Consider the following 55,514-nt stretch of genomic DNA (forward strand, 5'->3'; position numbering starts at 1 on the left):
TCGCCGAACGGCTCGCGGCCCAGGGGACGCTGACCGCCGTCGACGTCGCGGAGTGCGCCGTCGGCGGGGACAACGCCTGCGTCAACCTCATCAGGACCGGCGGCCACCGCGTCGGACAGGTCCTCGCCACCCTCGTCAGCTTCATGAACCCGTCGATGATCGTGATCGGCGGCGGGCTCTCCGGGCTCGGCTATCTGCTGCTCGCGGAGATCCGCAGCGTCGTCTACCAGCGCTCACTGCCGCTGGCCACCGGCAATCTGCCGATCGTCATGTCCGAACTCGGCCCGCGCGCCGGGGTCGTCGGCGCGGCCCTCCTGGCGAGCGAACTCGCCTACGGCGGCGACTCCTGAGCACGGCACCGGCGTAACGGCCCCCCGACGCCCGACGCCCGACGCCCGACGCCCGACGCCCGACGCCCGACGCCCGACGCCGGCTGACGGCGACGGCGTACCCCGGCGCCGGCTGACGGCGATGGCGTACCCCGGCGCCCGGCGGGCCCGGTCCCCGGCCCGAAGCCGGCTCAGACCGTGCCGCGCACCCCCGCCAGCGACCGGTACAGCTCGACATGGAGCCGCGCCGCCTCCCGCCACGTGTGGCGCGCGGCCAGCTCGCGGCCCGCCGCGCGCCGGGCGGGATCCGGCTCCGTGAGCGCGCGCCCCAGCTCCGCGGCGAGCTCCTCCGGGGTGCCCGCGAAACGCGCCGCCGAGTCGAACACCTCGCGCAGCACCGGGAGATCGCGTACGACGAGGGGGACCCCGGCGGCCAGCGCCTCCATCGCGGCGAGTCCGAACCCCTCCTTCACCGACGGGAAGGCGAAGGCGTCGGCGGCGGCCACCAGCGCGGGCAGTTCGTCGTCGGGGACCGCGCCGAGGACGACGGGCTCGACCGCCAGCTCCGCCGCGCGCGCCTCCCAGCGGGCCCGGTAGTCGCGGTAGTCGAAGAGCGTCTCGCCACCGGCGATCACCAGCCGCACCCCGGGGTGCCGGGCGCGCAGCGTCCCGTACGCCTCCAGCAGGTCCAGCGACCCCTTGCGCGGCTCGATGCCGCCGACGGTCAGCACGTACCGGCCGAGGCGGTCCTTCCAGCGGTCCCGCGCCGCCGGTTCCGTGCCCGCGAAGCGCTCGTACGCGACGCCGTTCGCGATGACCCGCGCGGGGAGGGACCAGCCGTCCGCGAGCTCGTCGGCGACCGTCCGCGAGACGCAGACGTGCGCGTACGGTTCGACCAGGGCCCGCTCGTGGCAGGCGGCCAGCTCGGGCGTGGTGAAGTGGTCGATGTGGTGGACCGTCCGCACACACCGGCCGACCGCGTTGGCGCTGATGCAGTCCTGCGCGTGCACGATGTCGTACGCCCCGGCGCCCGTCGCCGCGAAGGCGGCCCCCAGCGTCTCGATCGAGCGCAGCACGCGGGCGCCGACGCTCTCGCCGGGCGGCCCGTCGGGGAACGGCACGATCCGCACCCGGACGGCCGGGTCCACCGGGCGGAAGAACCCGGAGTCGCCGCCGCGCCCCAGCGACCAGACGGTGACGTCCTCCCCGGCGGCGGCCAGCGCCTCCGCCAGCGCCAGGGTGTGCACGACGCCGCCGCGCGGCTTGGTCGAGTAGCTGAGCAGGGCGATCTTCACGGAGCGGTCTCCCGGTAGGCGTCGGGGCGCCGTTCGCCGAGGTGGTGCAGGACCCGGCGGGCGCGGTCGAGTTCGGCGGCGAGGTCGGTCTCGGCGATGGCCAGCCCCGCCTTGGACCAGGTACGGGCGAGCACGTCGCCGCCCGGGCCCACCACCTTCGCCTGGCCGAGGAAGCGCATGCCGCCCATGGCGCCGGTCTGGTTGGAGGAGGCCAGGACGACCTGGTTCTCCGCCGCCCGCGCCTGGTCGTACAGGTCGAAGAGTTTCGCCTGCCGGTCGTGGGTCATGCGCGGCGCGCTGTTGGTGATGCTGGTGGGCCACGCCGACAGACAGGCCAGGACCTCCGCGCCGTCCAGCGCCAGCGACCGCGCGGACTCGGGGAAGGTCTTGTCGTAGTCGATGAGCATGCCGATCCGGCCGACCGGCGTGTCGAACGCGTCGAACCGGTCGCCGGGAAGGTACGCGGTGACCTCGCCGGCCGGCAGATGCACCTTGCGGTGGCGGCCGAGCACCCCGTCCCCGCTGACGCAGACGGCCGCGTTGTAACGGCCGGCGCCGCCGGCGTCCTCGCAGTAGCCGACACAGACCACCATCTCGGCGGCGAGCGCGGCGACCCGGTGGATCAGCGGGTCGTCGGGGTCGAGCGCGGGCGGCAGCCCGTCCGGGGCGGGATCGCGCAGATCGGCGAGATAGCCGCCGAGCGCGGCATCGGGCAGCACCAGCAGCCCGGCGCCCTCCTTGCGGGCCTTCTTGATCAGTGTGGCGACGCGCGCGAGGTCGAACTCCAGGTCGCGGCCGAAATGGGCGGCCACTGCCGCGATCCTGATGGTGCTCATGGTTCTCTCATCGTTCTTCGTCCGCGCCGCGGACGGCCTTCGGGTTCCACCGTCACGTTCTGCCGGTCCCCAGACTGTACGGATATGTCTCCGGCCGCCGGTCGCGCAGGTGCCCCATGGAGCGGCGGGCGACCTCCAGCGCGCGGGCGACATCGAGCTCCGCCACCGCCAGGCCGGCCGCCACCCCGGTGTCGGCGACGATCTCGCCGCCCGGGTCCACGACCTTGGCGCTGGCGACGAAACGCAGCGAGCCGAAGGTGCCCGACTGGTTGGCGGAGAGCCACACGATCTGGTTCTCCAGCGCACGGGCCCGGTCGAAGAGGTCGAACCGGCGCTTCCAGCGGTCCTGGGCGAGATCCGTCGCGGCCTGCGTGCGCGCCCCCGGCCAGGCGGAGACACAGACGGCGATCTCGGCGCCGTCCAGCGCCAGGGTGCGCGCCGACTCCGGGAACGCCTTGTCGTAACAGATCATCATGCCGATCCGGCCGACCGGAGTGTCGAAGGCGTGGAACCGGCCGCCGGAGGAGTAGCTGGCGTCCTCGTTGAGCGGCTGGTGCACCTTGCGGTGGTTGCCGAGCACCCCGTCCCCGCTGACGCAGACCACACTGTTGTAGCGCTGCTCCCCGTCGGTCTCGCAGTAGCCCGCGACGACGGTCATCTCCCCGGCGAGCGCCGCGAGCCGGCGGATCTCGGGGCCGTCGAGCGCCAGGGCAGGCGGTCCCGGATCGTCCTCGGCCCCCTCGGTGGCACCGTCGGCGGCGCCGTCCCCGTCCAGGCTGAGCAGATAGCCGCCGAGGCACGCCTCGGGCAGCGCGAGCAGCCGTACGCCCTCGCTCCTGGCCTCCTTGATCAGCCGCTCGGCGATCCGGAAGTCCTCCTCCAGGTCCCGGCCGAACGCCGCCGCGGCGGCGGCCATCCGCAGCGGGCCGCCGCCCCGCGATCCGGCGGCTCCGGTACGCGTACGGTGCGCGCCCGGCAGGTCCGTCTCCGCGCGGTACGGGCTCGCGCGGTGTGCGCCCGGGCCTTCCGGGCCCACGCGGTCCGGACCGCCGTCCGCTCTCGTCCGGTGTGTACTCGCGTAGTCCGTGTTCATGCGGTCCCCAATCCGGTCACCGAACCGGCGACCGCCTCCGTTATCTCTCCGTCGGGCCAGCGCAGTCCGACACCCTGTCCCGCTGTCAGCTCCCCGCACACCGCGCCCGTCGCGGGACCGGCGGAGAGCGGTGGCGCGCCCGGGGCGTCCGCGGTCAGCATCGCGAAGCCGGGGAAGCAGGTCAGCCAGTCACCGGCCGTGGCGCCGGCCGGGCGCGGCACGGCCGCCACATCGAGCACGGCCCCGCAGCCGCTCGCCTCCGCGAGCATGCCGAGCGTCCCGGCGATCCCCGCCATCGACACGTCCTTCGCGGCGGCGGGGCGCGCGGCGGCCACCGCGCGGAGCATCGCGCGCAGTTCGTGCGGGCGCCGCCGCGTCGTCGAGTCCCACTGCCCGCCCGCGTATCCGGGCCGCCAGCCGCCGCCGAGGTCCACCGTCAGCCGTACGGCGTGGCCCGGCCGCCCGCCACCGCCCGGGACGGGCCGGTCCGTCACCCCGAGCGCGGTCACCGACAGCGCCGCGGGCACCCCGAGCTGGGTGTGCCCACCGAGCACCGGCACACCGTACGCGTCGGCCGCCCGCCGCAGTCCCGAGATCACCCGGGCGGCGTGTGCCGCGTCCCGCGCGCCCAGCGCGTCGAGCAGCCCGACCGGGGTGGCGCCCATCGCGGCCAGGTCGTTCAGGTTGACCAGCACCGCGCACCAGCCGGCCCACTCCGGGTCACGCTCCACCATGGACGGCACGATCGCGTCGCAGGCGGCGATGGTCTCCGTACCCGGCACCGGCGCGCCGTCGTCGCCGACGAAGCCCGCGCCGCCGGGCAGCACCCCGGCGAGCAGCGGGCCGAGCACGGCCTTGGTGGCCGCCGTGCGCGCGGCGATCCGGCCGATCGGCCACCGCATCAGCACATGCGGCGCCCCGGCGACCGTGGCGGAGCGCACCCGCCGCCAGCCGAGCCGCCCGAACAGCGGCTCGTTGCGGGTCTGCACGGTCGCCTCGAACCGCAGCGCGCCCTCCGCCTCGGCGCGCGCGCACGCCGCCCGGACCAGCGCGGCGCCGATCCCCAGCGGACCGCGGGCGCCGCGGGCGACCACCAGCCGGCCGCCGGCCCACCAGCCCAGGTCGGGCCCGTCGGAGGCGGGGCCGAGCCGGACCCCGCCGAGCACCGTGCCGGTCTCCCGGTCCCGCGCCACAAGGACGAGGGTGCGGGGATCGTCGTCGCGGCCGTCCAGGTCATGGCCGTCGAAGAGACCCTGCTCATGGACGAAGGCGGCCCGGCGCAGCCGCCGGTACGCCGCCAGCTCGGGCGCCGCCACGGCCTGTTCGATGTGGAACCCGGGCTGTTTGGCCAGGGTGGAGCGGTCGCCGAGGAGCGCGAGGATGTCCTGCGGGAGGCCGTCGGCCGCCGCGATCCCCCCGCCGGGTACGTCCGAGGTGTCCGCCCCGCTCCGGCCGGTTCCGCCGTCGAGGCTGTACCCCTCGGAGAGCACGCCGCTCATCCGCCCGCCGTACGGAGCACGCTGCACGCCCCGCAGGCCGCGCACCCCGCCCCCTGGTCGGCACCGGTCATGCCCGCGGCGCGCAGCTTCGCCGCGACGCCCTCGGTGACCCGGCGCAGCAGCTCGGCGTCGGGCGCGGCGACCCCGTCCCGCGCGGCGAGCGTGCCGCTCATCGGACGGAAGGGGACCACGAACGGGTAGACGCCCCGCTCGATCAGCGACCCCGCGCCCGCGATGAGTTCGTCGGGGTCCTCGCCCAGGCCCACCAGCAGGTACGTGGAGACCCGGTTGCGTCCGAAGACCCGGACCGCCTCGTCCCAGGCCGCCTCGTACTCCGCCATCGGCACGGTCGACTTGCCGGGCATCCAGCGCCGCCGGACCTCGTCGTCCAGCGACTCGACGTGGATGCCGATGGCGGTCGCCCCCGCGTCGTGCAGCGCGCGGATCCACCCCAGGTCGGCGGGCGGCTCGCACTGCACCTGGATGGGCAGATCCGGGACGGCCGCCAGCACGGCGCGGACCGACCGGACCAGGACGCGGGCGCCGCGGTCGGGGCCCGTGGTGGTGCCGGTCGTCATGACCATCTGCCGGATCCCGTCGAGCCGTACCGCGGCCTCCGCGACCTCGGCGAGCTGCGCCGGGGTCTTGGCGGCGACGGTCGCGTCCGCGCGCAGCGACTCCTCGATGGTGCAGAAGCGGCAGCGGTCGGACTCGGCGTAGCGGATACAGGTCTGCACGACGGTCGTCGCGAGGACGTCCGCGCCGTGCAGCCGCGCTATCCGCTCGTACGACACGCCGTCGGCCGTCGTCAGATCGTAGAACCGGGGCCGCTGGACGGGTGTCAGCGTCAGCCCGGTGTCGGTGAGTTCCCCGTTCTCGTCGCCGAGCCAGACCCGGCCGTCGCGCACGGTGTAGGGGCTGTCGGGGTTGCGCGGCAGCGCTGCGCCGGCACCGTCGACGGGGCCTTGCCCGATCAGGAAGTGACCGTCGTCGCTTGGTCCCGCGCCGTCCGGCCGCCGCACCGGCGCCTCCAACGACACACCTTGCAGGGCGAGTTCGGCACGAGTCATGATCCGTACATCAACCGCCGTCGATTCGGTGCCAACGCTCATGGCGCGCCTCTCAGAGCTGGTAGGTGGAGTTGATGATGGCGCCCTTGCGGGCGTAGTGGATCAGGGCGTCCTGGACATCCAGCGGATGGGTGGGGATCACACCCTCGATCAGGTCCTCCTCACGAGCGCCGTGGAGCGAGAGACCGAAGCGGCAGCAGTACGCCTTGCCGCCCTCGGCGATGAACGTCTTGAGCTGGTTGTTGATGTTGTGCTCGCCGGGGAAGGCGGAGTTGCCGACCGTCGGGAAGCCACGCGTGGCGAGACAGTTGAGCGAGCCGGGACCGTAGAAGTAGATCGCGGTCTCGAAGCCCTTGCGCAGCGCGCGGGTGGCCTGGAGGACGGCGACGAACGACACCGAGGACTCGTGGGCGATGCCGTGGACGAGCGTGAAGTACGACTCGCCGTTCTCCGCCCGGTAGTCGGGGAAGACCTTCGTGGAACCGTAGATGCTGGACCCCTCGGGGAGAGAGGGGTGCGGTATCTCCGACAGCGACTTCTGCTCGACGTCGGTCAGTTCGGCGGTGGACTCGGACATGAGGGTCTCCTTCGGCAGATACGGAGGTTGAGCGCGTAAAGGCTGGGGCAGGGATGGGGAGGGAGCTGCGGGCAGGTGGAGGGGCGGGGGATCGGTGGACGCTCCCGCGGCTGTCGGGCCGTCGGAGGCGGGTCGGTACGCGTGGTTCGGCACGTCGGCACGCGGGCCGGTGTGCCGGTCGGTGTGGAGCTCGCCGTGCGGTTCGGTGAGCGGGGCGGCGGGCGGCGCGCCGCGCCGCCGGAACACTCCGAACAGAACGGTCGAGACATCAGCCAGTCGGCGGGTCAGCCCCATAGCGGCTTCACCACATCACATCCTCAATCTCGGTCGTGGAGCGCAGCGCGGCCTCGGTCGTAGAGCGCGGCCTCAGTCGTAGAGCGCGGCGAACGTGTCCCGGAAGACCAGCCCGCCCAGTTCGCCGTCGCCCGCGGCGGCGGCCAGCCGGGCGTGTTCGCCCGCGAAGTCGCCCCACGGCTGGTCGCTGGCGAAGAGCACCCGGTCGTGGCCGATGCCGCGGTGCTCGATCTCCCGGACCAGCCACAGCGGTGCGAAGCCGATGGCCCAGGAGAGGTCGGTGTAGACGCGCTTGCCGGCGGCGATCCAGTCGAAGAAGCGCGAGCCGACCAGCTTGATGTGGCCGCTCATGCCGCCGCCGAAGTGCACCAGGTGGACCGGCACCCGGTCGGCGTACCACTCGACGAGATGGCCGACCTCGTCGATGTCGGAGGCCGCGCCCGGCGAGGTGTGGACATGGACCACCAGACCGTGGCGCTCCGCCTCGTGGAAGATCCGGTCCAGCATCGGCCGGCACGCGGGATCGGTGGCGCGCCCGCCGAGCAGGAAGCTGAGCTTGAGCGCCCGCACCCCGTCCTCCCCGGCCAGCGCCAGGGCGCGCGCGGTGCGCTCCTCGTCCTCCGGGCGGGGCGAGACCCACAGCCCGGCCCGGATCCGGTCGTCGCTCTGCGCGGCCTCGATCACCAACTCGTTGAAGGAGAAGGCGACATCGGGATCCGGCACCCCGTAGTTGGGAAGGACCAGGGCCCGTTCCGTACCTTCGGCGTCGAGATCGGCGAGGAGCTGCTTGACCGTGGTACGGGCCGTGGTGTCAGGGTTGACGGGGGGCCCGCCGTAGAAGGGATACGAGGGGAGCACACCGAGATGACGGTGTGCGTCGTGCAGCATGATCCGGTGACCTTCCTTGGTCCGGTGACCTGCCTGGTCCGGTGAGCCTGCTCGGTCCGGTGACCTGCCGGGTGCGGTGGCCCTTCCGGGTGCGGTGGCCCTGCTCGCTCCGGTGGCCTTCGCTCAGCCCACGGGAAGCGCGGCGGTGAGCGTGGTGGGTGCGCCGGTGATGGTGCCGCACACATCGGCGAGACGGCGGCTCGCCTCGATGTGGTCCGCGAGGAACTCCGCGTCCCTGCCCACCGATTCGAAGCGTCCCGACCCCCAGGTGAACTGCCAGGGCAGCCCCAGGAAGTACAGGCCGGGGGAGTTGGTGACACCGCGCCGGTGCATCGGGTAGCCGCGCCCGTCGAAGACCGGGGTCTCGATCCACCGGTGGTCCCGGGAGAAGCCGGTGGACCACACCACCGAGGTGATCCCGGCCTTCGCCAGATCGAGCGAGGCGGGCTGCTCGGTGGGCTCCCACACCGGTACGTAGCGCTCCTCGGCCGGCGCGTCGATGCCCTGGGCCGCGATGTGCGCGTCGATGGAGTCCTTGATGGAGTCGGCGACGGAGTCGGCCCGGTCGAGATTGACCTTCAGGTCGTCCGCGAAGTCGAGCACCGTCCCCCGCGCGCCCGTGAGCCGCCCGTACAGCCGCATCCCGTCCCGCGCGAAGACCCGCAGATCGATGTCGCGCCCGCCGTCGCGGCCGGTCACGTAGTGGTTGACCCGCATCCGGACGGAAGCCGCGTCGTCGAAGTCGTCGATGGTCCTGGAGTAGTGCCCCATGTCGTCCAGCCAGGCCACACAGTCCCTGCCCCGGTAGAAGCGGGCGACACGCGGGGCGCTGCCGACGGAGAGATGGACCTGCCGTCCCGCCAGATGCAGATCCTCCGCGATCTGGCAGCCGGACTGCCCGGTGCCCACCACCAGCACACCGCCGTCGGGCAGTTGCCCGGGGTTGCGGTACTGCGAGGAGTGGATCCGGTGCATGGCGGCCGGCAGCCGCTCGGCCATCCGCGGCACCGACGTGGTGTGGTACGGACCGGTGGCCACGACGACCTGGTCGGCCGTCAGGACGCCTGCGGTCGTGGTGAGTTCGAATATCCCGGCCTTGGTGCGCCGCAGCCGGGTGACCTTCACCCCCTCCACCAGGGGCGGACGGAAGAAGGCCACGTACTCCTCCAGGTACTGCACTATCTCGTCCCGGTTCATGAAGCCGTCCGGGTCGGACCCCTGGTACGGGTAGTCCGGCAGCTTGCACTGCCAGTTGGGGGTCACGAGACAGAACGTGTCCCAGCGCCGCGCACGCCATTCGTTGCCCACGCGGTGCGCCTCGATCACTATGTGGTCGATCTCGCGCTCGCGCAGGCAGTAGCTGACCGAGAGCCCCGCCTGGCCGCCGCCTATGACCGCAACCGGATAGTGCGCGCCGTCCACCTCCGGGGTCACCGCTCACTCCCGTCGGCGTTCAGCAGCGCCTCCACCGTGACCAGGGCCGGCGGTTCGGCCCGGTACGTGGCGGCGATGCCCTCGATCCTGGCGAGTTCGGCCGCGGCGGCGGTGCACGCGAAGCCGAACTTCTCCCGTACCCGGTCGCTCGCGATACCCAGAGCCGTCCGGCTCCGCTCGACGAAGTCGGGGACGGTGTACGTGGCCCCCGCGGCGAAGTACTCCTCCACGACGGTGGAAGGGGAGTAACAGCGCTGGATTTCACCGTCCGGCCAGCGCACCCGGACGTACATCTCAGGCAAGGGGTCCTCCAGGCGAGGCGCCGAGGTCTTGTCACCTCGCCGCTGCTTGCGAACCCCCATTCAACCAGAGGGAGTTACCGAAATGAATCATCCGGAATAAAGGAGTGTTACGGAATCCTCACAGCCTGTTTGTCTCTCAGGCAAAAGCGGGGTCGTCGCCGGTCGGACGCGGTCGCGGCGCCGACCGACCGCGCGGAACGGCGAGTTGGAGGACCGGCACCGCCAGGTTGGCGGCGGGGAAGGCCGGTCGGCCGAGGGGGACGGTCGGTCGGGCGAGAGGGGCGGCCAGTTGGCCGAGGGGGACGGCCGGCCGGCCGAGAGGGATGGCTGGTTGACCGGGAGGGACAGCCGGTCGGGCGAGGGAGATGGCCAGTTGGCCGGCGGAGATGGCCGGCCGGGCGACGGAAATGGCCGGTCGGCCGGGAGAGATGGCCGGTCGGCCGACGCGCGGGGGCCGGGCCCGCCCCTAACGTCGGTGCCAGACCCGGCCGCGGACCCACCGCGGCCTCCCGGCCACCGGCCCGCACCACCGGCCACCGCACCCGAGGGGACCCCTTCCGATGACAGAGCAGCCGACGCCCGCCGTACCCGACGCCGCCGCCCACACCACGGAGTTCGAGGCCGACGTCATCGACCTGCTCACGGAGACCGTGCGTGAGGCCACCAAATGCGAGAGCCGGACCGTCGGCACCGAGCACCTGGTGCACATGCTCGTCATGGGCGACACACCGGCGGGCGAGGCGGTCGCCACCAACTGGCGCCGCGCCGGGGGGCTCGGCGGCATCATCGGGGCGCTCACCTCCCCCGACAACCCCCGGCCCTGGGTGCACGACGACACGGCCGCCGGCTCCGATCCCCTGCCGCCCCATCCCGGTGACGAGGCCGAGGCCGACGCCGTATGGCGCGAGGCGACCTGGCTCGCCACGCACAAGTCCGGGCGCGGCGCCGCCCCCGAGGCCGACGCCCTCCCGCCCGAGCCGTCCGGGGCGCTGCGCGCCTGCCTCCTGCGCGCCCTGCGGCTGGCCCGCCGCGAGGGAACACCCAGCGTCCGCTGCCGGCACATCGCCCGCGCCCTGCTCGAACTCACCGACAGCCGGGCGCTGGAGGCCATGACGCTGGAGCGGATAGACAAGGCCGCAGTCTCCACCGCACTGGACGCCCTGGACGCGGGCGCCGCCACGGATCCGGACTTCCCGGAGCCCCGGAGCGTCAAGGGGATGCGCGGTACGGGCGTGCTGGGCGAGGGCGGCGGGCTCTCCCGCGTCCTCCTGTCCTGGATGTTCCGCAGCGGCCCGGACGGCGACGGGATGATCACCTCGGTGTTCGGGGAGGCCGAGCGCCAGACCGTACGGCGCGGACACGGCGTGATCGAGCCGGTGGACCTGCTGCTGGCCGTCATGGCGCTGGACCGGGCGCTCACCCTCACCGGCCGCTCGTTCCCGGAGGGGAACGCCGCCGCCAACGCGGGCGCGGACCTGCTCCGTACGCACGGTGTCCGCCCGGTCTCCCTGCTCGACGCGGCGCGGGCGGCCGTCCCCGCCCCGGCCCCCGGCCCCTTCCCCGCCCCCACCGACGTGCCGCGCTCGCCCGGCATCGAACGGGTCCGGTCCGTCACCCAGCTCACGGTGGCCGAGCGCGGCGACTCCACGGCCGGAACCGTCCACCTCCTGGCCGCCCTGCTCGCCGACGACGAGGGGGAGGCCGCGCGGCTGCTGCGCGCGGACGGTGCCGACGTGGCCGGGCTGAAGGCCCGGCTGAGCCCGAGCCCCGGCGCGTGAGGGCGGGAACCCGCCGTCCCCCGGCCGGTCCGGCGGACGCTACGGTCCCGGGGAGAAGCGCGACGAGGAGCGAGGCAAGGGTGCCGGTGACACGGATACGGGAGCGGGCGCGGCGGGGCGTGCGGAAGGTGTGGAAGGGCGTCCGGCGCGAGGCGGTGGAGTGCGGGGCGGCCCTCCGCGCCGCCCCGCGCCGTACCGTCGTCACCGAGGCGCTGGCCTGCGTCCTGGTCGCCGCCCTCGCGCTGATTCCCCTGACCTACCTGCCCGAGGAACTGGTCGAGGACCGGCCGGTCTTCGCCGCCCTGGAAGGGCTGTGGACGGTCGTGCTGGTGCTCGGCCGACACCGCCACCCCGCGCTCGCCGTGGCCGCCACGGCGCCGCTGCTCGTCGGCTCCAGCGTGTGGATCCTGGCGGCGGTGCCCCTGATCGTGGTGTCCGCCACCCGCCGCGTCGCCCCGCGCCGCGCCTGGCAGGCCGCGGGCGCGGCCTCCGTGCTGGCCGCCGCCCTGGCCGTGATGGTGGCACTGGTGACCGGCGGCCGGACGGCCGGCGACCCGGTGGCCGAGTCCCTGACGTGGCCCGAGATCGTGGCGGGCAACACGCTCTCCGTGGCGCTGCTGATGGTCCTCCCCACGCTGGCCGGCACCCTGCTCGGGCAGCGGCGGCCGCTCGTCAGCCTGCTGCGGGAACGCAACGCCTATCTGGAGCAGGCCCGTTCACTGGCCGCCGTGGCGGCACGGATGGAGGAGCGGAACCGGATCGCCGGGGAGATGCACGATCTGCTCGGCCACAAGCTGAGCCTGATCTCGGTGCACGCGGGAGCGCTGGAACTGGCCGCGGCGCGGCAGGCGCCGCCGCTGGCCGGACAGGCCGAACTGCTGCGCACCACCGCGGGCACGGCGATGGAGGAGCTGCGCGAGATCCTCGGGGTGCTGCGCCGCGAGGAACTCCAGGACCCCACCGTGGAACCCGGCGGCAGCCGGGGCACCCACGACGACATCGCAGCCCTCGTGGCCGAGTCCGCGCAGGCGGACATGGCGGTCACCCTCGACTGGTCGGGCCCCGACACGGCCGACGCGTCCCCGCGGACCCGCCAGGCGGTGCACCGCCTGGTGCGCGAGTCGCTGACCAACGCGCTCAAGCACGCCTCCGGGGCGCCCACCCGGGTGGAGGTCCGGCACGCCGACGGCCGGATCGCGGTCTCCGTGACGAACGAGGCGCCCCGGGTGCCCCGCGCGCCCCGGCCGGGAAACCGCAGCGGCCTGGTCGGCCTGGAGGAACGGATCTCGCTCCTGGGCGGCTCGTTCGGCGCGGGCCCCCTCGCGTTCGGCGGGTTCCGGGTCGAGGCCCTGCTGCCCACGCAGCCGGAACAGCCCGTACGCCCGGAGCAGCCCGTACGGACGGGCCGGTCCGGGCGCCCGGCGGACGCCCGGGAAGGAGCCGGGGACCGGAGCGCGGCCGGGGCGTACCCTCCGCTCCCGGCCGCGGTGCTGACCTGGCCGCGGGTGCTGGGCGCCGGATGCGCGGCGGCGGTGGTCATCCTGCCCACCGTGGCCTTCCTCGTGATCCTGCTGGTGATGGCGGCCCTAAGATAAGGCGATGATCCGAGTTCTCATCGCCGACGACGAGACCCTGATGCGCGCCGGCATCCGGCTGATCCTGGAGAACGCGGAGGACGTCGAGGTGGCCGCGGAGGCCGCCGACGGACATGAGGCGGTCGCCGCGTGCCGGGGCCAGGACATCGACGTGGCCCTCCTCGACATCCAGATGCCCGGCAAGGACGGCATCACCGCCGCCGAGGAGATCGCCAGGACCTCGCCCCGTACCCATGTGGTGATGCTGACGGCCTTCGGCGAGGAGCGGAGCGTCACCCGCGCCCTGCGGGTCGGCGCGACCGGCTTCCTGCTCAAGGACACGGGCCCGGCCGAGCTGATCCGTTCGGTGCGGATCGCCGCGGACGGCGAGCCCGTACTGGCGCCCCGGATCACCCGCCAGCTACTGGAACGGCACGTACGGTCCGGACATGAGGCCGAGGCGGCCCTGCGCAGGACCGACGGGCTGACCGCCGCGGAGCGCGAGGTCCTGGGGCTGCTCGGCACCGGCCTCTCGAACGGCGAGATCGCCGACCGGCTCCATCTGAGCGCGAGCACGGTCAAGGCCCACATCAGCCGCATCCTGACCCGCACCGGCTGCGCCAACCGCGTCCAGGCCGCCGTCCTCGCCCATGACGCGGGACTGCTCACCGACGGCTGAGGCGGACGCCGTCGAAGGTCCGGAAGGCCGGGCCGGCGATCCGGTGTCAGTAGAACTCGACGGTGTTCACGCGGTTGAGCAACTCCCGCCCGTCCAGGAGCCGGGTGGCGTTGGCGGCGAAGAGTTCGGCGATGAGCCGGTCCTCCGCGGGGTCGAGCGCGGCGGTGTGCGGGCTCACCAGCACCCGCTCGTGGTCCCAGAGCGGACTGTGACCCGGCAGCGGCTCCGTCTCGAAGACGTCCAGCGCGGCGAAACCCACCCGGCCGGAGTCGAGCGCGGCGAGCAGGGCCGCCTCGTCGACGACGCTTCCCCGGCCGACACTGACGACGGTGGCTCCGGGGCGCAGGGCGTCGAAGAACCGTGTGCCGAGGAGATGCTCGGTCGCCGGGGTGCCGGGGAGTGTGTTCACGACGGCGTCCACCGCCGGTGCCACCTCGACGATACGGTCGGGACGCACCACGGTGGTGACACCCGCGACACCGGTGACACCCGCGACAGCAGTGCCATCGGTGCACCTCCTGCTCGTGCCGATGACGGTCGCGCCCAGCGCGTGCAGTTTCGCCGCGACGGCCCGGCCGATCCCCCCGAGGCCGAGCACGAGCACCGTCTGCTCGCTCACCTGCCGCATCGTCCAGCGACCGCTCCACTCGTGGTGGCGCTGCTGGCGGGCCAGGCGGGGCAGGTCCTTGGCGCCCGCGAGTACCCCGAGGACGGCGAACTCGGCGAGCGGCCCGCCGTGCACACCGGCCGAGGTGGTGAACCGGACCCGGTCGAGTTCGTCGTCGCCGAGCCGTGCGGCCCTGACCTGGCTCCCCCCGCCCGCGGCCATCGTGTGCACCCAGCGCAGCCGCGGGTTGGCGTGGACCGTTCGGGCCAGGGCGGCCGGGGCCACGTCGGGGATGCCGTAGAGGGCGTCCGCCGAATCGACGGCCGCCTCGTAGGAACGCTGCTGCGCGGGGGTGCGCCGCCACGACGGATCACCGGCGAAGTCGGCGGGCCAGCGCATCGGGGGCAGGAGCGTGTGGTCGACGACGAGGTCGATCCGTGGTTCCAGCTCCCGGACACGCGCGCAGTTCTCCTCGGACAGCGGTGCGGCGACCACGACCCTGAGCCGGTCCTCCGCTGGTTCCTCCGCCCGGTGCCGCAGCCGGTCCTCCGCCCGGTGTCGTGCCGTACTCACGCGAGCCTGCTCCTCGTCGCCGCGACCTCGGCGTCCAGCGCGGCCTCACGGGCGACGATCTCCTCGACCGCCGTGAGCGCCTCGTCGGCGCGGTGCGGCGGGATGACGATGACGCCGTCCTCGTCGGCGGCGACGATGTCCCCGGGATGCACCACGACGCCGCCGATCGCGACCGCTTCGCCGATCGTGCCCGGCCCGTTCTTGAACGGGCCGGCGGGGGTGAGCCCGCGCGCGAAGACCGGGACGCCGAGCTTCTCGATGATCGCGCCGTCGCGCACATAGCCGTCGACGACCGCGCCGACGGCGCCGTAGAGGGCGAACCGCTGGGCGAGGTTGTCGCCGACGATGGCGCGGCCGTCGTAACCGAAGGCGTTGACGACCACGATGTCGCCGGGGCGGATGTGTTCCAGGGCGGCGATCACGGCCTTGTTGTCACCCGCGACGGTGAGCACCGGGAGCGCCGTGCCCACGGCCCTGGCACCGGTCCAGATCGGTGTGATGCCCCCGTCGGCGATGTTCAGCCGGTCGAGGGCGTCACCCAGGTTCGCCACGGAATGCTCGCGGAACCGGTCGAGCACGGCGGGGTCGACGCGGTCCCACGCGGTGTGCACGCGCACGTTGTCCTGGGCCATCACAGTCTCCTTCGGATGCGGATGCGGATGCGGATGCGGATGCGGATGCGGATGGTGAGGGAGGCGGGGCCGTACGAGAGCTGTACGGGAGCGGTACGGGAGCTGGATGCCGTCCGTGATGTCGTCCAACTGCCGTTGTGTTGCTGTGGGCGCCGTGTTGCCGCCGGCGCCCGGGCCGTGGGGCCGTCGGGTGTTCCGTCAGGTCATGAAGTGCGAAACCTTTCGCGTTTCGCCGGGGACAGTCTGCATCCATCCGTGTCGCGAGGCAAGGGTCGAAGGGAGGTGTCCCCCCGGGCCGGGTGGTGCTTCGGTGGGACCGTGCGGCCGACGGTGCGGCCGGTGATCCGTCGGAAAATCCACGACGGCGCCGGAAGATCCCCTGGTGGCCGAGGTGGGAGTCCGCCGGAAACGCAAGGTTGACAAGGGGGTAACGCAAGTCCTTGACCGCCCCCGGAATGCGAATCTATTCTCATTCGCGATTCGAGTCGCAACTTGGCTCCGGCACTTCTCCACGGCCCCGCGCCCTGAACCTCTCCCCCCGGCCCCGGCCGGTGAACGGGTCCCCGGAGGGGGCCGAGCCGCACCACTCCGCCGAGACACCGTCGTCGCCTTCCCGTGAGGACCCACGAAGACCCACGAGAACGCGCAACGCCGGTGGCACGCCTCGGCACAGGGGCGACTGCCGACTGCGACCACGTTCAGCGCACGATTCTCAGGACACCGTTCCAGGAGTCCGCGACACCGAAAGTGAACGTATGACAACGTCAGATCGGCTCGACACGACGTCAGACCGGCACGGGACCACGTCGGTTCACTCCGCCCCGGCAGTGGCCGACGTCGTCACCGCGAACGGCAAGGTCGTCCGCAAGGCCACGGTCGCCGGCGCGGTCGGCTCCTTCGTGGAGTGGTACGACTACGGCATCTACGGCCTGCTCGTCACCTATCTCGCGATCAACATCATGGGCGAGGCCGAGGCCGGAGGGCTCTTCCTCACCAACGTCGGCTTCCTGGTCAGCTTCATCGCACGCCCCTTCGGCAGCGTCATCTGCGGATACCTCGGCGACAGGATCGGCCGCAAGTCCCTGCTGGCCACCCTCCTGGTGCTCATCTCCGCGGCGACAGCGGCCATCGGCCTCATCCCCTCCTCCGCCGTCATCGGTGTCTTCGCGCCCCTCCTCCTGGTCCTGCTCCGTGTGCTCCAGGGCTTCTCGGCGGGCGGCGAGGTGGCCGGCGCGATGTCCTTCGTCGGTGAGTACGCGCCGGACGCGCGCCGCAACTACATGATGAGCTTCATCGCCGTCGGCTCGTTCGTCGCCCTCATGTTCGGCAGCGCCTTCTCCGCCGTACTCATCACGACACTCGGCGACGACGCGATGACCTCCTGGGCCTGGCGGGTGCCGTTCCTCCTCGCCGTCCCGCTCGGCTACATCGGCTTCTACATCCGCCGCCAGCTGGAGGAGACCCCGCACTTCACGGCGCTGCGCGAACAGAACACCGTCGTACGCAACCCGCTGAAGTCGGCGCTCACCAACCCGCGGCACCTGAGGGCGATCGCGCTCACGATCTTCCTCCCCGCGCTCAACGGACCCGGCTACTACCTGCTGTTCGTGTACATGCCGACCTACCTGAAAACCTCCCTCGGCGCGCACAACTTCCCGATGCTGCGGGCGCTCATGGTCACCGCGGTCAGCCTGATCGCCATCGTGATCTGTATCCCGCTCATGGCCCGGCTGTCGGACCGTATCGGCCGCAAACCGGTGCTCATCTTCTCCGCGGTCGCGACGGCCGTGGTCTCCTACCCGATGTTCCTGCTCATCACGACCGGCGAGTTCGGCCTCGCGTGCATCGGCACCACCGTGCTCGCGATCGCGTTCTCCGGCCACGCGGCGGTGGTGCACACCGTGCTCGCCGAGCTGTTCCCGACCACCGTGCGCTACTCCGCGTACAGCATCGGGTTCAGCATCTCGACGATCATCTTCGGCGGCAGCGCCCCGCTCCTGATGACCACACTGATCGAGTCGACCGGATCCAACCTGATCCCGGCGTTCGCCTCCATCGTCACCGCCCTGATCACCCTGGTCACCCTCGCGTTCCTGCGCGAGACCAAGGGCCGACCGCTCGCGTCCCACTGAACCGCACCAACTCCGGGAGACACCATGGGAATCAACTCGGTAGCCGTCGTCGCCGACCTCGGCGAGAGCTTCGGCAACTACACGATCGGCGACGACGACGCGCTGCTCGGCCTCGTCACCTCGTCCAACATCGCCTGCGGCTTCCACGCCGGTGACCCGCGCGTCATCGACCGTACGGTCGCCGCGTGCGTGGCCCGCGGCATCGAACTCGGCGCCCACCCCGGCTACCCCGACCTCGTCGGGTTCGGCCGCCGGCTCATCGAGGCGTCGGAGGAGGAGATCCGTACCGACGTCCTCTACCAGCTCGGGGCGCTCGACGCCTTCGCGCGCGTCCACGGCGGCACGATCAGCCATGTCGCCCCGCACGGCCGCATGGGCTCGATCGCGCAGACCGACGCCAAACACGCCCGCGCCATCACGGACGCGGTCGCCGCGTACAACCCCGACTACCTCGTCATCTGTCAGCGCGGCCTGCTCGCCGAGGAGTCGCGCAAGCGGGACCTGAAGGTCGGCTACGTGTTCCTGGCGGACCGCGGGTACGGCGACGACGGCATGCCCGTGCCGCGCTCGCACGAGCAGGGTCTGGTCCACGACCCCGCGCTCATCGGCGAGCGGGCCGTCCAGGTCGTACGGGAGGGCACCGTGCGCTCCGTCAACGGCAATGTCGTGGAGCTCGGCCACGACGCCGATGTGCTGCTGCTGCACGGCGACCACCCGACGGTCCTGGAGAACGGCACCGCCCTGCGTGCCGCACTCGACGCGGACGGCATCCGTGCCACGGGCCTGCGGGACGTCCTGGCCGAGAAGGCCGGGGCCGCGCTCACCCGTTGAGGGGTGAGGGCGCGATCTCCATGGACACCGCACAGTTCGCCACCGTCGCGATCACCGTCGAACCCTTCGGGGACTCGGCGGTGATGGTGACCGTTCCCGAGGCCGACCGGGGGGTCCGCAGGGCCGCCGTCACCGCCTTCCGCGACCGGTTCCTCGCCAACCGCCCGCACGGTGTGCTCGACGTCGTCTCCGGACTGGAGTCGCTGCTCATCGAGTTCGACCCGCTGGAGACGGCGCTCCAGCACATCGCGTACGCGGCCCGGCTCCTGGCGGAACGGATACCGGCCGGCGATCCGGCCCGGCCCCGTCCGGTCCACCGGTTCGCCGTCCCGGTCGTCTTCGACGAGGAGGCCGGCCCCGATCTGGCGTCCGTCGCCGAGGAAGTGGGCCTGGCCCCGGCCCAAGTGGTCGAGGCCATCGCGGAGTCCACGTTCACGATCTCCCTCCTGGGTGCGGCGATGGCTCCGATGATGGACGGGCTCCAGGTGCCGGGGCCGGTACGCCGGCGCGCCGAGCCGCGTACGGATGTCGCGCCCGGGGCGATCATGATCGCCGGCACCAACGCGATCATCCAGCCGTTCCCGGGCCCGACCGGCTGGCGGGTGGTCGGGCGTACCCCGCACACCATCGTCGACATCTCCCGCCCGGACCCGGTCTCGTTCGGCACCGGGGACCTCGTACGGTTCGTCCCCGTCACCCGGGACGAGGCGGCGGCGCTGGACGCGGGATTCCTGCTCCCGGTGGAGGTGCGGGCATGACGACCGTGGGCCTCGGCATCACCGGTACGGGGTGGATCACGACGTTCCAGGACCTCGGCCGCCAGGACACCGAGCGCCGGGGTGTGCCCACCGGCGGGGCGGCCGACCAGCACTCCGCGGCGGTCGCCAACATCCTCGTGGGAAACGCGCGCGGCGCGACGCTGATCGAGAACCTCGGGGGCGAGCTGGCGCTCGTGCCCGACGGGGACATCCTGGTCGCCGTGACCGGTGCCCCCGCCCGGGTGACCGTCGGCGACGTACCGGTCGACAGCTGGACCCCGATGGTGGTGCCGGCCGGGCACGAGATCAGGGTCCGCTGCGACCTCGCCCGGGGAGCCCGCGCCTACCTGGCCGTGAACGGCGCGATCGCCGCGCCGACCTTCCTCGGCAGCGCCGCCCCGGACGCGCGGATGGGGTTCGGGCAGCTCCTCGGCAGAGGGACGGACGTGCTGCTGGAGACGGGGTTCCGGGGTTTCGGCCGCGGAGCCTTCCGGCCGCCGCTGTTCCGGCTCCCCGTTCCGGTCCTGCGGTGCGCGGAGGGGCCCTGGAACATCGATGTCGTCGAGAGCGGGGGGATCCACGCCATCCCCGGGGTCCGCGAGGTGATCGAGGCGTCGCCCTATGTCGTCACCGCCCGCTCCAACCACGTCGGCCTGCGGCTCGACGGGCCGGTGCGCCACCCCGACACCGACACCGAGATCGTGTCGCACGGGGTGCCGGTCGGGGCCCTCCAGATCCCGCACGCGGACGAGCTCATCGTCCTCGGCAGATACCGGAGCCTGACGGCCGGTTACCCGATCGTGGGCGTCGCCTCGCGGGCGTCGCTCCCGCTGCTGGGGCAGGCCGGACCGGGCCGGGAGCTCCGGTTCCGCTGGGTCGACCGCGAGACCTCGCTCCGTGCCCACGCGGAACGGGAGGCCGAGGTACGGGTGCTGGAGCGCGCGGTGGCCCGGGCGTTCGGGGCCCTCGGCTTCGCGGCGCCCTTGCCCACCGCTAGATGAGAAGTTATTCTCATTTGTAACTCACATCTCACATCTCATGTCTTCTGTGGAGGAGGAACGGTGACGTCGACCGGCAGGACCGCGCTCATCACCGGAGCCGGCAGCGGAATGGGGCGGGAGACCGCCCGGCTTCTCGCCCGGGACGGCATCACCGTCGTCCTCGTCGGCCGCCGGCAGGCGGCGCTCGACGACGTCCGGGACACGATCCAATCCGAGGGCGGAACCGCTCACGCGATCGCGGCGGACATCACGCGCGCGGACGACGTGGCGCGCCTGGTCGACCGCGTCCACGCCGAACTCGGCCCGGTCGACGTGCTGATCAACAACGCGGGAAGTTCCTCGTCCGTGCTCAACCCGCAGTGGCTGCCGCACGACGAGTGGCGCCACGTCCTCGACGTGAACCTCACGGCGGTCTTCCAGCTCACCCAGGCCGTGCTCCCGGACATGCTCGGCCGCGGCACCGGGACGATCGTCACGGTCTCCTCGCTCGCCGCCGTCAACCCCAACCTGCTCGGCGGGGCCGCCTACGGCGCGGCCAAGGCCGGTGTCCGCAACTTCATGACCTTCCTGCACAACACCTTCCGCAACCAGGGGCTGCGGGCCGTCACCGTACTGCCCGGCGAGGCGGACACCCCCATCCTCGACCACCGGGCCCGGCCGCCCGCCGCCGAGGAACGCGCCCACATGCTGCGGCCCGAGGACGTGGCGGAGGCCGTCCGCCTCGCGGTCACGCTGCCCCAGCGGGTCGTGCTCCAGGAGATCGTCGTGGCCCCCACCCGGCAGCGCGACACCTCCGCCGACCTTGAGATCAGCCGCTGGGCGGGGGCACCCGCCGGCGCCGCACCCCACGCCTGACCATCTCCCGCCTCCAGGAGGAGCGCATGCCGCCCACCACCGCCACCCCGCTGCCCGCCTTCGCGCCCGCCGGAGCCGTCGCCCGGATCGCCGCCGCCTCCCGCCGGACGCAGCAGCCGCAGTCCGGCGGCGACCTCGTCTCCCTCGCCATGGGCGAGCCCGACTTCGACACCCCCGAGCAGGTGGTCGAGGCGGCCCACGCCGCGATCCGCGCCGGACGCACCCACTACTCGCCGCTGCTCGGCGAGCCGGCGCTGCGCGAGGCGCTCGCCGAGAAGCTCGCGGGCATCGCCAAGGCACCGGTCTCCGCCGCCGACATCCTGATCACCCAGGGCGGAACCGCCGGTCTCGCCGCGTCGATCCTCGGGATCGTCGACCCCGGCGACAAGGTCGTCGTACCCGACCCCACGTACTCCCTCTACGCCGACCTGGTGCACATGGCCGGCGGTGTCGTCGTCCCCGTCCCGCTCGCGCCGGACCTGCACTGGGACCTCGACCGGCTGGCCGACGCCCTCACGGGCGCGAAGCTCTTCGTGTTCTGCAACCCGGTCAACCCGACCGGGATCGTGCACGGCCGCGAGGAACTCGACGCGCTCGCCGGCCTGCTCGCGGGCACGGACACGATCGTCATCTCGGACGAGGCGTACGCCGACCTCGACCACACCGGCCGGCCCTTCACCTCCACGGTCTCGGTCGACGGCCTGCGCGACCGCACGGTCTACTGCCAGACGTTCTCCAAGAGTTACGCGATGACCGGCTGGCGGGTCGGCTACCTCTGGGGCCCGTCGCCGCTCATCCAGGCGTCCGCGCGGATCCACAACACCTTCAACGGGTCGGTGAACACGGTCGTCCAGGACGCCGCCCTCGTCGCGGTGCGGACCTGCGACGACGACATCGCCAGGATGCGCGCCGCGTACGAACGCCGCGGCGAACTGATGCGCGCGGAACTGGCCGCGGTCCCCGGCCTCACCCTGAGCGCGCCGGAGGGGGCGTTCTACCAGTTCCCGCGGTACGACCTCGACCTGCCCTCGGCGCACGTCGTCGCCGAACTGCGCGCGCACGGCGTCGCCGTCCGGCCGGGCAGCGAGTTCGGCGCCCGGGGCGAGGGGCACCTCCGGCTGTCGTACGCTGCCGGACCGGAGTCCATCACCGAGGGCGTCCGCCGGCTGGCCCGCGGCCTCTCGGCCCTCCGGTGAACCCGCCGTCCCACACACAACGGGGGAGTCGTCCCATGCGCAGCGACACCGAGCGCAACCGCAGGCACCTCATCAAGGCCGCCGCGCTGCTCTTCGAGAACTCGCCGACACCGGTCAGCCTGGCCGAGATCGCCAAGCACGCGGAGGTGTCCACCGCGACCGCCTACCGGCACTTCTCCTCCGTCGAGGAGATCCTGCACGCCTTCCGGGCCCAAGTCGGTTCCGAGCTGCGCGACTTCAGCGCGCGCCAGACCAGCCGGGGCATGGTGAGGCTGGAGGAGGTGTCGCGCTACTGGGTGTCGCTCGTCCTCGAACACGGCGGCGCCATGGCGCAGATGCGCTCGCACCGCGGCTATCTCGAACGGCTGCGTGAGGGCACCGGCTATCTCGCGCCCCAGGCCGAGGCGCTGGCCGAGCCGCTGCGGCAGACCACCGAGGAACTCGGGCTCGGGGACCTCGGGGACGAGGCCCTGTTCCTCTGGAACGCGCTGTTCGACCCACGGGACATTCTCGACCTCATCAAGAGCGGACGCCCCGAGGAGGAGGCCGCGACCCGGCTGGTGGCGGCCCTGCGCGGCGCACTGATCGGCTGGTCCACGGCGGCGCGAGATCACTGAGCGTCTAAGCTCTGGACCAAGGCTTCAGTTTGGGACGGGACCGGTACCGGTACCGCGCCCCGGCGTCGCGCCGGCCGCGGTACCCGGGAGGAGCGAAGATGGCACCGCAGAACTCTCCAGAAGATCGTTTCAACACCGGGGAGGCGCACTCCGCGCGCGTGTACGACTACATCCTGGGCGGCAAGGACAACTACCAGGTCGACCAGGAGGCCGGCGACTCGATGTGCCGGGAGTGGCCCGCGCTCCCCATCCACATGCGGGCCAACCGGGAGTTCATGCACCGCGCGGCCCGTTACCTGGCCGCGGAGAAGGGCATCAGGCAGTTCCTGGACATCGGTACGGGCCTGCCCACCCAGCCCAACATGCACGAGGTCGTCCAGACGGTCGCGCCCGACTCCCGGGTCGTCTACGTCGACAACGACCCGATCGTCCTCGCGCACGCCCGCGCCCTGCTGACCAGCGCTCCCGAGGGCCGTACGGCCTACATCGACGCCGATATGCGGGACCCGGACGCGATCATCGGCTCGCCCCAGTTCCAGGAGCTGCTGGACCTGCGCGAGCCGGTCGGTCTCATGATCATCGGGATTCTGCACTTCATCCTGGCGGACGACGACGACCACGGCCTCGTCCAGCGCCTCCTCGCCCCGCTGCCGTCCGGCAGCTACCTGGCGATGACCATCGGCACCGCCGACTTCGCCCCGGTGGAGGTCGGTCATGTGGCCGAGGAGTATGCGAAGCGCGGCATGCCCATGCAGCTCCGTACGCTGGCCGAGGCCACCGCGTTCTTCGACGGTCTGGAGCTGATCGAGCCGGGCGTGACCCAGGTCCACAAGTGGCGTCCGGACGTCGGTCAGGTGGCCATGGACGACCGTGACATCGCGATGTACGGCGCCATCGCCCGCAAGAGCTGACCCACCGCGCGTCGCGCCGTGGCCAACTGCCGAGCCGAACGGGCACGTTGCGGCGGCCGGCCTTCACCCCGGCCCCGGACGGCGAGGGCGGGGGTGGTCGCGCGACGGGCCGTACGCGACGCGGCTCGCGCAGTTGGTTTCCGGACCGGCTGCGCGTGTGTTGATCCTCGCCCACCTGACACCGTCGGCGACCAGCACGCGGACCGAGTGAACTCAGCTGTCCGGCACGGGTGTCGCCGGCGGGCTTCCCTCGTTGCCGGACGGGGTGGGCTGGTCCGAGTGGGCAGAGCCGCTCCTGCTGACCATCGACCGCGCGGTCCTGCCCCACGACGTCCTGGACATCGAACTGCCCGCCGATGGGCACCTGTTGCGGTAAGCATGGCGATGATGGAGAAATCGCTCACGTCGGACCTCCAACTCAACACTGAGACGCGCCTGATCGGACACCGGAGGGAATCGTCATCTCGACCGCTCCGGGGGCGCGCAGTCATCGACGGATCGCTCGGGAAGCGGGGGTGTGCCGGCCGAATCTCCCCAGATTCTCCCCGGGGCTGATCGAGACCGACTTCCTGCTCATATGTCGACATGACATCGAGCGTTGATTGCAAGGCGACGGGCTTGAAATGCTTGGGAAAATTCCGTCAACGGTTGCCGTGACCCGCCATATCGCAACCTTACGTGAGGGTGGTTTGCTACTGGGGATGATCGAGGGCGACGATCTCAGCACCTACGAAGTAGAGTTCAGCGGCCGACGATTGCCGACCGGAAGAACTTGACAGACCATGAACGTGGCATCGAATCCCCCGATCTATGACCAGCTCCTCCGCGAGCACGGCGACGTCATCACCGAAGCGCGCGAGGCGGCCCACCAGACGACCCGGCAGGCGGAACACGTGCTGGACTGGAGCGGGCTGCACCGGCGGTTCCCCACCGAGCCGGCGCGCCGCGACTGAGCCGTCACGACCGGGTCGTGTCATGGCCGGCCACGTCACGAACGGGGCCGTGTGACGGGCCCGCCGCCGTACCACGAGCCGTCCCGCGCCACCGCGCGGGGCGGCTCGGGCGCGTCGCCCCAGGGGTGTACCGGCCCGACGGTGCCCCGACGCTCCGCGGAGTACTGTGAAGATATCGAGGGTATGTCGCCGTCGGCCGCTTCGCCGGGGGCGTTCTCGATGAAGGACGAGGTCGGAGGCGCGGCCTCCGGGAGGCGTGGTCGGCATGATCGCGGCAGCGACGTATGTCCGTGGCGGATGACTTCTCACAGAGCCCGGTCGGGGCCATCGGCAGGGTCACCGTCCCGATCCCGCCGAACGGGCCCGGCGAGGTGCTGGTGGCCGTGCGGGGCGGCTCCGAGGCCTACGCGGCCTGGGCGGACGGTCCGATCGGCAAGGACCGCCGGGTGGTCGTCGTCGAGTCGATCTCGGCACGCTCGGTGATCGTGGAACTCCTCCCCTCCTGAAGGACGCACTCCACCATGAGGAAGCCGCACGCACGCGCGGCGGCACGACAGCGGTACCGGCGTACAGACAGTACGACAGGAGCACACCATGCTGTTCTGGCATGTTCCCGCGCCCAACGAGGCGATGCTCATCTCCGGCTCCAAACGACAGGCGCAGGACACTCAGTTCCGGATCGTCACGGGACACGGCAGCTTCGTGATGCCGGTCAAGCACAAGGTACGGATGCTCTCCCTGGCGCTCCGCGAGGCGGAGATCGTCGAGGACTGCGTCACCCAGCAGGGAATCCGGCTCAACGTCCGTGCGGTGGCCGTGTTCAAGGTCGGCGACGACACGGTGTCGATCGCCAACGCGGCCCGGCGCTTCCTGGCGGAACAGGACCGGATGGAGGAGCTGGTGGGCCGGATCTTCGCCGGTCACCTCCGCTCCATCGTCGGCGGACTGACGGTGGAACAGATCATCCGCGAGCGCGACCGGGTCGCCCAGGAGGTCAAGCAGGGCAGCCACAGCGAGATGGAGAAGCTCGGCATCGTCGTCGACGCCCTCCAGATCCAGGAGATCGACGACGCCACCGGCTACATCGAGAACCTGGCAGCCCCGCACGCGGCGGCCGTCGCCGGCCAGGCCCGGATCGCCCGGGCCAAGTCGGACCAGGAGGCGAGCGAACGCGAGCAGCAGGCCGCCGCGCTGAAGGCCGAGTACGAACGGGACACCGCGATCAAGCGGGCCGGTTTCCACGCCGAGACGGAGCAGGTCAACGCCCGCGCCGCGCAGGCGGGACCGCTGGCCGAGGCGCGGGCCTCGCAGGAGACCATCGAACAGCAGACGGCCCTGGCGCAGCGTCAGGCCGAGCTGGCGGCGCAGCGGCTGGAGGCCGAGGTGCGGCGCCCGGCGGACGCCGAGGCGTACCGTCAGCGCACCCTGGCGGAGGCCGCCAGGGACCGGGTGAAGTTCGAGGCGGACGCCTCCGCGTACGGCGAGCGCACCCTCGCCCAGGCCCAGGCCGACGCGAACACCGCGCGCGCCGAGTCCCTGAAGGACGGCAACCAGGAGCTCATCGCCGCCAACCGCACGGTCGAGAACCTGCCGGCGCTGGCCGACGCGGCGGCCCGGGGCATGGCGGGTGCCCACCTGACGGTCCTGAACGGTACCGGCGGCGTCAACGACCTGGCGGCCGGACTGGTCGGGCAGGGCATGGCCATCCTCGACTCGCTGAAGGGCGCGTCCAAGGACGGCAAGGACGCCCGTACCCCGGGCGCGGCGTCGGGCACGGACGGGAAGCCCACGCTCCGTGTCACCGAGACCCGGCGCGAGGAGCCCCGGCACAGGAGCGGGAGCGCCTGACCGGCCCGCGCCCCTGACCGGCGCGGAGCCCGGCGCCATGCGGCACGTGCACCCCTGCGGTGTGTACGTGCCGCGTGGCGTCAGGCTCCGGCCGCCGGCGCTCCGTCGTCCGGCGGAGCCGCCGCCTCGGCGAGCCGCTTGATGGCGGCCAGCCGGGCGTCCCAGTCGGCCGCGACCCGGTCCATCCAGCGCGCGGTCACACTGAGCCGGTCGGGCCGTACCGCGTACCGCGCCTCGCGCCCCTCCCGGTGTCCGGTGACCAGTCCGGCCCGGTCCAGGACGCCGAGATGCTTGACGATGGCCTGCCGGCTGACCGGCAGCTCTCCGGCCAGCACCGTCGCGGTCGCCTCGCCGTGCGCCGCCAGGGCGTCGAGTATCCGGCGCCGGGTCGGGTCCGCCAGCGCGGCGAGCACCTCCGCCACCGCGTCCTGACCGCTTCCGGCGGCGGTGCCGTCGCCGGAAGCGGGCGCGGCCTGCCCCGGGTCCCCGCCGGCGGAGTCCGTCGTCATGCGCCGAGCCGCTCCGCGTAATCCCTGATGACGCCGACCATGTCCGTCCAGCCCCCCGTGTGGCTCTCCTTGGAGGCGGTGTCCCGCCGCTCCTCGGGGATCACGATAGCGGCGAAGCCGGTCTCCACCACCCGCAGCCTGGTCCCCTCGCCCTCGGGCGTGAGCGTGAACTCCACAAGGGTGGAGTTCCCTTCGTCGGCCACCTCGCCGGGGTACGCGCTCGCCCAGCGGTACGAGAAGTGGTGCGGCGGGTCGACCTTCACGATGACCGTACGGAACTCGCCGAACTTCCCGTGGTCCAGGAACATGATCCCGCCGGGGCGCAGATCGACGGGCGTCGGCTCGCCCTGCCCGAACCACGAACCGACGTGTTCCGGTTCGGTGAGGACCGCCCAGACGCGCTCCGGGGGCGCCGCGATGAAGACCTCGCGCTCGATGCGGTCGTCGGATGTGGACATGAGAAACCTCCCGGTGGAAACAGCTCTGAGGAACAGCTCTGACGTGCAACTCAAGAGTTGCACTCATCGACCTGTTGTGCAACCGGGAGGTTGCGCATTGGTGTGCCGGTGGGAGCCGGAGGATCTCAGTGGCCGCGGGCCACGGCGAGGCCGAGCGTCACCAGCCCCAGGACCACCCACCCGAACCACAGCCAGCCGTTGCTGCCCAGCGCCGCCGTGTACCCCGTGACCACCACCAGCGCGCCGACGGTCACCACACCCATAGTCTTCGTGGATCCGGACATACGCGTCCTCCTCCAGGCCGGGGCCATGACGCCCATCGTCGCCCGGCGACCCGGGTTCGCGCTACCGCCCCCGGGCCTGGAGCGAGGCCAGGTAGGCGTTGTACTCCGCCAGCTCCTTGTCGCCGTCCCGGTCCGCGGCCCGGTCGGTGCGCCTGGCCTGCCGCTGCTCCGAGTGGTACCACTGGTAGACCAGTGCGACCAGGACCAGCACGGACGGGATCTCGCTGAACGCCCAGGCGATGCCGCCGGCCGCGTTCTGGTCGGAGAGGGCGTCGATCCCGAGCGAGGCGGGCGGGTTCTCGTACGCCTTGACCATCGGCTCGCTCGCCATCATCAGCGCGATGCCGAAGAACGCGTGGAACGGCATCCCGGCGAACAGCTCCAGCATCCGCATCACATACCCGGGACGGTGCGGCCCCGGGTCGATCCCCATGATCGGCCAGAAGAAGACCAGCCCGACGGCGAGGAAGTGCACCATCATCGCGATGTGCCCGGCCTTGGACTCCATCAGGAAGTCGAAGAGCGGCGTGAAGTAGAGCCCGTACAGGCTCGCGATGAAGAGCGGGATGGTGAAGGCGGGGTGCGTGACCACCCGTACGTACCGGCTGTGCAGCAGCGCCAGCAGCAGCTCGCGCGGCCCCTTCCGGCTGCGCCCGTCGCTGCCCCGGCCCGCGACCGGCAGGGCGCGCAGCGCCAGTGTCACCGGGGCGCCGAGCAGCAGCAGGATCGGCGAGACCATGCTGATCACCATGTGCTGGACCATGTGCACGCTGAACATGACCATGCCGTAGTCGTTCAGCCCGGTGCACATCACCAGCGCGATGGTCAGCACCCCGAGGACGAAGGCGACGGTCCGGCCGACCCCCCAGCCGTCACCGCGCCGGCGCAGCCGGACGACGCCCCAGCCGTACAGGGCGAGCGCGACCAGGCAGCCGGTCAGGAAGAAGAGGTCGGGGGAGTACTCCAGCCCTCGTCCCAGCGTGAACGGCGGCAGATCCATGGTCATGCCGTGCCCGCTGTGATCCATCCGTGCGCTCCCGGTGCTTCCCGTGGCCGTGACCGCGGTGCCCGCCGTCCTCCGCCGCGCCCGCCGCCCACCGGCGGTGGTCTGCGCGCCGGCTGTCCCTGCTGTCCGCACCAGACTAGAACCGCCCCCGGCCGCGATCGCGACCGGGGGCGGTCCGTCCCGTACCGGAGGCCGGGGGAGGGGCCGGGGGGCGGGTCAGAGCACGCACTCCGCCTCGGCGTACCGCTCCGGCGGCACCGTCTTGAGGGTCTCCACGGCCTCGCCCAGCGGGACCATCACGATGTCCGTGCCGCGCAGTGCCGTCAGCATGCCGAACTCCGAGCGGTGCGCCGCCTCGACCGCGTGCCAGCCGAACCGGGTCGCCAGCACCCGGTCGTACGCGGTGGGCGTGCCGCCGCGCTGGACGTGCCCGAGTATGACGGGCCTGGCCTCCTTGCCGAGGCGCTCCTCCAGCTCGATCGAGAGCTGCCGGGCGACGCCCGCGAACCGCTCGTGGCCGTACATGTCCTTGCCGCCGACCTCGAACTCCATCGAGCCCTCGCGCGGCTTCGCGCCCTCCGCGACCACGACGATCGCGAACCGCTTGCCCGCCGAGAACCGCTTGCCGACCACCTCGGTCAGCTCACCGATGTCGAAGGGCCGCTCGGGCACCACGATGGCGTGCGCGCCCGCCGCCATACCGGAGTGCAGCGCGATCCAGCCGGTGTGCCGGCCCATGACCTCGACGATCAGCACGCGCTGGTGCGACTCGGCGGTCGTCTTGAGCCGGTCGAGCGCCTCGGTCGCGACCCCGACGGCCGTGTCGAAGCCGAAGGTGACGTCGGTCGAGGCGATGTCGTTGTCGATGGTCTTCGGCACGCCGACGATCGGCAGACCGGCCTCCGAGAGCAGATGCGCGGCCTTGAGCGTGCCCTCACCGCCGATCGGGATGATCGCGTCGAGCCCGAGGTCGGCGACATGGCCCCTGGCCCGCTCCACGCCGTCGCGCAGATGCGCGGGCTGGACGCGGGACGAGCCGAGGATGGTGCCGCCGCGGGCCAGGATGCCGGCCACCGCGTCGAGGTCGAGCTTGCGGTAGTCGCACTCCAGGAGGCCCTTCCAGCCGTCGTGGAAGCCGATCACCTCGTCGCCGTGGTCGACGACGGCCCGGTGCACGACGGACCTGATCACGGCGTTGAGGCCGGGACAGTCGCCGCCTGACGTGAGCACACCAATTCGCATAGCCCGGATTACCTTTGCAACGTGGGCCGACGGCCGGACGCCCTTGTCAGGCCAGATCTTCGCCAGCCTACCGGCGGGCGCCGGGGGTACCGAAACCCCGCGTCCGCCTGCTGGACAGGCGGACGCGGGGCGAGGCCGGAGCCCGGGGACCGCCGAGCACGGCGGTGACCGGTCGGGCCGCTGGTCGGGCCGTCGGTCGGACGGGCCGGGGTGCCGGTCAGGCGGGTCGTAGCGCCGGTCAGGCGGGCTGGGCCGCCGCGGCGACCCGCTCGGCGCGCAGCGCCTCGTACCACCGGTCGTCAGTCGGCGGCAGCGCGTTCACATCGAGGGCCAGCTTCAGCAGCAGGTCCGCGATCTGCGGGTTGCGCGCCATCACCGGGCCGTGCATGTACGTACCGAAGACGGTGTCGTTGTACGCGCCCTCCGTGCCGTCGCCCGTGCCGTTGCCCCGGCCGAGCTGGACCCGCGCGAACGGCCGGGCCGCCGGGCCGAGGTGGGTGATGCCCTGGTGGTTCTCGAAACCGGTGAGCTGCGGCAGGTTCAGCCGCGGGTCGATGTCCGCCAGTACGTCGCCGACGCACCGCGCGCCCTCGCCGCGGGTGGAGATCACGTCGAGCAGCCCGAGACCGGCCTCGCGCTCGCCCAGGTCGTTGACGAACTCGTGCCCGAGGATCTGGTAACCGGCGCAGACCGAGAACACGATGGCGCCGTTGGAGACGGCCCGGCTGAGCCCGCCGTCGCGGCGCAGCCGCTCCGCCGCCAGCCGCTGGGGCCGGTCCTCGCCGCCGCCGATCAGATAGATGTCGCCGGAGGTCGGCACCGGCTGGTCGCTGCGTACGTCCACCCGCGTGACACCGAGGCCGCGCTGGCGCGCCCGGCGCTCCACCACGAGAGCGTTGCCCTGGTCACCGTAGGTGCTCAGCAGATCGGGGTAGATCCACACCAGCCGCAGGCTGTTGTCGCTCATTCTGGCTCGTCCTTCCGGGTTCCGGGGAGTCATGTATCCCGACATGGCTTCAGTTGCCCACCCGTCTGCGCAGATCCTGGAACGACGTGTAATTGGCGATCGCCTCGATACGGCCGGGCGGTGCCATCCGCACGGCCTCGTCGGGCGTCTCGCAGACCCGGAAGTCCAGGCCCGCGACCTCCAGACGTACGGCGAGGTCCAGCTTGCGGTCCCCGATCACGAAGATCGGGTGGCCCGCCAGCCGGGTGTAGTCCACGTCCCACAGCCACGAGGTGTCCGTGCCGTCGGCGCCGCGCGCGTTGACGGCGAGGATGACCGGCGTGGGCGGCGGGTCGATGAGCGAGAACGTCTCCAGCCAGCCCGCCGGGTTCTTGGCGAGCAGCAGCCGCAGATCGCGGCCGAGGAACGAGACCACGTCGTACCGGCCGGCGACCGCCTGCACCTGGTACATCCGCTCCAGCGCCACCTGCGGCGGCACCCCGAAGGTCGCCGCGACGGCGGCGGAGGTCGCCGCGTTCGCCTTGTTGGCGCGGCCCGGGAGCTGGAGGTGGATCGGCCAGGCGGAGCCGTGCGGGTCGAGGACGTGGTCGCCGTGGAGCGCCCAGCTCGGCGGCGGCCGGCGGAAGCCGCACTCGCCGCAGAACCAGTCGTCGCCGGGGCGCTGCATCACACCGCCGCAGGAGGGGCACGACCAGGCGTCGTCCTTCCACTCCTGGCCCGCCGCCACCCAGACCACGTTGGGGGAGGAGGAGGCGGCCCAGACGATCAGCGGGTCGTCCGCGTTGGCGATGACGACGGACTTCGTGCCGGCCAGGCCCTCCCGCCACTTCTCGGCGAGCATCCGGGTCTCCGCGGCGCGGTCGAGCTGGTCGCGGGAGAGGTTGAGCAGCGCGATGGCCTTGGGTGTGGTGTCCCTGGCCACGCCGGCGAGGTACTTCTCGTCGACCTCGATCACACCGAACCGGGCGTCCGAGCCGCCCGCGAGGGCCGAGGTGATACCGGCCGGCATGTTGGCGCCGAGCGCGTTCGACACCACGGGGCCGGCGGCGCGCAGGGCCTCGGCGATCAGCCGTGTGGTCGTGGTCTTCCCGTTGGTCGCCGACACGAGGATGACGTCGAGATGCTGAGCCAGCCGGCCCAGCAGATCTGGGTCGAGCCGGAGCGCCACCTTCCCGCCGATCACCGATCCGCTGCCGCGGCCTGCGGCACGCGACACCGCCGCCGCGGCTTTGCCCGCCGTCACGGCCAGCTTGGCCCGCGGCGTCAGCGGGTCCGTGTTGCCTGACATCGCCTTGATCCTCCTTGCGTCGGTCCGTGGGCCAGCCTATCGAGATCAGGCCAGGGCCCCGAACCGCGGCACCGCGCAGATCGCGGGGTTCACCGTGGACCGTACCCTGACCGTCATGCGAAACCGTCCGATCCCCGGCAGTACCGGGCGAGTACGAGCCATGAGATTGCTCGGAGATCCCGTCCTGCACGCGCCCTGTGAACCCGTCACCGACTTCGGTCCCGCGCTCGGCGCGCTGGTCGAGGACCTGTTCGCGACGATGTACGCCGCCCGGGGGGTCGGGCTCGCCGCGAACCAGATCGGCGTCGCCCAGCGGGTGTTCGTGTACGACTGCCCGGACGACGAGGACGTCCGCCATCTCGGACACCTCGTCAATCCCCGGCTGGTCCAGGCGGACGACATCGTGCTGCGCGGGCCCGAGGGCTGTCTGTCCCTGCCGGGCATCGAGGCGGGGACGGAGCGGTACGACCACACCGTCGTGGAGGGCTTCACCCAGGACGGCGCACCGGTCAGGGTGGAGGGCCGGGGCTTCTTCGCCCGCTGCCTCCAGCACGAATGCGACCACCTGGAGGGCACCCTCTACTCCGACCGGCTCACCGGATGGCGGCGCTCCAGAACCCTCCGGGCGGCGCGCCGGGCGCCCTGGGCCACGGGCCGGCCGGCCACACCGTGACCCGGGGCCACACACCGTGACCCCGGGCGCCCCGCCGGTCCTGCCCGCCGCGCGGCCCCGTACGCCGCGGACGTACCGGACCGCCGTGCGGCCGAGTACGCCGCGGACGTACGCCCGTGCCGTACCGGCTCAGAAGCCGGGGCCGCCCGCGCGGTCGTCGACCTCCGCCAGCCTGCCCCAGAGCAGATCCGCCAGGCTGCGCACCAACTGGTCGCGCGGGCAGGGGCGTTCCCCGAGCCACCAGTCCCCGGCGCCGTGCATCATGCCGACGATGCCGTGGCCCCAGACCCGGGCGAGCTGCTCGCTGCCGGGGCCGAGGTCGACCCGGTCCTCTATGACCTTGGCCAGCTCCTCGCCGAGCCGGCGCAGCAGCGGGGCCGAGTGGCGGCCGACGTCGAAGCCCTGCTCCGGGAGCTGGGTGTCCTCGGCCGGATGCATCAGGAACCGGTAGACCTGGGGTCTCGCCTCGATCGCGGCGAGATACGTGTCCAGCGTGGCCTCCACCCGCTCGCGCCGCCCGGCGGGCGCGTCCAGCGCGGCCCGCAACGCGTCGAGCAGCGCGTCCGTGTGGCGCTTGGCCAGCGCCCGGTACAGTCCGCCCTTGTCGCCGAAGTGGCGGTAGAGGATCGGCTTGGTGATGCCGGCCTCCGCGGCGATGGCGTTCATGGAGGCTCCTGGGCCGTCCCTGAGCACCACCCGGTCGGCGGCCTCCAGGAGCTGCCGGCGCCGCTGCCGGGTCGAGCGCTGCTGCTCGGCCTGCTGTGTGCTCTCCATAGGTGTGTCTCCCCGCCCGTGCGATTGCGTGACGCTCGGGCAACGTAACACCCTGCCCGCCGTCAATGCTGATCAGAAGGTGGCCGGTTGACATCCCCTACTTATGAGTAACAGACTGCTGTTACCGCAAGTAACATTCTGGAGCGACACCGTGGGTGACGTGGTGCTGGAGGGGAACATGACCGGGTTCACGCTCGATCTCAACGACGACCAGAGGCAGGTCCGTGACTGGCTGCACGGCTTCGCCGCCGATGTCATCCGCCCCGCCGCCGCCGAGTGGGACGAGCGTGAGGAGACCCCCTGGCCGGTCATCCAGGAGGCCGCCAAACTCGGCATCTACTCCCTGGACTTCTACGCCCAGCAGTTCTTCGACCCCACGGGGCTGGGGATCCCGCTGGTGATGGAGGAGCTCTTCTGGGGTGACGCGGGCATCGCGCTGTCCATCGTCGGTACGGGGCTGGCGGCCGTCGGCGTCCTAGCCAACGGCACCGAGGAGCAGGCCGGCACCTGGATCCCGCAGATGTACGGGGACCCCGACGACCTGAAGCTCGCCGCCTTCTGCTCCTCGGAGCCCGACGCGGGCTCCGACGTCGGCGCCATGCGCACCCGCGCGGTCTACGACGAGGCCAAGGACGAATGGGTGCTGAACGGCACCAAGACCTGGGCCACCAACGGCGGCATCGCCCACGTCCATGTCGTGGTCGCCGTCGTCGACGCGGGACTCGGCACGAAGGGGCACGCCTCCTTCATCGTCCCGCCGGGCACCCCGGGTCTCTCCCAGGGCCAGAAGTTCAAGAAGCACGGCATCCGCGCCTCCCACACCGCCGAGGTCGTCCTGGAGGACGTACGGGTCCCCGGGCACTGCCTGCTCGGCGGAAAGGAGAAGCTGGACGAGCGCCTCGCGCGGGCGCGTGAGCGGGCCGCGGCGGCCGCCGCGGGCGGCAGTGGCAAGGGCGACAGCGAGCGCGTGAAGAACGCCGCCATGGCGACCTTCGAGGCGTCCCGCCCGGCTGTCGGCGCGATGGCGGTGGGCACGGCGCGCGCCGCGTACGAGGTCGCCCTCGACTACGCGAAGACCCGCAGCCAGTTCGGCCGCCCGATCATCGACAACCAGGGCATCGCCTTCCAGCTCGCCGACATGCGCACCCGTATCGACGCCGCCCGGCTGCTGGTCTGGCGCGCGTCCTGGATGGCCAGCACGGGCAAGCCGTTCACCGCGGCCGAGGGCTCGATGTCCAAGCTGTACGCGAGCGAGACGGCGAAGCAGGTCACCGCGCAGGCGGTGCAGATCCTCGGCGGCAACGGCTTCACCCGGGAGTACCCGGTGGAGCGGATGCACCGGGACGCCGCGATCTACACGATATTCGAAGGCACGAGCGAGATTCAGCGGCTGGTGATCGCCCGCACCCTGTCGGGGATGCCCATCCGGTAGTTCCCGGGAGCCGCTTCCTCGGGTGCCGCTTCCTCGGGTGCCGCTTCCTCGGGTGCCCGTCGAGGACCCGGCCGACGGGGTGTCAGGCGGGGAGCTGGGCCTCGATGGCCGCGACGACCTCGGGGGCCTCCGGCTCCGTGCGCGGCCGGATCCGGGCGACGACCTCGCCCTTCGGGGAGATCAGGAACTTCTCGAAGTTCCACTGGACGTCTCCCGCCTCGCCCGCGGCGTCGGCGGTCTTCGTCAGCTCCGCGTAGAGCGGGTGCCGGGTCTCCCCGTTCACGTCCGTCTTCGCGAGCAGCGGGAAGCTGACGCCGTACGTCGTCGAGCAGAACGTCCGGATCTCGTCCGCGGTGCCGGGCTCCTGCCCCATGAACTGGTTGCAGGGCACGCCGAGAACGGTGAAGCCACGCTCCCCGTAACTCTGCTGGAGCCGCTCCAGACCGGCGTACTGCGGGGTGAGGCCGCACTTGGACGCCACGTTCACCAGCAGGACGGCCCTGCCCTCGTAGGCGGCCAGGGAGGTCGGTTCGCCGGTCAGGGTCGTCAGGGGGATGTCGTACAGCGTCATCGGGATCTCCTCGCTCGACTGTGGTCCGCCCTCATTGTGGACCCGTGACCGTGGCCTCCCGCGGCCGGGCTGGTAGACGTGGTCCGTGGACGAAACACCGCTCGACCCCCCGCCGCCCGTCGACGACGGCCGGCTCCCCGGCTCCGTGCCGGACGCGGCCGGCCCCCGGCCCGTCCGGTGCCGCATGTGCGGCCGACCGCTCACCGGCACGGCCTCGCGCCGCACCGGTCTCGGCCCCGCCTGCGACGCCAAACTCCATCCGCCCGCGCCGGAGATCAGAACCCGGCGCCGCGAGGCCGAACAGGACCCGCTGCCCGGAATCTGACGCCACGGGCGGTCCCGGGGGCCTTATGCGGTCTCCTCCGTCTCGTCGGCCAGCAGCCGGGCGATACCCCGGGCGCTGAAGATGTCCTGTGTGGCGAGGGCGATGCCGCCGTGGAGACCCGAGGCGGGGCCGAGCCGGCTGGTGGTGATGGTCAGTTTGCGGGTGGCGAGGGGCAGGGCCCGCTGGTAGACCACGGCCCGTACGGCGGAGAGCAGATCGTCGCGCAGCTCGCTCAGCGGGCCGGCCAGGACCAGGGTGCGCGGGTTGAACATGTGGACCAGCATCGCCACCACCTCGCCGATCTCGGTGGCGGCCTGCCGTACGGCGTGCAGCGCGGGCGGATCACCCTTGGCGACGCGCTGCGCGAGGACCCGGGCGCCGTGCAGCGGGTCGTCGTCGGTCGACTCGGGGATGCCGAGCGTGCGCAGGATGGCCCGGTGGGAGGCGATCGCCCCGACGCAGCCGACGTTGCCGCAGGCACACAGCACGTTGTCCGCGCCGACGGCCCGGATGTGGCCGATGTCGCCGGCGGCTCCGTCGGCGCCCCGGTACACGTCGCCGCCCGCGGTGATGAGGCCGGCCCCGATGCCGCTGGAGATCTTGACGCAGAGCAGGGGAGTGCCCGACGAGCCCTGCGCCGCTTCGCCGAGGGCCATCAGGTTGACGTCGTTGTCGACCACCACGGGCGCGTGGAAACGCTCCCGCAGATGGTCGCTCACCGAGTGGCCGTCCCAGCCGGGCATGCCCGTCGGCTGCACCGCGCAGCCCTGCTCGAAGTCGACGGGCCCCGGGAGGCCGACCACCACCGACCGCACCCGGCGGGGATCGCGCCGGTGCTTCTCCAGCAGGGTCAGCAGCCGCTCGCTCACCGCGTCCAGCACGGCCCGGGGCCCGGCGTCGATCCGGATGTCCACGGTGTCCTGCGCGATCAGCCGCCGCGACAGGTCGGCGATGGCCACCTGCGACGCGCCGGTGTCGATGTCCGCGACAGCGATGGTCCCGGCCCGCGGGCTGATCGTCAGCACCCGGGGCGGGCGCCCGCGCACGGACTGCCGGGACTCCAGCTCCTGCAGGATGCCGCGCCCGACGAGATGGTCGACCTGCTGCCCCACCGTCGACCGGGCCAGGCCGCTGCGACGGGCGATCTCCGCGCGGTTGGTCGCCTCCCGGGAGACGACCAGGCCCAGCACCCGGTGGAGTGCGGCGGGCACCGGCGTCGGTGGGGTCGGCTCCGCTGTGTTGCCCTCGCCTTTATGCATTCAAGTGACCTTAATGTTGCCAACTTGTGTCCGTCAACGCATCCTTCCTCGGGGCGGAACTTAACCGATGTTACGGCGACATACCGTCCGTTCAATGCCTTCTTTTAGGCCTTTAAGAAAATTAAAAATCCTCTCTTGTGCTCGATGTGCGAACTAAACGATGGTGATGCGCAACGCGGCGTTCAGGCCGCGGTCGGTCGCCGTACGACGGAGGTGCAACCGTGCCCGGCTCCCCGCGAGCGGTCGTGACCGGGACCGGCCCCCGCGCCGCCACCGCACACCGCGCCCGCTGATCACACCGGCCGACACCACACACGGGCGCGCACACCGGTCCGTACCGGATCCGTACCGCTGCCCGTCGGTGACCGGGCACGGCACCGCCAACGCACAAGAGATCGCAGGAGACTCATGGGCCAGGAACACACGCGGCACCGCATCGGGATTCTGGGCGCGGGCAACATATCGGGCCGGTACATCGAGGGCCTGCGCACCTTCCCGGAGCTGGACGTGGTCCGCATCGCCGATGTCGACACGGCCCGCGCCGAGCGCGCCGCGGCCGAACACGCCATCCCGGCATGGGGGAACGACACCGAACTCCTCGACGACGACCGTGTCGAGATCGTCGTCAACATCACCCCTCCGCGCTTCCACGCGGAGACCGTCATCGCCGCGCTGCGGGCCGGCAAGCACGTCTACGTGGAGAAGCCGCTGGCCGCGACCGTCGAGGAGGCCAGGGAAGTCCTCGAAACCGCCGCGGACAGCGGGCGGTTGCTCGGCTCGGCCCCCGACACCTTCCTCGGCAGCGCCGTGCAGACCGCGCGCAACGCCCTCGACACCGGGCTGATCGGCGAGCCCGTCGGCGCCACCGCCTTCGTGCGCTCCAGCCGCGTCGAGACCTGGCACCCCGACCCGCGCTCCTTCTACGGTCCCGGCGGCGGGCCCGTGATGGACATGGGGCCCTACTACCTGGCCGCACTCGTCAACTGCCTCGGTCCGGTACGCCAGTTGGCCGCCGCGACCCGTGTCGGCGCGCGGACCCGCCGGGTCACCAGCCCCGACCGCGTGGTCGACGAGATCACCGTCGACGTGCCCACCCACGCCTCCGCGTCGCTGACCTTCGCCTCCGGTGCCATCGCCACGGTCCTGATGAGCTTCGACGTCTGGGACACCGAGCTGCCGCGCATCGAGATCTACGGCACCGAGGGCACCCTCGCGCTGCCCAACCCCAACTTCTTCGACGGCGACGTACGCGTCAAGCGCCACGGGGACACCGAGTGGGAGGTGCTGACACCGGTCACCGAGCTGTTCGGCGCCGTCGGCACCGCCGAGCAGCACCGCCGCGGGCTCGGGGTGCGGGACCTCGCCCGCGCGCTCGGCGGAGAGCCGCACCGGGCCAACCCCGCCTTCGCCTTCCACACGCTCGAAGTGCTCGCCGGTTTCGAGGTCTCCCAGCAGGAGGATCGTTTCTTCGTTCCGACGAGCACCTGCCCGCGTCCCGCGCCGCGGACCGCCCTCTGAGCGGCGCGCCGCACACCGAGCCGCACACCGCCCACCGAAAGGACCACGGAACATGAAGATCAGGCAGGACCGCCTCGCCATCAACCCCCTGCAATGGGTGGCGAGCGCCGAGGGGTGGATCGACCCTGCCCTCGCCCCGCCGCTCGACCGGCAGCTGTCCGTCATCCGCGACGCGGGCATCACGGCACTGCACAGCGCCGTCCCCGGCGACATGACGCCCGAGGCGTACGCCGCCCGGCTCGCCGACCACGGCATCGCCCCCGCGCCCGGCTACATCCCGGTCCGCCTCACCGAGGACGCCGCCGCGCGGCAGACGTACCGCGACTCCGCGGCCCGGGTCGCCGAGCAGCACGCGGCCCTCGGCGTACCCGTCGTCTTCCTCGCCATGGGCATGGCCAAGGACGCGGAGCGTGTGGCGCGTCCCGCGGTCGGCCACGCCGCGCGGCGGGACCGGCTGGAGGAGGTGCGCGACCTCCTCGCCGGGATCGCCGGGATCATCCGGGCGGAAGGCATCACCCCCGCCTTCCACCCGCACGTGGGCACCTGGGCCGAGACCGAGGAGGAGACCCGCTTCATCCTCGACACGGTCGACGCCTCGCTCCTCTCCTTCGGACCGGACATGGGCCACCTCGCCTGGGCGGGCGCCGACGCGGCCGGGCTCGTACGCGACTACGCCGACCGCGTGGCGAGCGTCCACATCAAGGATCTCGACCTCGGCCTCGCGGCCCGGGCCAGGGAGGAGGCCTGGGACTACCGCACGACCGTACGGGCCGGCCTGTGGTCGGAACCGGGCCACGGGAACGCGGACATCGAGGGCTTCGTCGACGCTCTCCCCGACGGCTTCGACGGCTGGCTGATCATCGAGGTCGACCGCGGGGCCCAGGACACTCCCGAGGACAGTGTGCGACTCTGCGGCGAGTGGGCCGCCGGGTACGTGTGACGACCACCGCGTGTGTGCGGCGGGCGCCGGGTGTGTGTGACGACCGAACGCGCACCAGGCGTGGTGGACCCGGCCGTGCACGGCCGGGAGCGGGTGACCGGGGGGAAACGAGGAGACTGTGGACATGAGACAGGTGGAGAAACCATGCGCAAGACAGTGGCGTTCATCGGTGCCGGACTGCTGACCGTTGCCGCGACGGCCTGCTCCGGCGGCACTCCGACCGGCGGTGGCGGCGACAGCACGCTGACCCTCGCCCAGTCGGTCACGGCCACACCGTGGGATCTGGCGAAGGCCAGCATGGGCCCCGAGGCCCAGTACTACCAGCCGGTCTACGACACGCTGATCAGGATCGACACCAAGGGTGAGCCCACCCCGAACCTGGCCGCGTCCTGGTCGTACGACAAGGCCCAGACCACCCTCACACTGAAGCTCCGCGACGGTGTGACCTTCACCGACGGCACCCCGCTCGACGCGGACGCCGTGCGCGCGAACCTGCTGCACACCAAGAGCGGCACCGCCAGCGCCGCCGGCGAGATCCAGGACATCACCGGCGTAGACGTCGTGGACGCCCGCACGGTCGCCGTGAAGCTGAGCCACCCGACCCCGGCCCTGCTGCCCGCGCTGGGCCAGGTACCGGGCATGATGGCCGCCCCCGCGTCGCTCAAGGACCCGAAGACCCCGATCGGGTCGGGCCCGTACAAGCTGGACACCGCGGCCACCACCGCCGGCCAGACGTACACCTACACCCGCAACGCGGACTACTGGAACGCGAAGGCGTTCCCCTACGACCGCGTCGTCATCAAGTACCTCGCCGACCCGACCGCCCGCACCAACGCGCTGATGTCCGGGCAGCTCGACGGCGCGACCCTCAACCTCAACCGGGTCAAGACCGTCGAGGGCCGGGGCCTGAAGGTCAGCACCTACCAGCCCGGCGACGTCGAGGGCCTGTACATCTGGGACCGAGCCGGAAAGAAGGTGCCCGCGCTCGGCAAGGTGAAGGTCCGGCAGGCGCTCAACCACGCCTTCGACCGGCGGGCCATCATCAAGGCGGCCAAGACCGGCCTCGGCAGGCCCACCACACAGCTGTTCGCGCCGGGCGAGGAGGGCCACGACGCCGCGCTCGACGCGACGTACTCCTACGACCCGGCGAAGGCCAGGAAGCTGCTGGCCGAGGCCGGTTACCCGAACGGCTTCGCGGTCACCCTGCCGGACTTCTCCGCGGCCTTCCCGCAGGAGCAGGCCGCCCTCACCCAGTCCCTCAAGGACATCGGCGTCAAGGTCACCCTGGACACCCTGCCCAGCGACCAGATCTTCAGCAGCATGCTCGCCGGCAAGTACGCGATGTCGTACTTCAAGCTGGGCGCGCCGACTGCCTGGGACAAGGTGCAGTTGCAGCTCACCGGGAAGTCGACCTGGAACCCGTTGAAGTACACCGACGCGCACTCCGCCGACCTCGTCGCGCGCATTGGTGACGCGACCGGGGCCGAGCGGACCGCGCTGATGAAGGAGCTCAACACCTACGTGGTCGACCAGGCATGGAACGCCCCCTGGGACGTCATCGCCTACGCCTACGCGACCGCCCCCGACGTCAGCGTCACGCCGCAGCCCGGCACCCAGTTCCCACCGATCCAGAACTTCGCACCGGTGGCGAAGTAACCACCGCCCCTCCCCTGCACGGAAGGAGGAACTGACCGTGTTTGCCTTCCTGTTCCGGCGCCTCGCCGCCGGCGCCGTCCTGGTGGTCGTCGTGGCCACCGCGACCTTCCTGATGCTGAGCCTCACCGGCACCGACGTCGTACGCAACGTCCTCGGTGAGACCGCCTCACGCTCAGCCGTGGCCGCCAAGACCCATGAACTCGGCCTGGACCAGCCCCTCGCGGAGCGGTACGGGCACTGGATCGGCCAGGCCGTACGGGGAGACCTCGGCAGTTCGTGGTTCACCGGCGACCCGGTGAACCAGTCCCTGACGGACACCCTGCCGGTCACCCTCTCCGTCGTTCTCGCCGGCCTGCTCGTCGCCATGGTGCTCAGCGTCGCGCTGGGCACCGCGGCGGCGCTGCGCGGCGGCTGGGTCGACCGTGGCGTGCAGTTCGCCGCGGTGCTCGGCACCGCCGTGCCCAGCTTCCTGATCGCCCTCGTCCTCGCGGTCACCCTGGCCGTCCGGCTCGGCTGGCTGCCCGCCACCGGATACGTGGACCTCGGCACCTCGGGCACCGGCTGGCTCCGGTCGATCGTGCTGCCCGCCGTCTCCCTGGCGGTCGGCGCGACCGCGGCCACCGCCCTGCAGGTGCGCGGCGCCCTGATCGACGTCCTGCGCGCCGACTTCGTCCGTACCCTGCGCAGCCGGGGCCTGCCCACCCGCAGCATCGTGTACAAGCACGCGCTGCGCAACGCGGCCCCGCCCGCCCTGACGGTGCTCGCCCTGCAGTTCATCGGCCTGATCAGCGGCGCCGTCGTCGTGGAGAAGGTGTTCGGACTGCCCGGTATCGGCACCCTCGCCAACTCGGCCGCCGTACGCGGCGACGCCCCCGTGCTGCTCGGCACGGTGGTGGTCGCCGTCGTCATCGTCGTCGCCGTCAACCTCCTGCTGGACATCGCGTACGGCTGGCTCAACCCGAAGGTGCGTGTCTCATGACCGGGACCCCCACGGCCGCTCCCACGGCCGGTCCCGCGGCCGAGGCTCCGGAGGGCCCCCTGGCCGCCGGCCGGGACCGCCTGCTGCGCAGGACCCTGCGCGACCCCGTGGCCGTCGTCTGCCTGGTGATCCTCGGCCTGGTCGTCGCCGCGAGCCTGGCGGCGCCCCTGCTCACCCCGTACCCGCCCGAGCACAGCACCATGGCGGACACGCTCGCCCCCCTGTCGGGCGCGCATCCGCTCGGCGGCGACGGTGTCGGCCGGGACGTGCTCGCCCGGCTGCTGTACGGCGGCCGCACCAGCCTGCTCGGCGGTACGCTCGCCGCCCTTGTCGCCTTCGCGGTCGGCGGGCCGCTCGGCCTGGTCAGCGGCTTCTACCGGGGCTGGTTCGACGCGGTGGCCGGCTGGGCCGTCAACGTCGTCATGGCGGTGCCCGCGATCATCGTGATGCTCGTCGTGATGGCGGCCGTCTCCCAGGACCTCAACGTCGCCATGACCGTCCTCGGTGTGATCATGGCGCCGATGGTCTTCCGCCTCATCCGCGCGTCGGTGGTCGCCGTCCGGGAGGAGCTGTACGTCGACGCCGCCCGGGTCTCCGGACTCGGCGACCCGCGCATCATGCGGCGCCACATCCTCCCCGTGGTGATCGCTCCGTCCGTCATCCAGGCCACCCAGCTCTTCGCCGTGGCGATCGGCATCCAGGCCGGCCTCTCCTTCCTCGGTCTCGGCAAGGCGTCGCAGGCGAGCTGGGGCGCGATGCTGGCCGACGGCTTCACCAATGTGTACAACGCGCCCGAACTCCTGGTGTGGCCGGGCCTCGCGATGAGCCTGACCATCCTGGCGGCCAGCCTGCTGGGCAACGCGGTGCGCGACGCGCTGGGCACCGGCGAGCGCCGGGTGACCGGACGTCCGCGGCCCGTCGCACGGCGCACCGGCGCGGCGGCCGCGGAGCCCGTTCAGGACCGCCTGCTCACCGTGACGGGGCTACGGGTCGGCTACCCGACGCCCGGCGGCGTCAGGACGGTGGTCGACGGGGTGAGCCTCACCGTGGAGCGCGGCGAAGTCCTCGGCCTGGTCGGGGAGTCCGGCTCGGGCAAGAGCCAGACGGCGTTCTCCGTCCTCGGGCTGCTGCCGTACGAGGCGCAGGTGAGCGCCGATCATCTCTCCTTCGACGGACGGGAGTTGCTGGGGCTCGACACGGCCGCGCTCAACGCGCTGCGCGGGCGCGGGATCGGCTACATCCCGCAGGAACCCATGTCGAACCTGGACCCCTGTTTCCGGATCGGCTCCCAGCTGGCGGAGCCCATGCGCAGGCACCTGGGACTGTCCCGCGCCGAGGCCCGTACCAAGGCGCTGGCCCTCCTGGAACGGGTCGGCATCCCCGACCCGGAGCGGGTGTACCGGTCGTATCCGCACCAGGTCTCCGGCGGCATGGCGCAGCGCGTCCTGATCGCCGGCGCCGTCTCCTGCGACCCGCGGCTCCTGATCGCCGACGAGCCGACCACGGCCCTCGACGTCACGGTCCAGGCCGAGGTGCTCGACCTGATGCGCTCGCTCCAGCGGGAGGGCGAGATGGGGATGATCCTCGTGACACACGACTTCGGCGTCGTGGCGGACATCTGCGACCGGGTCGCCGTGATGCGGGCCGGCCGGATCGTGGAGACCGCGCCGGCCCGGCAGATCTTCGCGGAGCCAGGGCACGCGTACACCCGCAAGCTGCTGGCCTCGACCCTCGAAGGCGGGCCGGTGCGCGGGGAGCCGGGCGCTCCCGCCGCTCCCGCCGCTCCCCAGGAACCCCTCGGGACGCTCCAGGAACCTCACAAGGAGGTGACGTCATGATGTCTCCGTCTCCCCGGACTTCTCCGGCCGTCTCCCCGGAGTCGCCGGACTCCTCGGACTCCTCGGACTCCGCTGCTCCCGAGGTCCCTTCGACCGCCCCGCTCCTCGAACTCGACGACGTCGTGGTGGAGTACCCGGGAAAGGGCCGCCGCGGGAAGCCGTTCCGCGTCCTGCACGGCATCGACCTGTCCATCGCCCCCGGCGAGACCCTCGGCCTGGTCGGCGAGTCCGGCTCCGGCAAGACCACCCTGGGCCGGGCCGTGCTCGGCCTCGCCCCGGTCACCGGTGGTGAGATCCGCTACGAGGGGCGTCCCGTCTCCCGGCTGGGCAGGCGGGAGCGCCGGGCGCTGAGCAAGGACATCCAGGTCGTCTTCCAGGATCCGTTCACCTCGCTCAACCCGGCCATGACGGTCATGGACATCCTCACCGAACCGCTGCTCGTCACCGGCGTCGCACGCGCCGACGCGGAACGCCGGGTGCGCACCCTCCTCGACCACGTGTACCTGCCGCGGGACGCGGCCCACCGGCTGCCCCGGGAGTTCTCCGGCGGCCAGCGCCAGCGGATCGCCATCGCGCGCGCCCTGTGCCGGGACCCCAGGCTGATCGTCTGCGACGAACCGGTCAGCGCCCTCGACCTGACCACACAGGCCCGGGTGCTCGACCTGTTCATCGAGATCCAGGAGGCGACGGGCGTCGCCTATCTCTTCGTCACGCACGACCTCTCCGTCGTACGGCACATCAGCCACCGGGTGGCCGTGCTGTACCGGGGAGAGATCGTCGAGACGGGGGACACCGCCCAGGTCACCGAGCGCCCCGAACACGCCTACACCAAGCGGCTGTTGCTCGCGGCGCCGGTACCGGACCCGGATCGGCAGGCCCAGCGCCGCGCCGAGCGCCTGCGGCAGGCGGCCTCATGACCGGCCCGGCCGGGGACACCGGCGCCACCGCGACCGCCGACCCCGCCCCGTTCGTGGCCACCCTGACCCGCTACCTCGCCCTCTGCGACGTACCCGCCCGCGCGGAGGGCGAGTTGGGCGACCTGTTCACCGAGGACGCGGTGTGGGAGGGCGGCGGCAGCGCGTACGCCGACAGGTTCGGCCGTACCGAGGGCCGCGCGGCGATCGTCGCGATGCTGTCGGCGTATCTGCCGCCCGCCCCGCACTTCCTGGCCAACACCCATCTGCTCTTCCCCGGCACCGTCGACGTGAGGGACGGTACGGCGCGGGGGAGCTGGCAGATGCAGCAGCTCTCGCGGTACGCGTCGGGCGGCGCCGAGATCATGGTCGCCCGCCTCGACGTGGCCTTCCGTACCGGCCCCGACGGGCCCCGGATCTCCGCCTTCCGTACCGAACGGCTTTTCGCCGCACCGCTGTTGGAGGAGCGATGACGGACCCGACGACAGTGGCGACAGCCCCGACGGCAGCGACGACAGCGGCGACGGACCGGACGATGCTGCTGACGTGTTACGCCGACACCCACGGCTACGGCTGGCACCACGTGGACCTGTTCGTGCACGACGGCGCCGGCCGGGAGGTCAACTGGGTGCACTGGCAGGTCGAGGAGGACGGCCCTGCCGGCGCCGACGCGGCCACCGCGCGGGTCGAGCCGGCCCTGCGCCGTACGAGCGCGTGGCGGCACGGGATCAGCGCCGACGGAAGTGAGTACTGGACCGCTCCGGCCGCCTGGGACGGATGAGATGTGCCTCGTCTACATCCTGGACGACGACGAGGCGCTGAGCGAGTCGCTCGCCTGGCTCCTCGGGTCGGTGGGTATCCGCTCGGAGCGCTTCCGCGACGCCCGGACCTTCCTCGCCGCGTACGACCGCGGCCGGCCCGCCTGTCTCGTCCTCGACGTGCGGATGCCCGAACTGAGCGGGTTCGGGGTCCAGCAGCTGCTGAACGAGACGGGCTCGCCGCTGCCCGTGGTCTTCGTCTCCGCGCACGGGGACATCCGGATGTCCGTACGCGCCCTGCAGAACGGGGCCGTCGACTTCCTGGAGAAACCGTACGACCCCCAGCACCTGCTCGATGTCGTGCAGTCCGCGCAGCGACTGGCCCGCGAGCGTTTCGAACGGGCCGCCCGGCAGGACGGACTGCGGGCCAGGCTCGCGGGCCTGTCCGTGCGGGAGCGGGAGGTGCTGGGGCTGGCCGTGGACGGTCTGCCGAACAAGCGGATCGCGGTACGGCTCGGCATCAGCGCCAAGACCGTCGACGTGCACCGGGCCCGCATCCGCGAGAAGACGGGCGCCGAGAGCCTCACCACGCTCGTACGCGACATGCTCCGACTCGGCCTGCGCCTCCCGGAGGCCGGAGAATGAGAGGCACCGCCCCATGGCCGGACCCCCGCCGGACCCCCCGCCGGACCCCGCGCCGCGGGCCACGCCCGGACTCGCCCCTGGTGACTTCGAGGCGCTGACCCAGGCCCTGAAGTACTGCGTCCTGCTGCACGACGCCCGTACCTTCGAGATCCTCTGGGCGAACGGCGCGGCCTGCGACCTGCTCGGCTGGAGCGTCGAGGAGCTGAAGCCGCTCAAAGCACCGGACATGAGCAAGAACGCCCGCGAGTACAGCCGTGAACTCGGCCGTCGCTGGCTGCGCCACGCCGTCGCCGACGGGGTCAGCGCCACCGAATGGTGCTACCGCTCCAAGAGCGGCGAGGAGATCCTCACCGAGGCCATCGCGATCCGCGTCGACCTGCCCGCCGGAACCGTGGTGATGGTGCAGTTCCGGGACATCGCCGAGGAGAAGGCGGTCCGGCGCGATCTGTTCCGCACCGAGAGCCGGCTCCGTACCTTCCTGGGCGGCCTCGCGGAGGGCATCGTCGTCCTCGACGACGCCGGCCGGGTCGTCTTCGCCAGCGAGTCGGCGACCAGACAGCTCGGCGAGGGCCTCCACGGCGCCGACTTCGCCGGGTACTGCCCCGACGGGCCCGTGCCCGGCCGCGAGGGCCGCTACCGGTTCGCCGCGCCCGGCGCGGCCCCTCGCTGGTACGCGGCGACCTGCCAGTACATCGGGATCGAGAGCGATCTGCGCGGCCGGATGCTCCTCTTCTACGACATCAGCGACCGCGTCCGCGAGGAGGAGGAGCACCGCCGCGACACCCAGCGCCTCGACCACCTCGCCCGCTACAACGCCATGGGCGACATGGCCATGGCCATCGCCCACGAGGTGAGCCAGCCGCTCGCCGCCGCGTACAACTTCGTCGAAGGGGCGCGCGGCCGGCTCGCCGCGGGCGACGAACAGGTGGCCTGGGGGCTGGACAACGCCGTCCGGCAGATCGACCGCGCCCGGCGGATCCTGGGCAGCCTGCGGCAGTACGTGGGCCGCCTGGAACAGTCCGAACAGCTCACCGACCTCAACACCATCGTCCGCGACTGCGCCTACTTCATCGAGCTGCGCGCCCAGGAACACGGCGTGGTGACGGAGTTCGACCTGACCGCGGAACCGCTCCCGGTGCGCTGCGAGAACGTGCTCATCGGGCAGGTCGTGATGAACCTCGCCTTCAACGCGGTCGAGGAGATGGCCCGCCGGCCCGTCGCGGAACGCAGTGTACGGATCACCACCCGGCGGGCCGGTGACGGCGACGCCGAACTCGCCGTCCGGGACCGGGGCGACGGCCCGCCACCCGGCGACCGGATCTTCGACGGAGTCTTCACGGCCAAGGAGAACGGCAGCGGTATCGGCCTCGCCCTCAGCCACCGCATCATCACCCGCCACGGCGGCCGGATCGGCGTCGGCCCGAACACACCGCGCGGCGCGGTGTTCCGCTTCACCCTGCCGAGGGCCCGCACCACCGGATAGGGGAATTCCCCTACACAGTGCGGTCAAGTCCCGATGGTGGACGGCCGGTTGCCGCGCCTAGCGTAAAGGCAGGGCGGTCGAGAAAACCGCCGCCCGGCAATGCGAGGAGAAACTCTCATGACGCGGACGCTGGATTCCCATCCCCCGCACGATGCCGCCCATTCCCCGGAGATCGCCCCGGAGACCCCCGTCGCGACCTCCCCGGGCACCTCCTTCGACACCTCCCGCGACACCTCCTCTGCCGTCGAACGGGTCCTGGACGTCGTGGCCGAACGGCGGGCCGAATTCGAGGAGAAGCGGCATGTTCCGCGCGATGTGATCGCTGAATTCAAGCGTGCGGGAATCTACCGGTCGAGCGTCCCCACGCGATTCGGCGGCACTCCGCTGCCGCCCGCCGAATTCCTCCGCCTCATCGAGCGGATATCGGTCGTCGACGGCTCGGCCGGCTGGGTCGCGAGCTTCGGCTCGTCCCATGTCTATCTGGCCGCGCTTCCCGTGGAGACCCAGGCCGAGTTGTACGCCGACGGACCGGATGTCGTTTTCGCGGGCGGCCTGTTCCCGGTGCGGCCCGCCGAGCGTGTCGAGGGCGGCTACCGGGTCTCCGGCCGGTGGAAGTTCGCCAGCGGGTGCAAGGGAGCCGACGTGTTCGGCGTCGGTGTCAAGGCCGGCGAGGACCGGGCGGGCCGTCCGCTGACCGCCGTACTGCGGCCCGGGCAGGTGGAGATCGCCGAGAACTGGGACGTCATCGGCATGCGCGGCACCGGCAGCCACGACCTGGTGGCCGACGGTGTCGTCGTCCCCGAGGAGTGGACGTTCGTCCGCGGCGGCGAACCCACCGTCGACGAGCCCCTGTACCGCTACCCGACGGTCCCGTACGCCGCGCAGGTCCTCGCGGTGGTCGGACTCGGAGTGGCCCGCGCGGCCCTCGACCACGCCGTCGCGCAGGGCGGCCGGTCCGGCTTCACCGGCGCGCCCAGGCCGGCCGAGCGCGCGACGTACCGTATCGCCGTCGGCCGGGCGGAGGCGCGGCTCCGGTCCGCGCGCGCCTTCTTCTACGAGGCGACCGAGGAGGTCTGGGAGACGGTGACCGCGGGGGACCCCGCGAGCGCCGGCCAGGCCAGCCTGCTGCGGCTCGCCGCCACCCACCTCGCGGAGACCTCCTTCGCGGCCGTACGGAGCGCGTACCAGCTCAGCGGCATCGCCGCCATCGCGGACGGCAGCCCCATGCAGCGCTTCCTGCGCGACGCCTCGGTCGTCCCGCAGCACGCCTTCCTCCAGGAGGGCATGTACGACGGCGCCGGCGCGGTCCTCACCGGTGTCCCGCCCTTCCCCGGCTACCTCTGACCGCCGCCGCCCCTCCGCACGACCGCCATCCCGCCATCCCTGAAAGGCAGGACCCCTCCATGCCCGAGCCCGAGTCCGGCACCGCACCTCTGCGGGTGCTGTTCTGCATCGGCGTCAACCAGAACTTCTTCGATCTGCCCACCGGCCAGGGCAAGGCGGTCTGGGACGGCTTCATGACCATGCTCGGCCGGCTCCACGGGATGCCCGGCGTACGCGTCCTCGGCACGATCGACGACGACCAGCACATGGTCGGCCCCTCCGGCTCCTGGCCCTGGACCTCGTACGTCCTGGCCGACGTCGTCGACCAGCCGACCGTCGCCGCGGTGTGCAACCTCTTCCGCACCGTCCAGGTCGGCGAGTACGGCCTGTGGCGCTACATGAAGATCGAGGCGCGCGCCGGCCGCCCGCTGCCCGATCCGGAGGCCACCCGATGACCGCGTCCCCGCGGACTCCCGACATCGCCTCCCTCGTCGGCCACGACCGGGTCTCCGGCACCCTCTACACCGACCCCGGGCTCTTCGAACGGGAGATGGACCGGATCTTCCACCGCACCTGGGTGTGGGTGGCGCACGAGAGCGAGATCGCCGAGGCGGGCGACTTCAGGACCGCCTGGGTGGGCCGCCGCCCCGTCATCGTCAGCCGCGACCGGCGCGGCGGCATCAACGTCCTGCTCAACCGCTGCCGCCACCGCGGCGCCAGCGTCTGCGAGACCCCCAAGGGCAACGGCAACGGCTTCACCTGCCCGTACCACGCCTGGTCGTACGCGCTGGACGGCACCCTCCGCGGCATCCCGTACCCCGAGGGGTACGAGGACGTCGCCGAGAAGAAGGACATGCCGCTGCAGAGGCTGCGGGTCGGCACCTACGGGGGCATGGTCTTCGCCAGCTTCGACCACGACATCGAGCCGCTGGAGGATTTCCTCGGCGGGGCCCGGCTGTGGATCGACCGTTTCATGAAGCAGGGCGCCGGCTACCCGGTCAAGGTGCAGGGCGAGCACAAGTTCCGGTTCGACGGCAACTGGAAGATCCAGCTGGAGAACACCACCGACTGGTACCACTTCCCGATCGTGCACCGCTCCTGGATGTCGTCGGTGGACGCCGAGACCGCGAGCATGCTCTCCATCATGACCGACGAGACCGCGGTCACCCATGCCCTCGGCAACGGCCACAGCGTGTCCGTCTCCGTCGCCGCCCACGTCGACCTCGACGTCGACGACGGGACGGAGAAGCTCCAGGACCGCTTCCGCCATGTCGTCGAGGAACTGTCGAAGGACATGCCCCCGGAGAAGGTCCGGCGGATCGTCCGCTCCCTGCACGGCGCCGGGTTCAACCTCAACCTGTTCCCGAACGTCGCCATGTCGATGTCGTTCTTCCGCGTGCTGCGGCCGATCTCGGTGGCCGAGACCGAGGTCCGCCACGTGGCCCTCGGCCTGGACGGCGCCCCCGACATCGTCAACCGCGAACGGCTCCGTATCCACGAGCATTTCCAGGGACCGTTCGGCTTCGGCAGCCCCGACGACGCCGAGGCGTGGAACCGCGTCCAGCGCGGTGTGACCGGCGGCGCGGAGATGCCGATCCTCGTCAACCGGGGGCTCGGCCGGGAGAAACCCGACGACCTGGGACAGCCCACGTCCCACGCGACCGACGAGACCGGAATGCGCGAGGCGTACGCGATGTGGAAGAGGACGATGACCCATGACGACTGACGCCCTCATCACCGCGGTGCCGGCGGCCGAACTCCCGCTGGACGATCCGCGCGCCCTCGCCGCCGTATCGCTGATCTGGCGCGAGGCCCATCTGCTGGACGCCCGGCGGTACGCGGAGTGGGACCTTCTGTGGGCCCCGGGCGGCGAGTACATCGTCCCCATCGACCGTGACACGACGGACTTCGCCGGCCGCCTCAACCTGGTCTACGACGACGAGCGGATGCGCCGCATGCGCGTCGAACGGCTCACCGGCGGCTTCTCCATCTCGGCCGCCGCCGCGGCCCGTACGGTCCGGTCGGTCTCCCGCTTCGTCGTCACGGCACGCGAGGAGCACGCGATCGAGCTCTGCTCGGCGCAGATCCTGGTCGGCTACAAGCGCGAGGAGACCTTTGTGCTCGCCGCCGACGTCACCCACCGGATCACGTATGCCGCAGACGGCACGGCCGGTCCGGACGGCACGGACAGGCCTGACGGCGCGGGCGGTCCTGGTGGTCCGGGCGCTCCCCGGATCGCCCGGAAGATCGTGCGGCTGGTCAACTCCGAGGACACGGTGACGGCATCGGGGTTCCTGCTGTGAGCCCGCACGGAACCGGCGAGGGCTGGGAGGACGACACCCACCGCATCGCCCTCGTGACGGGCGCCGCCCGCGGCCTCGGCGCCTGTATCGCGGGCCGGCTGTACGACCGCGGCTACCGCGTGGCGCTGACCGACCTGGACGAGGACGGAGCCGTCGAGGCGGCCGCGGAGCTCGACCCGGCCGGGCGGAACGCGATCGGCCTCGGTCTGGACGTCCGCGACAAGGACGCCTTCGTACGGGTCCGAGACCGGATCGTCGCACACTGGGACGCCCTCCACGTCCTGGTCAACAACGCCGGCGTCGCCAAGGCCGAGCCGCTGATGGACATCACCCCCGACAGCTTCAGGACCGTGGTCTCCACCAACCTCGACGGCACCTTCTTCGGCTGCCAGGTCCTCGGCGCCTACTTCGCCGAGCGCGGATACGGACGCATCGTCAACATCGCCTCCCTCGCCGGCCAGAACGGCGGCACCGCGACCGGCGCGCACTACGCGGCGGCCAAGGGCGGCGTGGCGACCCTCACCAAGGTCTTCGCCCGTGAACTCGGCCCGCACGGGGTCACCGTCAATGCGATCTCCCCGGGCCCCCAGGACCTGCCGGTGGTCCGCGAGATGGTTCCTCCCGAACAACTCGCCAGGATCGAGGCATCGATTCCGGCGGGCCGGCTCGGCCGCCCCCGCTTCATCGCCGACATGGCCGTGCTGCTCGCCTCGGAGCACGCGGACGCGGTCACCGGGGCGTGCTGGGACGCCAACGGCGGCCTGTACATGCGCTGACGGCGCCGTCAGCCCCATCCCTCCCGAACGTGAAGGCAGACGGATGTTCACTGTCACCGTCACCGACGCCGTCGACGAGACGGACGCGGTCAAGGTCCTCAGGCTCGCCCGCCCCGACGGCACCGCCCTCGCCCGCTACCCGGCGGGCGCCCACATCGATGTGACCGGGCCCACCGGAATCACCCGCCCGTACTCGCTGTGCGGGCCGCCGGACGACACCGGCGCGTACACCATCGCGGTGAAACGCGAACCGGACTCGCGCGGCGGCTCCCAGGCCCTGCACGACAAGGCGCCGCGCGGCACGGAACTGACCGTGGGCGCGCCCCGATCGCTCTTCGGCCTCGCCCCGGACGCGGGCGAGCACCGCCTGGTGGCCGCCGGCATCGGCATCACGCCGCTGCTGGCGATGGCGTACGAACTCCACCGTGCGGGCGCGGAGTTCCGGCTGTACTACGTGGCCGGGAGCCGGGCCGAGGCGGCCTTCGCGGAGGTCCTGGAGGAGTCACCCTTCGCCGACCGGGTGGTCTTCCGCCTCGGGCTGGGACGCGAGGCGAACGCCCGTGTGCTGGAGCGGGAGCTGGCGGAGCTGCGGTCCGACGCGCACGTCTACACCTGCGGCCCGCGGGGCTTCATGGAGTACGTCACCGGCCTCGCGGCCCGCAGTGTGCCCGAGGAGCAGATCCACTCCGAGCTGTTCCAGGCGGGAGACGCGACGGACACCGCACCCGCCGAGGGGTTCGAGGTCGAGCTGGACACCGGCGAGGTCTACCCCGTACCGCCCGGCAGGAGCATCGCCGAGGTGCTGGAGGCGAACGGCGTACCGCTGGACACCTCCTGCCGGGAGGGCATCTGCGGGACCTGCGTCCTGCGGGTCCTCGCGGGCGAACCCGACCACCGCGACCACTGCCTGACCGCCAAGGAGAAGGCGGCCGGCGACCGGATCGCCGCCTGTGTCTCCCGGTCGAGGACACCGCGGCTGGTGGTCGAGGTGTGGTGAGCGCTCGGGGGCGGGCCCGAGGACACACGCAGGCCCGAGGACACACCACCATGCAGCAACACGAGAGGAGCGGCCCGGCCGTGAACGCCAGTCAGACCGAATTCCGGGAGGCGATGGCCCATCTCCCCGCGGCCGTCAACATCCTGACGACGGACGGCCCGAACGGCCGTTGCGGCATCACCGTCAGCGCGGTGTGCTCCGTCACCGACGACCCGCCGACCGTGCTGGTCTGCGTCAACCGCAGGAGCGCCATGCACGACGTCTTCAACGCCAACGGACGGGTGTGCGTCAATGTCCTCGGCGGCGACCAGCGGGCGCTGGCCCTGCACTTCGCGGGCGCCACGAAGGTGTCCATGGCGGAGCGCTTCACCTGGGACGTCTGGGACCGCACCCACGATGTGCCGGTGCTGAAGGACGCCCTGGTCACCGCGGTCGGCCGGATCACGGACACCAAGCCCATGGGCTCGCACAGTGTGCTCTTCGTGGAGGTCGAGCGGATCCGCACGCGCTCGGGTGGCCGGAGCCTCGTCTACTTCAACCGGGACTTCCACAGCCTGGACGCGACACCGCCACCGGTGGCCTGCTGACGGCGGACTCCGCCCGGCGAGCGCACCGTCCGGTTTCCCCGCCCCCTACCCCCGCCGAAAGCAGGTTGATGTGTCGGTACCCGCATCCGCATCCGCATCTCTGTCTGTGCCCCCGTTCCCCTCCGCACCCGCACCCGCACCCGCATCCGCATCCGCAACCGCAACCGCGTCCCGGTCCGTGGAGGACGCCCTGGCGCGTCTGGAACGGACGGAGGGGAAGATCCACGCCTGGGTACGGGTGGACGCGGACGGCGCCCGCGCGGCGGCCCGGCGGGCCCCGGACGGGCCGCTCCACGGCGTCCCGTTCGGGGTGAAGGACATCATCGACGTCGCGGGACTGCCCACGGAGTGCGGCTCGCCCCTGCGTCGCGGCCGGATCGCCGCGGCCGACGCCTGGCTGGTGGAGCGGCTGCGCCGGGCGGGCGCCGTACCCCTGGGCAAGACGGTCACCACCGAGTTCGCGTACTTCCAGCCGGGACCGACCCGCAATCCGCACCGTCCGGCGCACACCCCGGGCGGCTCCTCCAGCGGCTCGGCGGCGGCCGTGGCGGCGGGCGTGGTGCCCCTCGCGCTCGGTTCCCAGACGGCGGGCTCACTGACCCGGCCCGCCTCCTTCTGCGGTGTCGCCGGGTACGTCGCCCCCGTCGGAGCCTGGTCCACGCGGGGCATCGCCGGGCTCAGCCCGAGCCTCGACGCGCCGGGGCTGCTCACCGCCACGGTCACGGAGCTGGCGGCCGCCGTCGCCGCCGTCGACGCCACCACCGCCGAGGAGGTCCCGGACGACATCGAGGTGCTGGTGTGGTCCGGCACCGAACTGGCCGACATCGAACCGCCGATGCTCGACGCCCTGCACCGCACCGCCCGCGCACTGGGCGCGGCGGGAGCGCGCCGCGCCGACCTCGGCGACCGGGTTCCGGTCGCCGAACTCACCGACGTCCACGCCACGGTCATGGCCCACGAGGCCGCGCGTTCCCTCGCCGCCGAGGCCCGGCACCCCGAGGCGCTCAGCACTCCGCTGCGGGAACTCCTCGACCGCGGGGCCCGGTCCTCCGGGGCCGAGTACCGGGCGGCGCTGGAGACCGCGCGTGCGGCACGTACCCGGATCCTCGCCCTGCTGGAGCGTACGGACGTGATCCTCGGCCCCGCCGCACCGGGCCCCGCGCCGTACGGGGTGGGCGCCACCGGCACCCCGGTGCTCAGCCGCTGCTGGCAGCTCCTCGGGCTGCCCGTCGTCACGGTTCCGGGCCACCGCGATCCGGACGGCATGCCGCTCGGACTCCAGCTCGTGGGGCACCCCGGGCGGGTGGGCAGGCTGCTCGGCATCGCCCGGCGCACCGAGCAGCTGATCGCCGGAACCGCCGGAGGAGCCCGGTGAAAGTGACCGCGATCGAGACGGTCCCGTACGCGATCCCGTACACCAAGCCCCTGCGCTTCGCGAGCGGCGAGG

59 protein-coding genes (2 of these 59 running past the window's edge) are annotated in these 55,514 nt (G+C 72.2%); 38 read left to right on the forward strand and 21 right to left on the reverse strand.

Features of this window, described 5'->3' with window-relative positions; all coding sequences use genetic code 11:
• Positions 1-350, forward strand: the 3' portion of a protein-coding gene (locus ACFXKG_RS17525) for an ROK family protein (protein ID WP_384839084.1). Its footprint begins 817 nt before the window's first position; 350 of the gene's 1,167 nt are visible here — the last part of the coding sequence; its start codon lies off the left edge, out of view; the stop codon is at positions 348-350.
• A 170-nt stretch (positions 351-520) separates the two neighbouring features.
• On the opposite strand, the gene ACFXKG_RS17530 is transcribed toward ACFXKG_RS17525, so the two are convergent.
• The 9 genes from ACFXKG_RS17530 to ACFXKG_RS17570 form a co-directional block, all read right to left on the reverse strand.
• Positions 521-1,624, reverse strand: coding sequence for an MSMEG_0565 family glycosyltransferase (locus ACFXKG_RS17530; RefSeq protein WP_384839087.1), 1,104 nt, complete (start codon positions 1,622-1,624; stop codon positions 521-523).
• Complete coding sequence (locus ACFXKG_RS17535; protein WP_384839090.1) at positions 1,621-2,460, reverse strand: carbon-nitrogen hydrolase family protein; 840 nt, start codon at positions 2,458-2,460, stop codon at positions 1,621-1,623. Before ACFXKG_RS17535 ends, ACFXKG_RS17530 begins: the two co-directional genes overlap by 4 nt.
• 52 nt (positions 2,461-2,512) lie before the next feature.
• Positions 2,513-3,553 (reverse strand): carbon-nitrogen hydrolase family protein, encoded by a 1,041-nt coding sequence (locus tag ACFXKG_RS17540; RefSeq protein ID WP_384839093.1) that lies wholly within the window; start codon positions 3,551-3,553, stop codon positions 2,513-2,515.
• Positions 3,550-5,052 carry an MSMEG_0567/sll0787 family protein gene (locus tag ACFXKG_RS17545; protein ID WP_384839096.1) on the reverse strand — a complete coding sequence of 501 codons (1,503 nt, stop codon included), beginning with the start codon at positions 5,050-5,052 and terminating at the stop codon, positions 3,550-3,552. The genes ACFXKG_RS17540 and ACFXKG_RS17545 overlap by 4 nt, the downstream gene beginning before the upstream one ends.
• Positions 5,049-6,122, reverse strand: a complete 1,074-nt coding sequence (locus ACFXKG_RS17550; RefSeq protein WP_382894682.1) for an MSMEG_0568 family radical SAM protein — start codon at positions 6,120-6,122, stop codon at positions 5,049-5,051. The genes ACFXKG_RS17545 and ACFXKG_RS17550 overlap by 4 nt, the downstream gene beginning before the upstream one ends.
• 52 nt (positions 6,123-6,174) lie before the next feature.
• Positions 6,175-6,699: an MSMEG_0572/Sll0783 family nitrogen starvation response protein gene (locus ACFXKG_RS17555; RefSeq protein WP_365816046.1), complete on the reverse strand. Its 525-nt coding sequence runs from the start codon at positions 6,697-6,699 to the stop codon at positions 6,175-6,177.
• A 366-nt stretch (positions 6,700-7,065) separates the two neighbouring features.
• Complete coding sequence (locus tag ACFXKG_RS17560) at positions 7,066-7,881, reverse strand: amidohydrolase family protein (protein ID WP_384839101.1); 816 nt, start codon at positions 7,879-7,881, stop codon at positions 7,066-7,068.
• Positions 7,882-8,004: 123 nt separating this feature from the next.
• Positions 8,005-9,315 (reverse strand): MSMEG_0569 family flavin-dependent oxidoreductase, encoded by a 1,311-nt coding sequence (locus ACFXKG_RS17565; RefSeq protein ID WP_384839104.1) that lies wholly within the window; start codon positions 9,313-9,315, stop codon positions 8,005-8,007.
• A complete protein-coding gene (locus ACFXKG_RS17570; RefSeq protein ID WP_365816078.1) occupies positions 9,312-9,608 on the reverse strand; it encodes an MSMEG_0570 family nitrogen starvation response protein in 297 nt (98 codons plus the stop codon). Before ACFXKG_RS17570 ends, ACFXKG_RS17565 begins: the two co-directional genes overlap by 4 nt.
• Positions 9,609-10,177: 569 nt before the next feature.
• Between ACFXKG_RS17570 and ACFXKG_RS17575 the strand changes: the two genes are divergently transcribed.
• The 3 genes from ACFXKG_RS17575 to ACFXKG_RS17585 all read left to right on the forward strand — a co-directional run bounded on the left by ACFXKG_RS17575 (position 10,178) and on the right by ACFXKG_RS17585 (position 13,648).
• Positions 10,178-11,395, forward strand: a complete 1,218-nt coding sequence (locus ACFXKG_RS17575; RefSeq protein ID WP_384839107.1) for a Clp protease N-terminal domain-containing protein — start codon at positions 10,178-10,180, stop codon at positions 11,393-11,395.
• Positions 11,396-11,475: 80 nt separating this feature from the next.
• Entirely contained in the window at positions 11,476-12,990 is a 1,515-nt protein-coding gene (locus ACFXKG_RS17580; protein WP_384839110.1) for a sensor histidine kinase, read from the forward strand.
• A gap of 4 nt (positions 12,991-12,994) precedes the next feature.
• A complete protein-coding gene (locus ACFXKG_RS17585) occupies positions 12,995-13,648 on the forward strand; it encodes a response regulator (protein WP_384839113.1) in 654 nt (217 codons plus the stop codon).
• 46 nt (positions 13,649-13,694) lie between these two features.
• Here the strand turns inward: ACFXKG_RS17585 and ACFXKG_RS17590 are convergent, their stop codons facing one another.
• Both ACFXKG_RS17590 and ACFXKG_RS17595 read right to left on the reverse strand, forming a co-directional pair.
• Positions 13,695-14,828 carry a D-2-hydroxyacid dehydrogenase gene (locus tag ACFXKG_RS17590; protein WP_384839116.1) on the reverse strand — a complete coding sequence of 378 codons (1,134 nt, stop codon included), beginning with the start codon at positions 14,826-14,828 and terminating at the stop codon, positions 13,695-13,697.
• A complete protein-coding gene (locus ACFXKG_RS17595; protein ID WP_384839119.1) occupies positions 14,825-15,460 on the reverse strand; it encodes an RraA family protein in 636 nt (211 codons plus the stop codon). Before ACFXKG_RS17595 ends, ACFXKG_RS17590 begins: the two co-directional genes overlap by 4 nt.
• 755 nt (positions 15,461-16,215) lie before the next feature.
• Between ACFXKG_RS17595 and ACFXKG_RS17600 the strand changes: the two genes are divergently transcribed.
• The 12 genes from ACFXKG_RS17600 to ACFXKG_RS17655 all read left to right on the forward strand — a co-directional run bounded on the left by ACFXKG_RS17600 (position 16,216) and on the right by ACFXKG_RS17655 (position 26,562).
• Positions 16,216-17,592 (forward strand): MFS transporter, encoded by a 1,377-nt coding sequence (locus ACFXKG_RS17600; RefSeq protein WP_384839121.1) that lies wholly within the window; start codon positions 16,216-16,218, stop codon positions 17,590-17,592.
• A 24-nt stretch (positions 17,593-17,616) separates the two neighbouring features.
• Entirely contained in the window at positions 17,617-18,423 is an 807-nt protein-coding gene (locus tag ACFXKG_RS17605; RefSeq protein ID WP_384839124.1) for a LamB/YcsF family protein, read from the forward strand.
• Positions 18,424-18,443: 20 nt separating this feature from the next.
• Complete coding sequence (locus ACFXKG_RS17610; protein WP_384839127.1) at positions 18,444-19,181, forward strand: allophanate hydrolase subunit 1; 738 nt, start codon at positions 18,444-18,446, stop codon at positions 19,179-19,181.
• The gene (locus ACFXKG_RS17615) at positions 19,178-20,182 is read left to right on the forward strand and encodes a biotin-dependent carboxyltransferase family protein (RefSeq protein WP_384839130.1); all 1,005 of its coding nucleotides are present in this window, start codon (positions 19,178-19,180) and stop codon (positions 20,180-20,182) included. The genes ACFXKG_RS17610 and ACFXKG_RS17615 overlap by 4 nt, the downstream gene beginning before the upstream one ends.
• Positions 20,183-20,242: 60 nt before the next feature.
• Positions 20,243-21,037, forward strand: a complete 795-nt coding sequence (locus ACFXKG_RS17620) for an SDR family oxidoreductase (protein ID WP_384839134.1) — start codon at positions 20,243-20,245, stop codon at positions 21,035-21,037.
• A gap of 26 nt (positions 21,038-21,063) precedes the next feature.
• The gene (locus ACFXKG_RS17625) at positions 21,064-22,233 is read left to right on the forward strand and encodes a pyridoxal phosphate-dependent aminotransferase (protein WP_384839138.1); all 1,170 of its coding nucleotides are present in this window, start codon (positions 21,064-21,066) and stop codon (positions 22,231-22,233) included.
• A gap of 35 nt (positions 22,234-22,268) precedes the next feature.
• The gene (locus ACFXKG_RS17630; RefSeq protein WP_384839141.1) at positions 22,269-22,850 is read left to right on the forward strand and encodes a TetR/AcrR family transcriptional regulator; all 582 of its coding nucleotides are present in this window, start codon (positions 22,269-22,271) and stop codon (positions 22,848-22,850) included.
• A 98-nt stretch (positions 22,851-22,948) separates the two neighbouring features.
• Positions 22,949-23,761 (forward strand): SAM-dependent methyltransferase, encoded by an 813-nt coding sequence (locus ACFXKG_RS17635; RefSeq protein ID WP_384839144.1) that lies wholly within the window; start codon positions 22,949-22,951, stop codon positions 23,759-23,761.
• A 253-nt stretch (positions 23,762-24,014) separates the two neighbouring features.
• On the forward strand, positions 24,015-24,137 hold the full coding sequence (locus ACFXKG_RS17640; RefSeq protein ID WP_384839147.1) for a hypothetical protein: 123 nt from the start codon (positions 24,015-24,017) through the stop codon (positions 24,135-24,137).
• Between the two features lie 406 nt (positions 24,138-24,543).
• Positions 24,544-24,714: a hypothetical protein gene (locus tag ACFXKG_RS17645; RefSeq protein ID WP_384839150.1), complete on the forward strand. Its 171-nt coding sequence runs from the start codon at positions 24,544-24,546 to the stop codon at positions 24,712-24,714.
• A 284-nt stretch (positions 24,715-24,998) separates the two neighbouring features.
• Positions 24,999-25,220, forward strand: a complete 222-nt coding sequence (locus ACFXKG_RS17650; protein ID WP_384839153.1) for a hypothetical protein — start codon at positions 24,999-25,001, stop codon at positions 25,218-25,220.
• A gap of 88 nt (positions 25,221-25,308) precedes the next feature.
• Positions 25,309-26,562, forward strand: a complete 1,254-nt coding sequence (locus ACFXKG_RS17655; protein ID WP_384839156.1) for an SPFH domain-containing protein — start codon at positions 25,309-25,311, stop codon at positions 26,560-26,562.
• Between the two features lie 80 nt (positions 26,563-26,642).
• On the opposite strand, the gene ACFXKG_RS17660 is transcribed toward ACFXKG_RS17655, so the two are convergent.
• From ACFXKG_RS17660 to ACFXKG_RS17690, 7 genes are all read right to left on the reverse strand, one after another.
• Positions 26,643-26,984 (reverse strand): ArsR/SmtB family transcription factor, encoded by a 342-nt coding sequence (locus ACFXKG_RS17660; RefSeq protein ID WP_384839301.1) that lies wholly within the window; start codon positions 26,982-26,984, stop codon positions 26,643-26,645.
• 83 nt (positions 26,985-27,067) lie between these two features.
• A complete protein-coding gene (locus tag ACFXKG_RS17665; RefSeq protein WP_384839159.1) occupies positions 27,068-27,529 on the reverse strand; it encodes an SRPBCC family protein in 462 nt (153 codons plus the stop codon).
• 125 nt (positions 27,530-27,654) lie between these two features.
• A complete protein-coding gene (locus ACFXKG_RS17670; RefSeq protein WP_365819194.1) occupies positions 27,655-27,813 on the reverse strand; it encodes a hypothetical protein in 159 nt (52 codons plus the stop codon).
• Between the two features lie 61 nt (positions 27,814-27,874).
• Entirely contained in the window at positions 27,875-28,840 is a 966-nt protein-coding gene (locus tag ACFXKG_RS17675) for a cytochrome c oxidase assembly protein (protein ID WP_384839163.1), read from the reverse strand.
• A gap of 195 nt (positions 28,841-29,035) precedes the next feature.
• Positions 29,036-30,061, reverse strand: coding sequence for a 6-phosphofructokinase (locus ACFXKG_RS17680; RefSeq protein WP_382899227.1), 1,026 nt, complete (start codon positions 30,059-30,061; stop codon positions 29,036-29,038).
• A 238-nt stretch (positions 30,062-30,299) separates the two neighbouring features.
• A complete protein-coding gene (locus ACFXKG_RS17685) occupies positions 30,300-31,028 on the reverse strand; it encodes a type 1 glutamine amidotransferase (protein WP_384839168.1) in 729 nt (242 codons plus the stop codon).
• 49 nt (positions 31,029-31,077) lie between these two features.
• Positions 31,078-32,316 (reverse strand): MurT ligase domain-containing protein, encoded by a 1,239-nt coding sequence (locus tag ACFXKG_RS17690; protein ID WP_365819202.1) that lies wholly within the window; start codon positions 32,314-32,316, stop codon positions 31,078-31,080.
• Positions 32,317-32,431: 115 nt separating this feature from the next.
• Between ACFXKG_RS17690 and def the strand changes: the two genes are divergently transcribed.
• The gene (gene def / locus ACFXKG_RS17695; protein WP_384839172.1) at positions 32,432-32,989 is read left to right on the forward strand and encodes a peptide deformylase; all 558 of its coding nucleotides are present in this window, start codon (positions 32,432-32,434) and stop codon (positions 32,987-32,989) included.
• Positions 32,990-33,118: 129 nt separating this feature from the next.
• Here def and ACFXKG_RS17700 read toward each other — a convergent pair whose 3' ends face one another.
• Entirely contained in the window at positions 33,119-33,763 is a 645-nt protein-coding gene (locus tag ACFXKG_RS17700; RefSeq protein ID WP_384839175.1) for a TetR family transcriptional regulator, read from the reverse strand.
• Between the two features lie 178 nt (positions 33,764-33,941).
• Here ACFXKG_RS17700 and ACFXKG_RS17705 point away from each other — a divergent pair, with 178 nt between their 5' ends.
• Positions 33,942-35,195, forward strand: a complete 1,254-nt coding sequence (locus ACFXKG_RS17705) for an acyl-CoA dehydrogenase family protein (protein WP_384839304.1) — start codon at positions 33,942-33,944, stop codon at positions 35,193-35,195.
• Positions 35,196-35,277: 82 nt separating this feature from the next.
• On the opposite strand, the gene ACFXKG_RS17710 is transcribed toward ACFXKG_RS17705, so the two are convergent.
• Complete coding sequence (locus tag ACFXKG_RS17710) at positions 35,278-35,766, reverse strand: glutathione peroxidase (RefSeq protein ID WP_365819208.1); 489 nt, start codon at positions 35,764-35,766, stop codon at positions 35,278-35,280.
• A gap of 145 nt (positions 35,767-35,911) precedes the next feature.
• Between ACFXKG_RS17710 and ACFXKG_RS17715 the strand changes: the two genes are divergently transcribed.
• A complete protein-coding gene (locus ACFXKG_RS17715) occupies positions 35,912-36,091 on the forward strand; it encodes a DUF6011 domain-containing protein (RefSeq protein ID WP_384839307.1) in 180 nt (59 codons plus the stop codon).
• A 23-nt stretch (positions 36,092-36,114) separates the two neighbouring features.
• On the opposite strand, the gene ACFXKG_RS17720 is transcribed toward ACFXKG_RS17715, so the two are convergent.
• Positions 36,115-37,350: an ROK family protein gene (locus tag ACFXKG_RS17720; RefSeq protein WP_384839178.1), complete on the reverse strand. Its 1,236-nt coding sequence runs from the start codon at positions 37,348-37,350 to the stop codon at positions 36,115-36,117.
• A gap of 408 nt (positions 37,351-37,758) precedes the next feature.
• Here ACFXKG_RS17720 and ACFXKG_RS17725 point away from each other — a divergent pair, with 408 nt between their 5' ends.
• The 19 genes from ACFXKG_RS17725 to ACFXKG_RS17815 form a co-directional block, all read left to right on the forward strand.
• Positions 37,759-38,868 carry a Gfo/Idh/MocA family protein gene (locus tag ACFXKG_RS17725; RefSeq protein ID WP_384839181.1) on the forward strand — a complete coding sequence of 370 codons (1,110 nt, stop codon included), beginning with the start codon at positions 37,759-37,761 and terminating at the stop codon, positions 38,866-38,868.
• Positions 38,869-38,920: 52 nt separating this feature from the next.
• On the forward strand, positions 38,921-39,808 hold the full coding sequence (locus ACFXKG_RS17730) for a sugar phosphate isomerase/epimerase family protein (RefSeq protein ID WP_384839184.1): 888 nt from the start codon (positions 38,921-38,923) through the stop codon (positions 39,806-39,808).
• A 144-nt stretch (positions 39,809-39,952) separates the two neighbouring features.
• On the forward strand, positions 39,953-41,464 hold the full coding sequence (locus ACFXKG_RS17735) for an ABC transporter substrate-binding protein (protein ID WP_384839187.1): 1,512 nt from the start codon (positions 39,953-39,955) through the stop codon (positions 41,462-41,464).
• Between the two features lie 37 nt (positions 41,465-41,501).
• The gene (locus ACFXKG_RS17740) at positions 41,502-42,443 is read left to right on the forward strand and encodes an ABC transporter permease (RefSeq protein ID WP_384839190.1); all 942 of its coding nucleotides are present in this window, start codon (positions 41,502-41,504) and stop codon (positions 42,441-42,443) included.
• Complete coding sequence (locus ACFXKG_RS17745; protein WP_384839194.1) at positions 42,440-44,281, forward strand: dipeptide/oligopeptide/nickel ABC transporter permease/ATP-binding protein; 1,842 nt, start codon at positions 42,440-42,442, stop codon at positions 44,279-44,281. Before ACFXKG_RS17740 ends, ACFXKG_RS17745 begins: the two co-directional genes overlap by 4 nt.
• The gene (locus tag ACFXKG_RS17750) at positions 44,278-45,198 is read left to right on the forward strand and encodes an ATP-binding cassette domain-containing protein (RefSeq protein WP_384839198.1); all 921 of its coding nucleotides are present in this window, start codon (positions 44,278-44,280) and stop codon (positions 45,196-45,198) included. Before ACFXKG_RS17745 ends, ACFXKG_RS17750 begins: the two co-directional genes overlap by 4 nt.
• Positions 45,195-45,668: a nuclear transport factor 2 family protein gene (locus ACFXKG_RS17755; RefSeq protein WP_384839201.1), complete on the forward strand. Its 474-nt coding sequence runs from the start codon at positions 45,195-45,197 to the stop codon at positions 45,666-45,668. Before ACFXKG_RS17750 ends, ACFXKG_RS17755 begins: the two co-directional genes overlap by 4 nt.
• A complete protein-coding gene (locus tag ACFXKG_RS17760) occupies positions 45,665-45,976 on the forward strand; it encodes a hypothetical protein (RefSeq protein ID WP_384839204.1) in 312 nt (103 codons plus the stop codon). The genes ACFXKG_RS17755 and ACFXKG_RS17760 overlap by 4 nt, the downstream gene beginning before the upstream one ends.
• Position 45,977: 1 nt before the next feature.
• A complete protein-coding gene (locus ACFXKG_RS17765) occupies positions 45,978-46,598 on the forward strand; it encodes a response regulator transcription factor (RefSeq protein ID WP_384839207.1) in 621 nt (206 codons plus the stop codon).
• A 13-nt stretch (positions 46,599-46,611) separates the two neighbouring features.
• Positions 46,612-48,081, forward strand: coding sequence for an ATP-binding protein (locus tag ACFXKG_RS17770; protein ID WP_384839210.1), 1,470 nt, complete (start codon positions 46,612-46,614; stop codon positions 48,079-48,081).
• 117 nt (positions 48,082-48,198) lie between these two features.
• Complete coding sequence (locus ACFXKG_RS17775; protein WP_384839213.1) at positions 48,199-49,425, forward strand: acyl-CoA dehydrogenase family protein; 1,227 nt, start codon at positions 48,199-48,201, stop codon at positions 49,423-49,425.
• A 59-nt stretch (positions 49,426-49,484) separates the two neighbouring features.
• Positions 49,485-49,859, forward strand: coding sequence for a hypothetical protein (locus ACFXKG_RS17780; protein ID WP_384839216.1), 375 nt, complete (start codon positions 49,485-49,487; stop codon positions 49,857-49,859).
• On the forward strand, positions 49,856-51,130 hold the full coding sequence (locus tag ACFXKG_RS17785) for a Rieske 2Fe-2S domain-containing protein (protein ID WP_384839219.1): 1,275 nt from the start codon (positions 49,856-49,858) through the stop codon (positions 51,128-51,130). The genes ACFXKG_RS17780 and ACFXKG_RS17785 overlap by 4 nt, the downstream gene beginning before the upstream one ends.
• The gene (locus tag ACFXKG_RS17790; protein ID WP_384839222.1) at positions 51,120-51,707 is read left to right on the forward strand and encodes an aromatic-ring-hydroxylating dioxygenase subunit beta; all 588 of its coding nucleotides are present in this window, start codon (positions 51,120-51,122) and stop codon (positions 51,705-51,707) included. The genes ACFXKG_RS17785 and ACFXKG_RS17790 overlap by 11 nt, the downstream gene beginning before the upstream one ends.
• On the forward strand, positions 51,704-52,483 hold the full coding sequence (locus ACFXKG_RS17795) for an SDR family NAD(P)-dependent oxidoreductase (protein WP_384839225.1): 780 nt from the start codon (positions 51,704-51,706) through the stop codon (positions 52,481-52,483). Before ACFXKG_RS17790 ends, ACFXKG_RS17795 begins: the two co-directional genes overlap by 4 nt.
• Positions 52,484-52,526: 43 nt before the next feature.
• Complete coding sequence (locus ACFXKG_RS17800) at positions 52,527-53,480, forward strand: PDR/VanB family oxidoreductase (protein ID WP_384839228.1); 954 nt, start codon at positions 52,527-52,529, stop codon at positions 53,478-53,480.
• An 80-nt stretch (positions 53,481-53,560) separates the two neighbouring features.
• A complete protein-coding gene (locus ACFXKG_RS17805) occupies positions 53,561-54,067 on the forward strand; it encodes a flavin reductase (protein ID WP_384839231.1) in 507 nt (168 codons plus the stop codon).
• Positions 54,068-54,245: 178 nt separating this feature from the next.
• A complete protein-coding gene (locus ACFXKG_RS17810; RefSeq protein WP_384839234.1) occupies positions 54,246-55,442 on the forward strand; it encodes an amidase in 1,197 nt (398 codons plus the stop codon).
• Positions 55,439-55,514, forward strand: the start of a protein-coding gene (locus ACFXKG_RS17815) for a mandelate racemase/muconate lactonizing enzyme family protein (protein ID WP_384839237.1). The gene runs 1,028 nt beyond the window's last position; the window shows 76 of its 1,104 coding nt (coding positions 1-76); the start codon lies at positions 55,439-55,441; its stop codon lies off the right edge, out of view. The genes ACFXKG_RS17810 and ACFXKG_RS17815 overlap by 4 nt, the downstream gene beginning before the upstream one ends.

The organism is Streptomyces sp. NPDC059255 (assembly GCF_042752355.1).
GTDB lineage: Bacteria > Actinomycetota > Actinomycetes > Streptomycetales > Streptomycetaceae > Streptomyces.

Bases quoted from the DNA above. Each gene is read 5' to 3' on its own strand.
- ACFXKG_RS17535 (WP_384839090.1), bottom strand. From the start codon at position 2,460: ATGAGCACCATCAGGATCGCGGCAGTGGCCGCCCATTTCGGCCGCGAC.
- ACFXKG_RS17540 (WP_384839093.1), bottom strand. From the start codon at position 3,553: ATGAACACGGACTACGCGAGTACACACCGGACGAGAGCGGACGGCGGT.
- ACFXKG_RS17545 (WP_384839096.1), bottom strand. From the start codon at position 5,052: ATGAGCGGCGTGCTCTCCGAGGGGTACAGCCTCGACGGCGGAACCGGC.
- ACFXKG_RS17550 (WP_382894682.1), bottom strand. From the start codon at position 6,122: ATGACTCGTGCCGAACTCGCCCTGCAAGGTGTGTCGTTGGAGGCGCCG.
- ACFXKG_RS17555 (WP_365816046.1), bottom strand. From the start codon at position 6,699: ATGTCCGAGTCCACCGCCGAACTGACCGACGTCGAGCAGAAGTCGCTG.
- ACFXKG_RS17560 (WP_384839101.1), bottom strand. From the start codon at position 7,881: ATGCTGCACGACGCACACCGTCATCTCGGTGTGCTCCCCTCGTATCCC.
- ACFXKG_RS17570 (WP_365816078.1), bottom strand. From the start codon at position 9,608: ATGTACGTCCGGGTGCGCTGGCCGGACGGTGAAATCCAGCGCTGTTAC.
- ACFXKG_RS17575 (WP_384839107.1), top strand. From the start codon at position 10,178: ATGACAGAGCAGCCGACGCCCGCCGTACCCGACGCCGCCGCCCACACC.
- ACFXKG_RS17585 (WP_384839113.1), top strand. From the start codon at position 12,995: ATGATCCGAGTTCTCATCGCCGACGACGAGACCCTGATGCGCGCCGGC.
- ACFXKG_RS17595 (WP_384839119.1), bottom strand. From the start codon at position 15,460: ATGGCCCAGGACAACGTGCGCGTGCACACCGCGTGGGACCGCGTCGAC.
- ACFXKG_RS17600 (WP_384839121.1), top strand. From the start codon at position 16,216: ATGACAACGTCAGATCGGCTCGACACGACGTCAGACCGGCACGGGACC.
- ACFXKG_RS17605 (WP_384839124.1), top strand. From the start codon at position 17,617: ATGGGAATCAACTCGGTAGCCGTCGTCGCCGACCTCGGCGAGAGCTTC.
- ACFXKG_RS17610 (WP_384839127.1), top strand. From the start codon at position 18,444: ATGGACACCGCACAGTTCGCCACCGTCGCGATCACCGTCGAACCCTTC.
- ACFXKG_RS17615 (WP_384839130.1), top strand. From the start codon at position 19,178: ATGACGACCGTGGGCCTCGGCATCACCGGTACGGGGTGGATCACGACG.
- ACFXKG_RS17625 (WP_384839138.1), top strand. From the start codon at position 21,064: ATGCCGCCCACCACCGCCACCCCGCTGCCCGCCTTCGCGCCCGCCGGA.
- ACFXKG_RS17630 (WP_384839141.1), top strand. From the start codon at position 22,269: ATGCGCAGCGACACCGAGCGCAACCGCAGGCACCTCATCAAGGCCGCC.
- ACFXKG_RS17635 (WP_384839144.1), top strand. From the start codon at position 22,949: ATGGCACCGCAGAACTCTCCAGAAGATCGTTTCAACACCGGGGAGGCG.
- ACFXKG_RS17645 (WP_384839150.1), top strand. From the start codon at position 24,544: ATGAACGTGGCATCGAATCCCCCGATCTATGACCAGCTCCTCCGCGAG.
- ACFXKG_RS17650 (WP_384839153.1), top strand. From the start codon at position 24,999: ATGTCCGTGGCGGATGACTTCTCACAGAGCCCGGTCGGGGCCATCGGC.
- ACFXKG_RS17655 (WP_384839156.1), top strand. From the start codon at position 25,309: ATGCTGTTCTGGCATGTTCCCGCGCCCAACGAGGCGATGCTCATCTCC.
- ACFXKG_RS17665 (WP_384839159.1), bottom strand. From the start codon at position 27,529: ATGTCCACATCCGACGACCGCATCGAGCGCGAGGTCTTCATCGCGGCG.
- ACFXKG_RS17670 (WP_365819194.1), bottom strand. From the start codon at position 27,813: ATGTCCGGATCCACGAAGACTATGGGTGTGGTGACCGTCGGCGCGCTG.
- ACFXKG_RS17675 (WP_384839163.1), bottom strand. From the start codon at position 28,840: ATGGATCACAGCGGGCACGGCATGACCATGGATCTGCCGCCGTTCACG.
- ACFXKG_RS17680 (WP_382899227.1), bottom strand. From the start codon at position 30,061: ATGCGAATTGGTGTGCTCACGTCAGGCGGCGACTGTCCCGGCCTCAAC.
- ACFXKG_RS17685 (WP_384839168.1), bottom strand. From the start codon at position 31,028: ATGAGCGACAACAGCCTGCGGCTGGTGTGGATCTACCCCGATCTGCTG.
- ACFXKG_RS17690 (WP_365819202.1), bottom strand. From the start codon at position 32,316: ATGTCAGGCAACACGGACCCGCTGACGCCGCGGGCCAAGCTGGCCGTG.
- def (WP_384839172.1), top strand. From the start codon at position 32,432: ATGCGAAACCGTCCGATCCCCGGCAGTACCGGGCGAGTACGAGCCATG.
- ACFXKG_RS17700 (WP_384839175.1), bottom strand. From the start codon at position 33,763: ATGGAGAGCACACAGCAGGCCGAGCAGCAGCGCTCGACCCGGCAGCGG.
- ACFXKG_RS17705 (WP_384839304.1), top strand. From the start codon at position 33,942: ATGACCGGGTTCACGCTCGATCTCAACGACGACCAGAGGCAGGTCCGT.
- ACFXKG_RS17710 (WP_365819208.1), bottom strand. From the start codon at position 35,766: ATGACGCTGTACGACATCCCCCTGACGACCCTGACCGGCGAACCGACC.
- ACFXKG_RS17720 (WP_384839178.1), bottom strand. From the start codon at position 37,350: ATGCATAAAGGCGAGGGCAACACAGCGGAGCCGACCCCACCGACGCCG.
- ACFXKG_RS17725 (WP_384839181.1), top strand. From the start codon at position 37,759: ATGGGCCAGGAACACACGCGGCACCGCATCGGGATTCTGGGCGCGGGC.
- ACFXKG_RS17730 (WP_384839184.1), top strand. From the start codon at position 38,921: ATGAAGATCAGGCAGGACCGCCTCGCCATCAACCCCCTGCAATGGGTG.
- ACFXKG_RS17735 (WP_384839187.1), top strand. From the start codon at position 39,953: ATGCGCAAGACAGTGGCGTTCATCGGTGCCGGACTGCTGACCGTTGCC.
- ACFXKG_RS17745 (WP_384839194.1), top strand. From the start codon at position 42,440: ATGACCGGGACCCCCACGGCCGCTCCCACGGCCGGTCCCGCGGCCGAG.
- ACFXKG_RS17750 (WP_384839198.1), top strand. From the start codon at position 44,278: ATGATGTCTCCGTCTCCCCGGACTTCTCCGGCCGTCTCCCCGGAGTCG.
- ACFXKG_RS17755 (WP_384839201.1), top strand. From the start codon at position 45,195: ATGACCGGCCCGGCCGGGGACACCGGCGCCACCGCGACCGCCGACCCC.
- ACFXKG_RS17760 (WP_384839204.1), top strand. From the start codon at position 45,665: ATGACGGACCCGACGACAGTGGCGACAGCCCCGACGGCAGCGACGACA.
- ACFXKG_RS17765 (WP_384839207.1), top strand. From the start codon at position 45,978: ATGTGCCTCGTCTACATCCTGGACGACGACGAGGCGCTGAGCGAGTCG.
- ACFXKG_RS17770 (WP_384839210.1), top strand. From the start codon at position 46,612: ATGGCCGGACCCCCGCCGGACCCCCCGCCGGACCCCGCGCCGCGGGCC.
- ACFXKG_RS17775 (WP_384839213.1), top strand. From the start codon at position 48,199: ATGACGCGGACGCTGGATTCCCATCCCCCGCACGATGCCGCCCATTCC.
- ACFXKG_RS17780 (WP_384839216.1), top strand. From the start codon at position 49,485: ATGCCCGAGCCCGAGTCCGGCACCGCACCTCTGCGGGTGCTGTTCTGC.
- ACFXKG_RS17785 (WP_384839219.1), top strand. From the start codon at position 49,856: ATGACCGCGTCCCCGCGGACTCCCGACATCGCCTCCCTCGTCGGCCAC.
- ACFXKG_RS17790 (WP_384839222.1), top strand. From the start codon at position 51,120: ATGACGACTGACGCCCTCATCACCGCGGTGCCGGCGGCCGAACTCCCG.
- ACFXKG_RS17800 (WP_384839228.1), top strand. From the start codon at position 52,527: ATGTTCACTGTCACCGTCACCGACGCCGTCGACGAGACGGACGCGGTC.